Annotated in this window: 37 protein-coding genes (2 of these 37 cut by a window edge); 19 read left to right on the top strand and 18 right to left on the bottom strand. The window is 61.5% G+C overall.

Translation table 11 applies throughout. The annotated features are described in order from the left end of the window. The 3 genes from KUV86_RS15035 to KUV86_RS15025 all read right to left on the bottom strand — a co-directional run. On the bottom strand, positions 1-250 hold the start of the coding sequence (locus KUV86_RS15035; protein ID WP_222485366.1) for a hypothetical protein. Its footprint begins 263 nt before the window's first position; 250 of the gene's 513 nt are visible here — the first part of the coding sequence; it begins with the start codon at positions 248-250; its stop codon lies beyond the left edge, outside the window. A 141-nt stretch (positions 251-391) separates the two neighbouring features. After that, positions 392-1,672 (bottom strand): HlyD family type I secretion periplasmic adaptor subunit, encoded by a 1,281-nt coding sequence (locus KUV86_RS15030; protein WP_261397664.1) that lies wholly within the window; start codon positions 1,670-1,672, stop codon positions 392-394. 38 nt (positions 1,673-1,710) lie between these two features. After that, a complete protein-coding gene (locus KUV86_RS15025; protein WP_222485362.1) occupies positions 1,711-3,516 on the bottom strand; it encodes a type I secretion system permease/ATPase in 1,806 nt (601 codons plus the stop codon). Positions 3,517-4,394: 878 nt separating this feature from the next. On the opposite strand from KUV86_RS15025, the gene KUV86_RS15020 reads away from it, so the two are divergent. After that, entirely contained in the window at positions 4,395-18,764 is a 14,370-nt protein-coding gene (locus KUV86_RS15020; RefSeq protein ID WP_222485360.1) for a carbohydrate-binding protein, read from the top strand. Positions 18,765-19,072: 308 nt separating this feature from the next. On the opposite strand, the gene KUV86_RS15015 is transcribed toward KUV86_RS15020, so the two are convergent. Continuing rightward, complete coding sequence (locus KUV86_RS15015; protein WP_261397663.1) at positions 19,073-20,494, bottom strand: HlyD family type I secretion periplasmic adaptor subunit; 1,422 nt, start codon at positions 20,492-20,494, stop codon at positions 19,073-19,075. After that, positions 20,491-22,260 carry a type I secretion system permease/ATPase gene (locus KUV86_RS15010; protein ID WP_222485358.1) on the bottom strand — a complete coding sequence of 590 codons (1,770 nt, stop codon included), beginning with the start codon at positions 22,258-22,260 and terminating at the stop codon, positions 20,491-20,493. Before KUV86_RS15010 ends, KUV86_RS15015 begins: the two co-directional genes overlap by 4 nt. Before the next feature lie 750 nt (positions 22,261-23,010). Here KUV86_RS15010 and KUV86_RS15005 point away from each other — a divergent pair. The 5 genes from KUV86_RS15005 (at position 23,011) to sodC (ending at position 32,889) form a co-directional block, all read left to right on the top strand. Then, a complete protein-coding gene (locus KUV86_RS15005; protein WP_222485356.1) occupies positions 23,011-28,320 on the top strand; it encodes a hypothetical protein in 5,310 nt (1,769 codons plus the stop codon). A gap of 183 nt (positions 28,321-28,503) precedes the next feature. Further along, positions 28,504-28,692, top strand: a complete 189-nt coding sequence (locus KUV86_RS15000) for a hypothetical protein (RefSeq protein ID WP_206939279.1) — start codon at positions 28,504-28,506, stop codon at positions 28,690-28,692. 429 nt (positions 28,693-29,121) lie between these two features. Further along, the gene (locus KUV86_RS14995) at positions 29,122-30,156 is read left to right on the top strand and encodes a histone deacetylase family protein (RefSeq protein ID WP_222485354.1); all 1,035 of its coding nucleotides are present in this window, start codon (positions 29,122-29,124) and stop codon (positions 30,154-30,156) included. 474 nt (positions 30,157-30,630) lie between these two features. Further along, positions 30,631-31,980: a Na+/H+ antiporter family protein gene (locus KUV86_RS14990; protein WP_206937906.1), complete on the top strand. Its 1,350-nt coding sequence runs from the start codon at positions 30,631-30,633 to the stop codon at positions 31,978-31,980. Positions 31,981-32,370: 390 nt separating this feature from the next. Beyond that, entirely contained in the window at positions 32,371-32,889 is a 519-nt protein-coding gene (gene sodC / locus KUV86_RS14985) for a superoxide dismutase family protein (protein ID WP_222238273.1), read from the top strand. A gap of 163 nt (positions 32,890-33,052) precedes the next feature. Here sodC and KUV86_RS14980 read toward each other — a convergent pair whose 3' ends face one another. The 4 genes from KUV86_RS14980 to KUV86_RS14965 form a co-directional block, all read right to left on the bottom strand. After that, complete coding sequence (locus tag KUV86_RS14980; RefSeq protein WP_222485352.1) at positions 33,053-33,793, bottom strand: RNA methyltransferase; 741 nt, start codon at positions 33,791-33,793, stop codon at positions 33,053-33,055. Positions 33,794-33,901: 108 nt separating this feature from the next. Further along, the gene (locus tag KUV86_RS14975; protein WP_222485350.1) at positions 33,902-34,819 is read right to left on the bottom strand and encodes a homocysteine S-methyltransferase family protein; all 918 of its coding nucleotides are present in this window, start codon (positions 34,817-34,819) and stop codon (positions 33,902-33,904) included. 292 nt (positions 34,820-35,111) lie between these two features. Then, the gene (gene groL, locus KUV86_RS14970; protein ID WP_222485348.1) at positions 35,112-36,755 is read right to left on the bottom strand and encodes a chaperonin GroEL; all 1,644 of its coding nucleotides are present in this window, start codon (positions 36,753-36,755) and stop codon (positions 35,112-35,114) included. 68 nt (positions 36,756-36,823) lie between these two features. Then, positions 36,824-37,117: a co-chaperone GroES gene (locus KUV86_RS14965; RefSeq protein ID WP_045994577.1), complete on the bottom strand. Its 294-nt coding sequence runs from the start codon at positions 37,115-37,117 to the stop codon at positions 36,824-36,826. Positions 37,118-37,507: 390 nt separating this feature from the next. Between KUV86_RS14965 and KUV86_RS20010 the strand changes: the two genes are divergently transcribed. After that, positions 37,508-37,642, top strand: a complete 135-nt coding sequence (locus KUV86_RS20010) for a hypothetical protein (RefSeq protein ID WP_261397662.1) — start codon at positions 37,508-37,510, stop codon at positions 37,640-37,642. A gap of 82 nt (positions 37,643-37,724) precedes the next feature. Here KUV86_RS20010 and KUV86_RS14960 read toward each other — a convergent pair whose 3' ends face one another. Beyond that, on the bottom strand, positions 37,725-38,285 hold the full coding sequence (locus KUV86_RS14960; protein WP_222485346.1) for an FxsA family protein: 561 nt from the start codon (positions 38,283-38,285) through the stop codon (positions 37,725-37,727). 484 nt (positions 38,286-38,769) lie between these two features. Here KUV86_RS14960 and KUV86_RS14955 point away from each other — a divergent pair, with 484 nt between their 5' ends. Next, complete coding sequence (locus tag KUV86_RS14955; RefSeq protein ID WP_222163112.1) at positions 38,770-39,531, top strand: SDR family NAD(P)-dependent oxidoreductase; 762 nt, start codon at positions 38,770-38,772, stop codon at positions 39,529-39,531. 114 nt (positions 39,532-39,645) lie between these two features. Here KUV86_RS14955 and KUV86_RS14950 read toward each other — a convergent pair whose 3' ends face one another. After that, the gene (locus KUV86_RS14950) at positions 39,646-40,044 is read right to left on the bottom strand and encodes a ComEA family DNA-binding protein (RefSeq protein ID WP_222485344.1); all 399 of its coding nucleotides are present in this window, start codon (positions 40,042-40,044) and stop codon (positions 39,646-39,648) included. Between the two features lie 429 nt (positions 40,045-40,473). Here KUV86_RS14950 and pyrF point away from each other — a divergent pair, with 429 nt between their 5' ends. Then, the gene (gene pyrF, locus KUV86_RS14945; RefSeq protein ID WP_222485343.1) at positions 40,474-41,172 is read left to right on the top strand and encodes an orotidine-5'-phosphate decarboxylase; all 699 of its coding nucleotides are present in this window, start codon (positions 40,474-40,476) and stop codon (positions 41,170-41,172) included. Positions 41,173-41,187: 15 nt separating this feature from the next. Here the strand turns inward: pyrF and lapB are convergent, their stop codons facing one another. The 3 genes from lapB to KUV86_RS14930 form a co-directional block, all read right to left on the bottom strand. Continuing rightward, the gene (lapB, locus tag KUV86_RS14940) at positions 41,188-42,366 is read right to left on the bottom strand and encodes a lipopolysaccharide assembly protein LapB (RefSeq protein ID WP_222485342.1); all 1,179 of its coding nucleotides are present in this window, start codon (positions 42,364-42,366) and stop codon (positions 41,188-41,190) included. Next, the gene (locus KUV86_RS14935; protein ID WP_206937961.1) at positions 42,367-42,672 is read right to left on the bottom strand and encodes a lipopolysaccharide assembly LapA domain-containing protein; all 306 of its coding nucleotides are present in this window, start codon (positions 42,670-42,672) and stop codon (positions 42,367-42,369) included. It lies immediately after the preceding gene. Between the two features lie 84 nt (positions 42,673-42,756). After that, on the bottom strand, positions 42,757-43,053 hold the full coding sequence (locus KUV86_RS14930; RefSeq protein ID WP_045994571.1) for an integration host factor subunit beta: 297 nt from the start codon (positions 43,051-43,053) through the stop codon (positions 42,757-42,759). A 247-nt stretch (positions 43,054-43,300) separates the two neighbouring features. On the opposite strand from KUV86_RS14930, the gene KUV86_RS14925 reads away from it, so the two are divergent. Both KUV86_RS14925 and KUV86_RS14920 read left to right on the top strand, forming a co-directional pair. Then, on the top strand, positions 43,301-43,603 hold the full coding sequence (locus tag KUV86_RS14925) for a succinate dehydrogenase assembly factor 2 (protein ID WP_206937970.1): 303 nt from the start codon (positions 43,301-43,303) through the stop codon (positions 43,601-43,603). 358 nt (positions 43,604-43,961) lie between these two features. Next, positions 43,962-44,294 (top strand): hypothetical protein, encoded by a 333-nt coding sequence (locus KUV86_RS14920; protein WP_222485341.1) that lies wholly within the window; start codon positions 43,962-43,964, stop codon positions 44,292-44,294. Positions 44,295-44,369: 75 nt separating this feature from the next. On the opposite strand, the gene dinB is transcribed toward KUV86_RS14920, so the two are convergent. Then, the gene (gene dinB / locus KUV86_RS14915; RefSeq protein ID WP_222485340.1) at positions 44,370-45,428 is read right to left on the bottom strand and encodes a DNA polymerase IV; all 1,059 of its coding nucleotides are present in this window, start codon (positions 45,426-45,428) and stop codon (positions 44,370-44,372) included. Positions 45,429-45,562: 134 nt separating this feature from the next. Continuing rightward, positions 45,563-46,228 carry a transcriptional repressor LexA gene (gene lexA / locus KUV86_RS14910; protein WP_222163118.1) on the bottom strand — a complete coding sequence of 222 codons (666 nt, stop codon included), beginning with the start codon at positions 46,226-46,228 and terminating at the stop codon, positions 45,563-45,565. 313 nt (positions 46,229-46,541) lie between these two features. On the opposite strand from lexA, the gene KUV86_RS14905 reads away from it, so the two are divergent. Together KUV86_RS14905 and KUV86_RS14900 are read left to right on the top strand one after the other, a co-directional pair. Further along, complete coding sequence (locus KUV86_RS14905; protein WP_206937984.1) at positions 46,542-47,204, top strand: TetR/AcrR family transcriptional regulator; 663 nt, start codon at positions 46,542-46,544, stop codon at positions 47,202-47,204. 143 nt (positions 47,205-47,347) lie between these two features. After that, positions 47,348-47,866, top strand: coding sequence for a L,D-transpeptidase (locus KUV86_RS14900; RefSeq protein ID WP_222485339.1), 519 nt, complete (start codon positions 47,348-47,350; stop codon positions 47,864-47,866). A 107-nt stretch (positions 47,867-47,973) separates the two neighbouring features. Here the strand turns inward: KUV86_RS14900 and KUV86_RS14895 are convergent, their stop codons facing one another. Both KUV86_RS14895 and pilB read right to left on the bottom strand, forming a co-directional pair. Then, positions 47,974-49,113 (bottom strand): type II secretion system F family protein, encoded by a 1,140-nt coding sequence (locus KUV86_RS14895; RefSeq protein ID WP_261397661.1) that lies wholly within the window; start codon positions 49,111-49,113, stop codon positions 47,974-47,976. Between the two features lie 423 nt (positions 49,114-49,536). Next, positions 49,537-51,369, bottom strand: coding sequence for a type IV-A pilus assembly ATPase PilB (pilB, locus tag KUV86_RS14890; protein ID WP_315900995.1), 1,833 nt, complete (start codon positions 51,367-51,369; stop codon positions 49,537-49,539). Positions 51,370-51,598: 229 nt separating this feature from the next. On the opposite strand from pilB, the gene KUV86_RS20095 reads away from it, so the two are divergent. The 6 genes from KUV86_RS20095 to cysN form a co-directional block, all read left to right on the top strand. Beyond that, positions 51,599-52,129: a prepilin-type N-terminal cleavage/methylation domain-containing protein gene (locus KUV86_RS20095; protein ID WP_315900994.1), complete on the top strand. Its 531-nt coding sequence runs from the start codon at positions 51,599-51,601 to the stop codon at positions 52,127-52,129. Between the two features lie 35 nt (positions 52,130-52,164). Further along, positions 52,165-53,595 carry an MBL fold metallo-hydrolase RNA specificity domain-containing protein gene (locus KUV86_RS14880; protein ID WP_222485337.1) on the top strand — a complete coding sequence of 477 codons (1,431 nt, stop codon included), beginning with the start codon at positions 52,165-52,167 and terminating at the stop codon, positions 53,593-53,595. 298 nt (positions 53,596-53,893) lie between these two features. Continuing rightward, positions 53,894-55,663, top strand: a complete 1,770-nt coding sequence (locus tag KUV86_RS14875; protein WP_222485336.1) for an SLC13 family permease — start codon at positions 53,894-53,896, stop codon at positions 55,661-55,663. A gap of 32 nt (positions 55,664-55,695) precedes the next feature. Beyond that, positions 55,696-56,550 carry a 3'(2'),5'-bisphosphate nucleotidase CysQ gene (gene cysQ, locus KUV86_RS14870; protein WP_261397660.1) on the top strand — a complete coding sequence of 285 codons (855 nt, stop codon included), beginning with the start codon at positions 55,696-55,698 and terminating at the stop codon, positions 56,548-56,550. Between the two features lie 99 nt (positions 56,551-56,649). Then, the gene (gene cysD, locus KUV86_RS14865; RefSeq protein ID WP_222485335.1) at positions 56,650-57,564 is read left to right on the top strand and encodes a sulfate adenylyltransferase subunit CysD; all 915 of its coding nucleotides are present in this window, start codon (positions 56,650-56,652) and stop codon (positions 57,562-57,564) included. A 12-nt stretch (positions 57,565-57,576) separates the two neighbouring features. Then, on the top strand, positions 57,577-57,671 hold the beginning of the coding sequence (gene cysN, locus KUV86_RS14860) for a sulfate adenylyltransferase subunit CysN (protein WP_222485334.1). The gene runs 1,822 nt beyond the window's last position; the window shows 95 of its 1,917 coding nt (coding positions 1-95); it begins with the start codon at positions 57,577-57,579; the stop codon falls past the right edge of the window.

Below are 57,671 nucleotides of genomic sequence, written 5' to 3'. Positions count from 1 at the left end.
CCACCAGTACGGTCGCCCAGGACTGGGTGAGCAGTCGCAGTTCGATCGACGAGATGTGCTTCAAGCGTTGCTGAATACTGACGAAGCCTCCGATGATGCCGCATTCGAACACCAGCCAGGAAATCATCAGGCGCTGCTGAAACCACAGCGTTGCCGCGAACAGGGCCGCCGTGGCCAGCAGACTGACAATGATGAACACCAGCAGTCGCCTCGACACCACCAGCAGCATCTTGGTGCGATTGTCGTACACGTGCCGAACCCCGCAATGTGGCATCGCCGTACCAGCGTCTCTACCTCACTATAGACCCAGGACAGACCCAGAACAGACGCTGGCTACGGCGGCAGGGCGTGTAGGCTGAACCGCTTCCCATGCGGCGCAGGATCGTCGTCTTTACTCCTCGCGCATGGCTCTTGCCAGCATGTCGGTGACCGGTTTGGCCACGTAGCTGGCGAAGCTGCGCTCGCTGGTGCGGATCATCACCTCCGCTGGCATGCCGGCCATCAGGCGCATGTTGTCGGTCATGTTGGCCTCGCCCTGTTGCGTGACCTGGATGCGCACCTTGTAGTAGCGCTCTCGGGTGGCTTCGTCCTCGAAACTGTTGGCGCTGACGTGGACCACCTCGCCATCGATGACGTTGGACAGACGCTGGTTGAAGGCGCTGAAGCGAATCTCCGCCGGCTGTCCCAGGTACAGATGATCCACGTCGTGGTTGGCTACCCTGGCCTCGACGATAAAGCCATCGCCCATTGGCACCAGATCCATCAGCGGATCGCCTCCGCGGATGACCGCCCCCAGGGTATGGACCTTCAGTCCCACCACGGTGCCGGCCACCGGCGCGGTAATGGCCGTGCGTCTCAGGGTATCGGTAAGGGCTACCAGGCGCTCCTCCGCATCGGCCACTTCCGACTGCACCTGACGCAGGGCCTCGCCGACCTGTTGCTGGAACTCCTGCAGGCGAATCTGCTTGTTCAACACGTTCTCGCTGATCTGCGCGCGCAGTCGGGCTACCTCGGCCAGATGACGCGCATTGTCGCTCTGGTACTCGAGGCTCTCCCTCTCCATTTCGCGCATCCGCTGACTGCTGATCAGTCCCTCCCGGAACAGCTTGCGGTGATTGGCCACCTCACCATTGAGCGAGTCGATCCTTCGCTGAGTAATCTGGCGGGTGGCCTCGAGCCCGGTGATCTGCTCGTCCAGCTGCAGAATCTGCTGATCAAGTGCCGCCAAGGTGCCGTCCAAAGACTCTCGACGGACCTCGAACAGGCGCTGCTGAACCCCCAGCACCGCCTGGACGCGGCCATTGTCGGACTGACGCAGAGCGTCGGGAAACACCAGCTGGTCCGCTCCTGCCTGCTCGGCCAGCAGCCGTACCTCGCTGGCCCTGGCGATCAGATAGTCCGCCTCGACGATACGGCTCTGGGCCCTGGCTTGGGTGTCATCCAGCGTGATCAGCACGTCGCCGGCATCGACCTGACTGCCGTCTTCCACATGGATACGCTCGACGATACCGCCCTCCAGGTGTTGCACCGTCTTGGTGAAGCTTTCCACCGAGACGGAGCCGGGGGCAACAACGGAAACCGCCAGACTGGCCATCACCGACCAGCTGCCGAAGCCGCCCAGCGCCACCAGCAGGATGAGCAGGCCAAGGCGGCGGTAACGTTGATCTTGCAACGGCAATTCTTGTTGTGGGGCACCTGCGGGATACATGATCAGGTCTCCTTGCTGTCGGGACGGACAGTGGACGCCGTGGATACCGGCGACGCCGATTCAGCGGGCACGGCCGCGCTTCTGCCACGTGCGCTGGGGCGCAGGGTGGTGACGGGGGAGACCCGTCTTGCCCCCGCCGCCACGGCGGAGACCGGCTCTCGGCGCCCCGGTGGCGTGAGCGATGCCACGCGTCCCTCCTTGAGCACGAGAATGCGGTCCACATTGGCCAGCAGGCGCTGACGATGGGTGATGATCAGTGCAGTGGTGCCCTGCTGGCGCAGTTCGATCAGGCATTGGGCCAGGGCCGCTTCGCCGGCATCGTCCAGGTTGGCATCGGGTTCATCCAGCACGATCAGGGCAGGGTTGCCGTACAGCGCTCGGGCCAGGCCGATACGCTGGCGCTGACCAGCGGACAGCGCGCTGCCACCGTGATCCAGCCAGGTGTCATAGCCGTCCGGAAGCTTGAGCACCAGTTCGTGCACACCGGCGCGGCGGGCGGCCCGCACCACCTGTTCCGGGTCCACGTCCTGAAAGCGCGCAATGTTCTCGGCGACGCTGCCATCGAACAGCTCGATGTCCTGGGGCAGGTAGCCCAGATGCGGCCCCAGCGCCGTGCGTTCCCATTTATTGATGTCGGCGCCGTCCAGGCGCACGCACCCAAGCTGGGTGGGCCACAACCCGAGCACCACCCGAGCCAGCGTGGACTTGCCTGCCGCGCTGGGCCCCACCACCGCAATGTGTTCGCCCTTGGCCATGCGCAGGTCGATGTTGGTGATGGTGGGCAGCTTGACGCCGGGAGGCGCTGCGCTGACGTCGTCCAGCGTCAGCTGTCCTCGCGGGCTTGGCAGCGGCATCGCCGGCGGATCGGCAGGAACCTCGTCCAGCAGGGCTTCCAGCCGCCCCTTGGCGGTACGCGCGCCAGAGAATCCCTTCCAGCCATTGATCATCTGGTCGATAGGGGCCAGCGCCCGGCCCATGAGAATGGAGCCGGCGATCATCATGCCCGGGGTCAACTCACCGCGCAGAACCAGAAAGGCACCGACTCCAAGAATCAAGGACTGAAACATCAGCCGCAGCACCTTGGAGGTGTTGGTCAGCAGGCCTGAGCGGTCGCTGGCCATGGACTGCAGCACCAGGTATTCGCGATGACGTGCTGCCCAACGCCCCTGGATGCCTGGCAGCATGCCCATGGCATGCAGTACCTCGGCATTGCGCAGGTTGCTGTTGGCCAGATCCTGTGACTGCACGTGGCGACCGTTGGCCTCTGTCAGCAGCGGTTTGGTCAGTCGTTCATTGATCACGGCAATGGTCGCGAGGATGATCCCGGCCACCAGAGCGAACAGCCCAAACCAGGGATGGAAGAGGGCCAGCACGCCGATGTAGATCGGCACCCAGGGAGCGTCGAAGAAGGCAAACAACCCGTTGCCCGACAGGAACTGGCGCAGGCTGGTCAGGTCGTTGAGCGGCTGGGCGGAGGGTTTGCCGGGGCTCGCCAGGCTGCGCTTGAACATGGCGGCGTAGAGGCGTGGGCTGATCAAGGTGTCCAGTCGGTTACCCACCCTGACCAGGATTCTCGAGCGCATCAGCTCAAGTCCCCCCATCACCACAAAGAGAAATACCACCACCAGTGTCAACATCCACAGAGTTTCCTGGCTGCGGGTGGTCAGCACGCGGTCGTAGACCTGCAGCATATATAGCGGCGGTACCAGCATCAGCAGGTTGATAAACATGCTGAACAGCGCCACATAGCCGAAGCTTCTTCGACAGAAGGCGAGGACCTTACGCAGGTCATTCTTCTCTGCAGCCATGATGGTTCCCCCTGACATCACCCCTCTTGCGGGGATGGTGTTGTTGTCGTTATCCGTGGTTTTCTTTTTTTAGTGATGTGTGGTGCATCTTCGATCTATTGATGTTCTCTTGAGTGTTCTCCTGAAGACCCTCGGAAGTGTTCCGAGATATTGGTTCGTCCAGGTGATGTGATGATGGTGAAAAAGCGCCATGAAACGGAAATGGGTCTCGAAGGGATAGTAGCGAAAATATGGCCAACCACAATAGCGGTGACAGCAATGAAGCCAATGTTTTCTTCGGCTTTTGCAGAGAGGAAAGAATGCGATGGTATCCCTGAATAAAGGGCGTTGGAGAAAAGTGGAGGTTAGTCTGCTTTTTTACACTTTAAGTCTCATCGTTGGGTTGGTTAATGCTGGTGCTGTCAGTGCTATTTAACTGAATTTTTTAAAATATGAAGTCTAGTGTTTTCAGTTTAGATAACTAAAAAGGTCAATTTTTACAATGGTTTGAATGTCACACATCTTCCTTTATTGAAGGCTAAGTGGCGTTAGCGTTAGCGCTGTCAAAAAAATCTTGCTGTATGTCGATGGGGTTATAGAATCAGTGAAGGTGGGCTACATCTTATGAGTTTTGCTGTTTCGAGCATGATGGCTAGTGGAACATAGTGCTGAGTGACAGCTTTTCTCCATGGGGTGGGTTCCAAGGGTGTGGTCGGCAAGGGTAAGACCAGAAGAGCATCAGAAAGAGGGAAGGATGTTATCGCGAATCGCGGAAACATTCGTTACCTCAGCAATGCAAGGGTAGTCGTAAATAAGACCAAGCTTTGGCAGTGGATGCCGACAATAAAATGTGGTTCGTCAAGGACTGATCATCCGATATCATCGTCAGGGGACAGCTCATGTTTTCCATGTCATTTGTTGGTCGCGGTCGCAAGTCCTTTCAAAAACGCCTGGAAGACAAGGCGCATTTCCTAAATAAAGATTTCGAGTTGCATGACGTGGTGGTGGCGCCCCATCCCGGGCGCTGGCAAGAGGCTGTCGCGGCCGTGCGCATGACATGGGAAGACGCGTCAGGAGCGAGAAGCGTCTTCGAGAAATTCGAAAGACCCTTCGTGTTCGAGCAGTTGCCGACGCCCCCCATTGGCAAGCTGGGAATGATGATCGAGGCGCTCGACGCCAGAGGAGCGCTGCTCCCCGGTGTTGCCGCCCTGCGTGAAGTTCTGGTGCAGGACGCCGAGGCCGATGCCGATGATGGAGCAGAGCAAGGCTCCACGGATCCTGTGGCAAGCAACCCTGAGCCAATCGACCCAGCCGTGGGCGACGACCCGGGATCGTCAGCGCAGGATGTCGACGGCCCGCAGGCGGGCGCGAGCGATGGGGGAGGCGACGACGCTGACATGGACAGCGCGTCAGGGGTGGCGGGCTCTGCCGCAGCGTCCTCAGGGCCTGCTTCAGGTGCCTCTCAAGACGCTTCTCAAGACAGCCTTCCAGACAGCTCGTCAGCTCCCTCGTCAGACCCCTCGTCAGACACCCTGCCTGCAGCGGCTGCGGCCCCGGCAATAGTGGCCCTGGCGGCCCCCGTGGGCTTCTCGCTGCGCATCCAGGCCGAAGATGATGACGCCAGCGACGGCGCATCGGCCAGTATCGCCGGAGATACCGGCATCGCGGTGGTGGATGACCCGACCAACCCGGACGCGGCGGACGCCGAGGGCAATGCCTACGTGGACTATGGCAATGGGGTGGCCGGTGGCGAGAGCCTGACCTTTACCTTCGACGTGCCCGAGGCCGGTGAATACGACCTGGTGCTGCGCTACGCCATGGGCGCCGGCAATCGCCCGCTGCGCCTGGACGTCAACGGTGAACTGTTCGACCGCATGTTCGACCTGACCTCCACCGGCGATGACTTCACCAACTTCGAGCTGACCCAGCCGGTACGACTGACCCTGGAGCAGGGCACCAACACGATTACCTTGACCTCCAACGGCGCCAGCGGACCGAACATCGACTATCTCGAGATCACCGCCCCGGACCCTGACCGTTACGTGGTTCAGGGCGAAGATATGCTGTTGTCGCCCACCGAGGACGTGAACAACAGCGGCACCAACCGGGTGGCCACCCTCGACACCATCGCTGACTTCACCAACGGCAACGAGACCTTCCGGGTCGGTGCCGAAGGAGAAGCCTATCTGGATTGGGCCTCTGGCAACGCCAACGCTACTGCCGACGTTACCCTGGACATCGCCACCGCTGGCACCTACGCCATCAGCATCACCTACGCCACCTCCAGCGCCCGCCCGCTGGACCTGATGCTGGTCGACGGCGGTAGCACCACCACCCTGGCCACCTTTGACTTTGCGCCGACCCTGGAGCCGGTCTATTACCCGGACGATACCGAAGCGGATATCGCCGCGGCCAACCGCCCAAGTCTGAGCAGCGGCAACCTGCAGAGCCAGTGGGAAGGCTGGACGGTCGAGACGGTAGAGGTCGAGCTGGCCGCCGGCAGCAACACCCTGCGCCTGGGCGGCTATACCAATGGCCCCAATATCGACAAGATGGAGCTGGTGCTGGTCAGCGCCGCGGTCACCGGGCCCGACATTGCGCCCCAGGTGGTCCAGGCGGAAGACGCCGAGCTTGGCGCCGGCAACGATGCGGGCACCCTGGTGCGAGATCCGGCCAACCCCGAGGACGGGACCGGCTTCCAGGGCCTGCGTCCCGACTACTCCGGGACCGGCTATGTGGACTTCGGCAGCGTGCCCGGCGACAGCCTGACCTTTACCGTGAACGTGGCCGAGGCGGGGCAGTACGACCTCAATTTCCGCTACGCCAGCAACGGCGACCGGCCCATGGACATGGCGGTCAACGGCGGTATCGCCAGCGCCCTGGCCTTCGTCACTACCGACCCCAATGCCACCAACGAGGCGCCGGAAGGCTTCGATGTGTGGTCCTATCAGACCCAGACGGTGGCATTGCAGGCGGGCGACAACACCATCACCCTGGCGATTCCCAGCGGCGCCGGCAGCGGCCCCAATATCGACCGGCTTGAGCTGACCACGGCGGGCTCCGGCCCGGTGGGCGATGTGGAAGGGGACGAGGGCGATGACCTGGCCTTTACCACGCCTGACAGTGTGGTCAACGCCGCAACCGTCGACGCTGTGTCCTTTACCGTCGCGGGGCTTGATGACGATATCGTCTACGTGGGCTTAAGCTTTGATGACGGCGTGAATGTAGAGGAGGTCACTCCGGACGCCAGCGGTGCCTTCAGCCTGGACCTTTCCGGTCAGGCCGACGGTCCGCTGTCGGCCACCCTGATTGTCATGGACGCCTATGGCAACCGTGGGACTCGCGAGCTGGACCTGACCCTGGATACCACCGCCGACGAAGGCGGCGATCTGGCACTGGCCGGCCCGGCAGACCCGGTGGCCCAGGCGGATAGTGCCGCCGTGACCTTTACCCTGGCTGGGCTGGATGCTGACGCCGACAGCGTCGAGGTCAGCCTGGATGGCGGCGCCACGCGCACCCCGGTCGGGGTCGATGGCGACAGCCTGCAGCTTGACCTGTCCGGTCTGGGCGGCGGCAGTCATCCCATTGTGCTGTACGTGACCGATCTCGCCGGCAACGAAGCCACTACCTCGACCCAGGTGACCCTGGAAGACGACAGCGATGCTCCGCTGACGCTGGACTTTGCCGCGGGGCCGATCACGTCCTACGGCGGCAATCAGGACAACCCCAGCCAAGGCACTGGCGCAGCGTCGGAGGATGCAGGGGCGACCCTGGCCTTGACCGACAACGTATGGAAGCGGGTGGCCCTGGGCGAAAGCTACCAGATTACCGCGGATACACAGCTGACCCTGGAACTGGATGCCTCGAGCTCCCCGGTATCGGAGATCATCGCCGTCGGTATCGACCCGGACGACAACCCCTTCGGTGGTGGCGGCAGCCTGTTCCAGCTGGGCGGCACCCAGACCCAGCAGGGCTTTATCGACCTGCGGGGACAAGGCACCGATGATGATGGCGATGGCGTCCTGACCTTCACCATCGACCTGTCGTCCCTGGCCGGCTCGACCATCGACTCCCTGGTGTTCGTCAATGACGATGACCTTGGCGCCAAGGGCAGTGCGCGTTTTTCCAATGTGACGCTAAGCGAAGCCACCAGCGTGGACACCAATCAGGCCCCGGTGGTGGTCGGCGGCGGCGTCGCTGACCTGGTGCTGGACGAGGGCGCAACGCTGGAGGTGGACCTGCCCTTCGAAGACGCCGATGGCGACGACCTGAGCTATCGCTTCGAGGTGGCCGACAGCGACGGCGCGCCCGTCGACGCCGCTGGTCTTGCCATCGATGGCAGCGTGCTGGGCGGCAGCCTGGACGACCTGGTGCCGGGAGTTTATACCGTTACCTTGTTTGCCGACGACGGGGAGTTCGAGACCTCCGACAGCTTTGTGCTGACCATCGAGAACGTCAACGACGCGCCGGTGGCCGAGCCCGCCGCGCTGGAGCCATTCTTTGGTGAGGTGGGCGAAAGCTTCGTCCAGATTACCCTGGCGGATTACGCTGTGCTGTTCTCTGATCCCGACGGGGACGACCTGACGCTCGGCGTCGAGGACCTACCCCCAGGTCTTGAGCTGGTCAATGGCGTGATCCAGGGCACCCCGACCCAGGGCGGGGCCTTCAGCGTGACGCTGCGGGCCACCGATCCGGGCGGCCTGTCGGCCACCCAGGTGCTCGACTTCCAGATCGCCGGTACCGATATCGGCGATGTGGTGACCATCGAGGCGGAAGCCTTCACTGAGCTGGATGCCGCCAACCTGATCGTCACCGCCAATACCAGCGCCTCCAACGACCAGCTGATTCGCCTGACCAGCACCGCGCCTGCCGCCATCGGTACCGACCTGGCCGCGGCCGGGGTCGAGCCCGGCTGGTATCGGGTCACCCTCTACGTCTTCGATGAAACCGACGGGGAGGGCGAGCTGACGCTGTCCATCGATGGAACGGCGCTCGAGGCTCGCAATCTGTCGAGTGACAGCCTGACCTCCGACGTGGTGCTCAGCGACGATTTCGGCACTTTGGTGGGCAGTGGCGCCAGAGGCAACGCCGGCCAGAGCGGTAACCGCAAGGCGATCGTGTTCGAGACAGCGGTCGAGATTACCGCCGACTCGCAGCTCGGGCTTGAGTTGCGTGGCCAGGGCGGCGAGCTGATGCGTATCGACTCGGTGGCGTTCGAGCGCATCGAAGAGCCGGTCAACAACGCGCCCACCATCACCGGGCTTGGCGCTAGCGTCAGCGTCGATGAGAACTCGAGCGCGGTCGCGACGCTCACCCTGGACGACCTGGATGGTGACACCCTGAGCGTGACCCTCGAAGGCGTCGACGCGCCGCTGTTCAGCTTCGATGCGGCCACCGGCGTACTCAGCTTCGTCAACCCGCCCGATGCGGAACTGGCGGCCGACGCCGATGAAGACGGCGTCTACGAAGTCACCGTGGTCGTCAGCGACGGGGAAGACAGCGTGTCCCAGGCGACCCTGATCACGGTCAACGACCTCAACGAAAGCCTGTCCATCGCACAGACGGCGCTCGACGTGGACGAGAACCTGACCGAGATCGGCGCCATCGCGGTACTCGATGAGGACGGTCAGCCTGCCGCGCTGAGCGCACCGGTGTTCGCCATCACCGGTGGCATCGACGCACCGCTGTTTACCATCGACCCCGATACCGGGGTGCTCAGCTTCACTTCGGCCCGTGACTTCGAGCTGGCCGTGGACGCCAACGAGGACAACGTCTACGAGGTCGAGGTCAGCGTCACCGACGATGGCCTGACGACCAGCGAGCTGGTGTCGGTGAGCGTCAATGATGTGGACGAAGCGCCTTTCTCGCCGCTATCGCTGCAGGCCGAGGATGGTGCGGTAGAAAGCTTCGACGTGGATGCCAACGACGCTGATACCCAGATTCGCGATCCCGGCAACCCGGAGCCCAACCAGCCCACCGGCCTGCGTCCGGGATTCTCCGGCAGCGGTTACCTGGACTTTGGCGACACCCCCGGAGACAACATCAGCTGGCAGGTCGATGTGGCCCAGGCCGGGCAATATGACATCAACGTGCGCTATGCCACCAATACCGATCGCCCGCTGGATCTGGTGATCAACGGTGGTGATCCGCTGGTGCTTGCCATGGCCAGCACCGACCCGGATGGTACGGGCCCGGAAGAAGGCTTCGACCACTGGGCCTTCGAGACCATCACGGTGACCCTGGAGGCGGGCAGCAACACCATTGCGCTGGCGATCCCGGCAGGTGCCAACACCGGCCCCAACATTGACCGCATCGAGATTACCGAGGGCGGTAGTGGGCCCATCGTGATCGATGACAGCGCCGATGAAGACGGCGATCTGGCCCTTGTGGCCGCCGACGACAGCCTGGACGACAGCCAGCTGGCGACGGCGGTGTTCAATGTGTCGGGTGTCGATGACGACGTCACCACCGTCGAGGTGTCTTACGACGGCGGCGCCACTCGCACCGAGGTGACGCCGGATGCCTCGGGCAACATCACCCTGGACCTCAGCGGTCTGCTTGATGACCAGAGTGGAGATCTCACGGTGACGCTGATTGTCACCGACGCAGCAGGTAACGAAGCCAGCGTCGATGAGGTCGTCAGCTTCGACGATGGCGCTGTGGTGGTGGCGCCAATCACCCTGCAGGCAGAGGACGCGGATATCGTCGACGTCGGTGGCACCGCCCAGGGTGAAGTCACCCGGGTGGTCGACTCGGCCAACCCTGATGACTTTGGCAATTACCGCCCTGGCGCGGTGGGCGAGGCCTATCTCGACTTTGGTACCAACCCCGGTGACCAGGTCACCTTCAACGTCAACGCGGTGGAGGCGGGCAGCTACACCGCCACCGTGCGTTTCGCCAACGGAGGTAACGCCCCACGGCCACTGGATCTGACCGTCAACGGCAGTGATCAGGGCCAGCTAGGCTTCCCCAATGCCACCGGTGTCACCGAGCCCTGGGAAGAGTGGCAGACCCTCGAGGTCACGGTGGAACTGGTGGAGGGCGCCAACACCTTCACCCTGACCATTCCCGCCGGTGCGGTGAACGGCCCGAATATCGACCAGGTGGTATTCGACTTCAACGACGGCGTGACTCAGCCTCCGTTCAGCTTCAGCATCGAAGGCGAGGCGCTGGATATCGTCGACGCCGATGGCGATACCCAGGTGCGCGACCCGAGCAACCCCGAGACCAATGCCGCGGCAGGCGCGGACGGACTGTGGGATGGCTTCAGCGGTGCCGGATATCTGGACATGGGCGGCGACGTGGGCGACGCCGCGGAATTTCAGGTCAGCGTGGACCTGGCCGGGACTTACACCCTGGAAGTGCGCTACGCCAACGGTGCGGGCAATGGCGCTGACCGTCCGATGACGGTACTGGTGGACGGGGCGAGCCAGGGCAGCCTGGCCTTCGCTTCCACCGGCGGCGACCCGGTGGGCTGGGAGAATTGGACCACCACCACCATCGAGGTGGAGCTTGCGGCCGGCGATAACACCATTCGCCTGGCCAACGAAGGCACCGCGGGCCCCAACATTGACCTGGTCACCGTCAGCCGTGACGGCGTGGCACCGCCGCGCCCGGTGGAGCCAGGCGACCGCTTCTCGGTGAAGATCAACTTCCAGCCCGAAGGCACCGCGGTGCCCGATGGTTACATCGCCGACAACGGCAAGGCCTTTGGCACCCAATCGGTGACGGTGGACGGCCAGGTGCACCAGTACGGCTGGGTCACCGAAGAGTCGATCTACGACAGTGACCCAGGCACTGAGCCGCTGGATATCAGCTCGCTGACCAGCGTGGCGGTGAATGACCGCACCGACGATATCGCCGGACTCGACCCACGCCAGGGCACCTATGCGCACTTTGACCAGCCCGGCAACTATGTGCGCGCCGGCTGGGAGATCGAGCTCGACGATGGCTACTACGAGGTCACCATCTCCATCGGCGATACCAGCGGGCCTTATGACAGCAACAATGTGCTCAACGCCGAAGGACAGCTGTTCAACGACCCCTTCACCCCGTTCCGCCCGGACGACTTCCCGGCAGATGGTAATCCTGCCGATGACACCGAGGGCGTGCGCTCCGACCTGGTGACCCGTATCGTTCAGGTCACCGACGGTCGCCTGACCCTGGACTCCATGGGACTCGACAACGAGAACACCGAGATCCAGTACATCGAGATCCAGGCGTTGCCGGATCTGACGCCAGGAGATGGACGCGAGGCGGTCGAGGACTACGCCTTCTTTACCGACGCCCGAGCCATCGCCGGGGTGGGGCAAAACGAAGTGGAGGTGGATCTCGACCCGGACGACGGCAGCATCCCCACCGGTGTAGACCCGACCTCTGACATCTTCGTCGGCATCTCGGTGGTGGACGGCCGCGGTGGGGCCTTGCTGGAAAGCCTGGCCGACGGCTCCATCCGCCTGTTCGAAACCGTGACCGGCCAGGAGGTCACGTTCAATGCCAACACCACCGGTGGTTTCGACTCCCTGACCATCTCGCCGAGCCAGTCGCTGAAGCCTTTCACCAGCTACACCCTGGTGATCGATGGCTTCCAGGATCGCGGCCCCAACGATGATGCCAGCGCGCCGACCCGGGAGTTCCAGAAGTACACCAACACCTTCGTCACCGGCCCTGAGCCGGAGATCGTGGCCCGTGATGTGGCGTTCAATGATGTGGTCGAGCTCAACGGCGCTGCCGATGGGGCCTTCGGCTTCACCTCGCTGGAGATGAGCCCCGACGGCGCCTTCATGTACATCGCCACCATCAGTGGCCAGCTGCTGCGCTACGACGTGGACCCCATCGATGGTTCACTGTCCAACCGGCTGGAGCTGAGCCTGCCCAACGACTACTTCGATCAGCCGGGAGAAACCCAGCAGCGGGGCATCATTGGCCTGGTGGTCGATCCCACCGACCCCAGCGTGCTGTGGATCACCGATAACTACCCGATCCCGCTGTCGGGACGTGACAACGGGGTGCCGGACTTCAGTGGTCGCATCACCAAGATCACTCTGGACGATGGTCCTGGCTTCTCCGGCACCGCCGAGGCCTACATCACTGGGCTTCCGCGCTCCAACGGCGACCACGTGACCAACAGCCTGGAGTTCCGGGTGAACCCGGACTACGACGCGGACACCAACCCGGATGTGCCGACCCACTTGCTGTACCTGATCCAGGGCTCCAACTCGGCCATGGGGGAACCGGACAGCGCCTGGGGCAACCGCCCGGAGCGGCTGTTGAATGCGGCGGTGATGGAGATCGATCCGACCCGCGATGTGTCGAATGGCCCCTTCGATGTGACCACCGAGCCGCTGCCCGACAACGGGCTCAACCAGCGCTTCGATGATCCGGACGGCCATCCCAAGGACGACCCCATTCCCATGGGCAATGGCGAGTTCCTGGTGTTTGATGATCGCGGTGTCGCCACGGTGCAGGATGCCGATGGCAATGTGCTCGAGTCCTACTACGACCCCTATGCTCCCGATGCGGTGCTGACCATCTTCGCCACCGGGGCGCGCAACGCCTACGACCTGGTGTGGCACTCCAACGGCTACCTGTACGTGCCGACCAACGGCTCGGCCGCCGGCGGCAACGTGCCGGATGATCCGAACACGCCGGAGGACGAGCGCTACACCAACGTCGAGAAGCAGGATGACTACCTGTTCCGCATCGAGGAGGGCGGCTACTACGGCCATCCCAACCCGCTGCGTGACGAATACATCTTGAACGGCGGCAACCCCACCGGTGGCAATGATCCCAATCAGGTCGACAAGTACCCGACGGGCACCAACCCTGAGGGCACCTATGACATCGCCGGGGTCTATTCGCTGGGCGAGAACCGTTCGCCCAACGGTGCGGTGGAATACACCAGCGGTGTGTTCGGCGGCAACCTGCAGGGCAACGTATTGTTCACCGAGTACTCCGGCGGTGACGACGTACGCTCCATCACCCTGGACGCCAACGGCAACGTCATCGGTGACGACGTGCTGCGCGATCCCGACGGCAACGTCATCACCTACGTCGATCCGCTGGATATCATCGAGAACCCGGCTACCGGCCAGCTGTATCTGCTGACCCTGAACCGAGGCAACGGCCAGAGCCAGATCATCCGTCTTGATCCGGTGCCGGGCGGCACCACCGACCCCGGCGATCCGGACCCGGACGACGACCTGATCACCGTCCTGACCATCCAGGCCGAGGATGTGACGCCGAACGATGGCACCTCGGTGACCATCGCCACGGGTGCCGATGCGGAGATCGAAATCCGCGATATCAACAATCCGGAGACCAACCAGAACCTGCCCAATGGCCTGCGTCCCGGCGCCTTTGGCCTGGACGGCAACACCGTGGATGACGATGGCGTGCCGGGGGGCTATGCCGACTTTGGCAGCACCAACGTCGACTTCATCACCTTCAGCTTCGAGCTGGACCCCGCTCAGGCCGGTGAGTCGGTGCTGCGGGTGCGCTACGGCAATGGCTCGGACATCGATCGCCCGCTGGAGGTCTTCGTCAACAACGTATCGGTGGGGGTGGTGTCCTTCCCGCCGAGCCAGGATTCCAGCATCACCGATCCTGACGCGCGCTGGTCCGACTGGTTGACGGTGGACATCACCGCGGACCTGGCCGCCGGCCTCAATACCGTGCGTTTCCAGGCGACCCAGGACACCGGGCCCAACATCGACCAGCTGGAGATCCTGCGCGAGGAGGACGCCACGCCGGGCTTCACCGTCTACGAGGCCGAAGACGCTGTGCTGGGCGGTGCCGTGTTTGTGCCGGAAAGTCAGGATGACCGCAACGCCTCCGGCGATGGCTTCGTCGACTTCGATGGCAGCGGTGATCAGACCATCACCTGGACGGTGGATGTCGCCGAAGACGGCAGCTACGAGATCGGTTTCCGCTACGCGCTTGCCGCCAGCAAGGCCGACCGCCCGCTGGGACTGACCATCAATGGCACGGACCTGGGCCAGCTCAACTTCGTCGGCCAGAGCAATGACGCCGAGGACGACTGGTTCTTCCAGGAGGTGCTGGTCAATCTGCAGGCGGGCAGCAACACCATTACCCTGACCGCACCGGGAGCCGTGGGGCCGAACATCGACCTGCTGCGGGTGCCGGACAGTGGTGGCGATGTGTTCATCCCGGTCTACGCCGACGTGTCCGACGGCGCGCGGATTGAGCTTGAGGATGGCGCCAGCGCCCGTACGGTCAACGAACTGACCGCGGACTTCTACTTCACCGTAGACAGCGATGGCCTCTATCGTCTGGACCTGGCGGCCAACGCCGGTGGCGACAATGGCGGGTCGCTGGCGCTGACACTCAACGGTCAGGCCGTCGACAGTCTGGCTTATCCGGGGGTGGGCGATGCCGGCGAAGAGGGCGTCTATGTCGAGCTCGAGGCCGGCGTCGAGTACAACCTGCGGGCGGTGTCCGCCGTGGACGGTGCGGATGACCTGGACTACCTGGATGTCACGCCGCTGGCGGGTAACGCCAACGCCGACATCGAGGTGCAAAGTGGCGACGCGGCCTTCTACGCCAACCGGCTGCACTTCAGCTATCTGGAGAACAACGGTGCCTCCAACCCGGACCGCGAGTTCAAGGACAGCGCCACGGTCACCATCAGCAACAGTGGCAGTGAACCGCTCGATATCCTCGAGGCACAGATCGACGGACCCTTCGTGCTGGCCGATCCGGGCGCGTTCGACGGCCTGACCCTGGCCCCCGGGCAGTCGCTGACGGTCACGGTACTGTTCGACCGCGACGCCTACACGCCGCCTGCCAATGACGCCGGTGACGGGGTGTTTGAAGGCCGCATTCGGCTGGTCACCAACGACGCCGACTCGCCGGTGGCCGAGATCGCCATGGCCGGCTTCTGGCAGGCCCGTGACGAGGGCGGCTGGGAACCCAACGTCAACGAGATCTGGGAGGTATTCGGCTTCGGCAACCGCATCGCTGGACTGACCACCGTGGGAGGTGGCGAGAACTCGGTGCTCAACGACTTTGACCTGTACCGGCCGGTGAACGACGACGAGGTGCTGTCGCGTTACTGGTCCCTGGCCGATGGCGTGGACCAGGCCAAGATCACCCAGCTGGCGGCCTTCCATGGCAACGGCGGGGCGACGCTGGGCATTCATGCGCCGGGCAACAAGGGCCAGGACATCATCTTCTCCAACCACCAGGGAGACAATAATCAGACCCTGCTGCCGCTGGTGAACAACGGCAACTTCGCCACCGCGACCTTCGGCAGAGGGACCATCCCCGATGGCTGGGCCGGCGATGAAGTGTTCGGTATCGAGGTGGCGGGACTGTCCACCGACCCGTCGCTCAACCCCCCTGGCGGCGGCACGCCGCCGGCGGATGCCGATGGCATCGAGCGGGGCTATACGGTGCGCATGTTCCGGGCCCTGGACGAAGATGGCAACGTGATTCCCAATACCTACCTGGGGATCATGGACTACACCGGCATCAACTATGACTACAACGACAACGTGTTCGTGATCGAAGGCGTCAAGCCGGTCTCCGGCGGCTCGCTCACGGTCACCAACAACGATGGCGTTCCGTCCAACGATCGTCTGGTGATGTCGCGTATCGAGAACCCCGTCAATGCGGCCCAGGAAGTGCATGACGAGGTCACCATCACGCTCTCCAATGACGGCTTCGATGCGCTGACCATTAACGCTGTGGCGGTCAGTGACCCCAGCCTGTTCGAGCTGACCCAGGCCTTCAGTGCCGTGGTGCTGGAGCCCGGTGAGTCGGTGGAGGTCACGGTGCGCTTTATCGCCGATGACCCCAATGACGGCTCGCTGTACGAGGCCAGCCTGATCATCAGCTCGAGCGACGCCGATGAGGCCGAGAAGGTGATCGAGCTTGCCGGTATCAGCCAGAACCAGTCCGAGAGTGGCCAGGAGCCGACGGTGCAGGAGATCGTCAATGCCTTTGGCTACACCACCGACGTCGCCGAGGGACAGATGAACCAGGGTGGGCTGGTGGAAGCCAACGGCGACGAGATCCTGGCGCCGTTCTTCCAGCGCGCCGACGGGGCCTCGCCGATCACCATCACCCAGCTCGCGGCCTACCATGGCCAGGGCGACATCGCCCGACTGTTCATCCATGACGTGGACAGCCGCGACATCAGCGAGATCATCGCCCACGACGAGGCCGACGGTCAGACCCTGCTGCCGCGCACCCTCAACAATGGCGACAATCTGGCGGTGGCGACCCTGGATCGGGATGATCCGTTCGGCTTCTACGCCGAAATCTCCGACCGTCCTGGGTACATCTCCTGGTCGGATCCCGACGCCAACCTGTACGAGGACACCATCGATGCCATCGGCATTCCCGGTGCCAACCTCAACTGGGACGAGAACGACGGACACCTGATCCGGGTGTACGTGGCCAAGGACGCCGACGGCAACGTGATTCCGGACACGTACATCGTGATCCAGGACTACGCGGGGGTGAACTACGACTACAACGACAACATCTTCCTGGTGCAGAACGTTACGCCGTACGATCCGACCGGCGTCGAGGACGCCGACGGTAACGGCCGGGTGGATCTGTACGATGATGATGACGGTGACGGGACGCCGAACTTCCTTGATGACCCGACGCCGGTCGCGCAGACCGCCTTCAATGACACCCAGACCGCCTGGGCCGTGGGCGCCGATGGCCTGGATCTGGAGGCGCGCTTCTACGACAACGGCGGCCAGGGGGTGGCCTACAACGACTCGGACACCGCCCATAGTGGCAATGCCTTCCGCTCCGACGAGGCGGTGGACATCTCGACCCCGTCGCTGGCCATCGGTTTTGTCGCCGACGGCGAATGGGTGGAATACACCCTGAACGTGGAGACCGCGGGCACCTATGTGCTCAACTTCTCGACCTCAGCGGTGGCCGGTGGCAAGACCATCACCGCGGCGTTCGAGCAGGATGGCGCCTTCTACACGGGAAATCAGTCGGTGGCACTGCCCAACACCGGCAGCTTCACCACCTTCACCGACGTCGGGCCCTTGAGCTTTGACCTGGAAGAGGGTGAACAAGTCCTGCGCCTGACCTTCAACGGCGGTCAGCTCGACCTGGCTTCCTTCAGCCTGGACCTGGTGGAGCCGGTGGACGATGGCCAGTCGGCGTTTACCGATGATGGCACGCCATGGCAGGTGGGGTCGGACTTCAGCCTGGAGGCGGTCAACTACGACGAAGGCGGTCAGGGAGTCGCCTACAACGACTCAAGTCAGGCACAGCTGGGTACCAATCCCCGTGGCGATGGGGTGGACCTGGCGGGTGGTGGCAGCGTCATCGGCTGGATCGAGAACGGCGAGTGGGTCGAGTACACCCTGAACGTGGAGCAGGCAGGCACCTATGATCTCGCCTTCCTGGCTTCCCTCGGCACCACGGCCGGCGGCCAACGCAGCATCACCGCCAGCTTCACCAAGGGCGATGGCACGCCCTACGCGACGGCAGGGGCGGTAGAGGTGGATCCCACCGGAAGCTGGACCAACTTTGTCGAGACCGCGTCGACCCAGGTCACGCTGGAGGCCGGCGAGCAGGTGCTGCGCCTGACCTTCAACGGCGGGTCCATGGACCTGCAGGGCTTCTCGCTGTCCAAGGACGGCCAACAGGCCTTCAATGCAGGAGGTAACGCCTGGCTGGTGGACGCTGACGATGGCCTGTCACTCGACGCCGTACTGTTCGACGAGGGTCAGCAGGGTGAAGCCTACAACGAGCTGACCCCGCAGCAGTTCGGCAGCAACTTCCGCGATACCCCGGTGGATATCGTGGGGCAGGGCGACGCGGTGGGCTGGATCGACAACGGCGAGTGGCTCGAATACACCATCAACGTGGAGCAGGCGGGCAGCCACACCCTGTCCTTCGTGACCTCGGGACCCAACGGCGGGCGCAGCATCACCGCGTCGCTGGAAAAGGACGGTAGCGTCTACGAGCAGGGCAGCGTGGCCACGCCGGTGACCAGTGACTGGGGTGTCTTCGTCGACACGGCGGCGATGACCCTGGATCTGGAGGCAGGCGTGCAGGTGCTCAGACTGACCTTCAACGGCGGCTCCCAGGATCTGGCCTCGTTCCAGCTCACCCGGGATCCCGACGTGGCGGCGGCCAGCCTGGCTACCAGCAGCCTGTTGCTGGCAGCGGACGACCCTGTCGTCGATGCTTCCAACGACGATGTGGATGACCTGCCGATGAGTGACGACGTGGGCGTGCAGGGCGTGCAGGATGATGCCGGCCTGTAAGCCAGCGACGACCGGTGACGCCCGCGGTGGGTGAGGCGGGCGTCACCGAATGACGTAAAACGACCAGATGCATGGTCTAAGGGAGGTACCCCTCAGGGAAACGCAGCAGCTTCCCTCAGGGTGGTGTCATCGGCGGAGGCTATCAGGGAGGCTTCTGTCGGACATGTCATGGTGTCCCGTGCCGGCAGGGAGCTGGCCCTGCGCGGATCGTCCCCCTGAACCTTGATCCGCGCAGTTTTTTTTGCCTTTCTCATGGTGGTTGGGTGGCGGTGCTATTGCTTGCGCAGGCGCCATGCCTTGCGCAGGCTTCATTCCTCGCGCATGGCCCTGGCCAGCATGTCATTAAGCGGCTTCAGCATGTAGCTGGCAAAGCTGCGCTCTCCGGTACGAATCATGACCTCTGCGGGCATGCCCGCGACGAGTGTCATGCCCTCAGGCAATACGCTAGTGATCGGGTCTGTCACCTGGACGATGACCTTGTAGTAGCGCTGCCGACTCGTTTCATCGTCAAAGCTGTTGGCGCTGACATGGCCGATGGTGCCCGCGACCACCTTGGTCAAACGCTGATTGAAGGCACTGAAGCGGATATCGGCGTGCTGACCGACATGCAGATGATCCACGTCCTGGCTGGGGACCCGTGCTTCGACCACGAAGCGGTCGTTGGACGGAACCAGCTCCAGCAGGATATCGCCGCCACGAACCACCGCGCCGATCGTGTGCACGTCGAGTCCGACCACCGTGCCGGACACCGGCGCCACAATGTGCGTGCGCGTCAGCCGATGATTGAGCGCGACCAGACGCTCTTCGGCGTCGGCTACCTCGGCCTGAACCCGCCGCAGGTCCTCGCCCACCTGTTGCTGAAATTCCTGTCGCCGCACCTGCTTGTTCAGTACCAGCTCGCTGATCTGAGCCTGCAGCCTGGCAATGTCCGCTGCATGCCTGGCGTTGTCGCTCTGGTACTCCAGGCTTTCGCGCTCCAGCTCGCGCAGCCGCTGGCTGCTGATCAGGCCATCGTCAAACAGGCGGCGGTGGCTGGCGATGTCCCGCTCCAGGGAGTCGATACGTAGGTCGGTAATCCCCCTTGTACGCGCGAGCCCCTGGATCTGCTCCTCCAGTTGGATCACCTGTTGATCCAGGGCCGCCAGGGTGTCCGCAAGGGCCTGGCGACGTACCTCAAAGAGGTGTTGCTGCACCGCCAGTACCTCACGCACGCGCAGTAGCCGGGCAGCCGTCAATTCATCGGGAAAGCTCAGCACAGCGGCATTTGCCTGCTCCGCCAGCAGGCGAATCTCACTGGCACGCGCGATCAGATAATCGCTGTCGGCAATGCGGCGTTCTGCCCGTGCCAGGGTGTCATCGAGGCGGAGCAACAGCTCACCATGCTGCACCTGATCCCCATCCCTCACGAGAATGTCGGCGACGATGCCCCCCTCCAGATGCTGAACACGCTTGGTGAAGCTTTCTACCGATACCGCTCCGGGCGCGACCACGGCCACCGCCAGCTGAGCCGTGGTAGCCCACAGCACGAAGCCGCCCAGGGCGATCATCAGCAGCGCAAACCCCATGCGGCGATAGACATACAGCGCTGTCGGCGGCTGGCCTTGCGGTAGGGTTGGCGATAGGGCTGGCGATAGGGCTGGCGATGGGACCACGGGAGAGCCGCCGGCGTCTAAAGGGGCCGCGGTCTTAGCGGACGTCTCGGTGGATGAGCCAGGCGAAGGCAAGGTCATGACGGGCCTCCTGCCGATGCCGGTCGGTGTGGTGTCACCCGTTTGATCACCTTGCCGGGCAAGGTCTTGGCACCGACCGGGCCATCGTCGGCGCTGCGGCGGGCGCGTAGCGCGGCCACCTGACCTTCGCGAAGCGTCAGGATACGGTCTACCCGATCCAGCAGGCACTGACGGTGGGTGATCACCAGAGTGGTCGTCCCCTGGCGGCGCAGCCCATCGAGTGCCTGTGCCAAGGCGCGTTCGCCAGCGTCATCGAGGCTGGCGTCAGGTTCATCCAGCACGACCAGACAGGGATGGCCGTAAAGCGCCCGCGCCAGTCCGATACGCTGACGCTGACCGGCAGAAAGGCCTAGGCCCTGTGGGCCGATGACGGTGTCGTAGCCGTCATCGAGGGACAGAATGAGCTCGTGCACGCCGGCCAGGATCGCGGCCTTGACCACGGCCTCGGCATCGACGGCGGCAAAGCGCGCAATGTTATCGGCAATGGTCCCCGCCAGCAGCTCGACGTCCTGGGGCAGATAGCCCAGGTGAGGCCCCAACGCCTGGCGCTTCCAGCCGAGAATGTCGGCGCCGTCGAGTCGCACGCAGCCATCCAGGCGGGGCCAGATGCCCAGCACGACCCGCGCCAGGGTTGATTTGCCTGAACCGCTGGGACCCACCACGGCCAGCTGTTCCCCGGGCGAGAGCGTGAGGCTGATGGCCTTCAAGGCGATGTCCTGGGAACCCGGTGGACCGGCGCTGACGTTCTCCAGGGTCAGCGAGCCCCGGGGACAGGGCAACGCCATGGGCTCACCCTCTGTCGCAGCGCCTATCAAGGTATTGAGACGTTCCGATGCATTGCGCGCTGCGATGAAGGACTTCCAGCCGTTGATCAGCTGATCCAGTGGCGCCAGCGCGCGGCCGAGCAGAATCGAGCCGGCGATCATCATCCCTGGTGTCAATTCCGCGATCAGGACCAGCCAGGCGCCGAGGCCCAGGATCAAGGACTGGGACAGCAGCCTCAGCGCTTTCGACAGATGGGTCAGGGTGCCTGCGCGGTCGCTGGCCAGGGACTGCAGGGTGAGGCCTTCCCGATGTATCGCCTGCCAGCGATGCTGAACGCTCTCGACCATGCCAAGGGCATGCAGCACCTCGCTGTTGCGTAGGTTGGCCGCGGTGGTATCTCGATTGGACACCTGTCTGGCCCCGGCCTGCTTGAGCAGTTGCCGGGTCCTGGCCTCGTTGAGCACCGCCAGGGCCAGTAGCAGCGCTCCGGCACACAGGGCGAAGAGCCCGTAGTACGGATGAAACAGCGTCAGGATACCCAGATAGACGGGTATCCAGGGGGTGTCGAGGAACGCCGGGACCGCTGGGCTCGAAAAGAACTGACGTAGCGTGGCAAGGTCATCCAGGCCCTGGATGGAGGCAGCGCTGGGATTGCTGAGTGCCTGCCGATAAAGCGATTGATGTAGACGCTGCTGAAGCTGTTCGTCGAAACGATTGCCCAGCCTCACCAGCAGGCGCGAGCGCACCCAGTCCAGGCCGGCCATGATCCCGAACAGGAAGATCACGACAAGCGTCAGCATGATCAAGGTAGCGACGCTGCGACTGGCGAGCACCCGGTCATAGACCTGCATCATGTAGAAAGAGGGGACGAGCATCAGCAAATTGATGGCGATGCTGAAGATGGCCACATCCACGAGCCCCCTGCGACAGCCGCGCAGCGCTGCGGCAACGGCAGACGCCTCGCGGGATAGAGCATTGTCCTGAGACGGGGGGAAGCGCATGGCGGTGAGCTCTTGGCAGCGTGAATGGAGGCGCTGGCGAGAAGCCTGGTGGCTCTCGATGGTAGGGCCTGGTTCGTCGGTCCGGTTCGTCGGTCTGACTCGTCGTTCTGGTTCGTTCTGGTGCGGCAGGTTGATTCAGTCCGTTCGCTCGGCAGAGCGTTAGTCGAACGATGGCAGGGCTCTTGCAGTACTACAACGGAGTTCTGGCTGAGCGGCAGCAGAGCTCCTGCAGTATGACAACAGAGCTTTCGCACAATGACGCACACAGCAGTGTACTGTGTTCCAGAAAAGGCATTTATGACGTCGTTGTCTACCCACCAGTATTATGTAGACATATTTGAGTAAGAATCTAGCGATGCTTTGTCGTAAGCCTGGTTCGAGTTTTCTTTCATATATGACTTTTTAAGCACAAACATCTCGATCAAAGGTGATAAATTATTCTGTTTTTTCTCTTCGATTTTTCTCACTTCTGAAGATTAGAAAGTATCAAGCTCGCGAACCATTTTTCTCATGTATTTGTTTTATAGGGATAAATAGTTCTTCGTCGCAGATGTTTCTTGACATGTTTTTGTGCGTTTTGGCGCATTATTTTTTTGATTGCCTGATGGTGTAAAAAAAGTAGTTTCCAAAGAGCATTTTTCGTAGTCGATGTAAGAATATTGCTATTTATTTTTCTGTATAAATTGCGCTCTATTGTGCCCATTGCGAAATTTATTGATGGGAGGGCGGGGTGTGAGCGATGCAAACCGTATGAACGATGTAAAGGTCACGAAGGATGTCGACGGTGTCAGCGATGTAAAGGATGTCAACGAGGTAAGTCGCGAAAACGCGGTTAACGATGTCGATCACCTGGGGCAAGCCTTGCCGTCATCCTCGGCGGTGGCGGCCCCAACGGCGATCAGCGAGCGGAGCGTATGGCGCATCAACTTTCAGCCGGAAGCCTCTACGGCAGTAGACGGTTATGCCGTAGATAGCGGCAAGGCGTTTGGCGAACAGGCGATTGAGGTCGGGGGCGTGTCCCACCAGTATGGCTGGGTCAGCGGCGCCAGCATTGCCGACGGCGTCGACAACGGCACCACTCCCCTGTCGCTGGTCGATGTGGATGCGTCCTTGCTGGTTGACCGCTCGGAGAACTTTGACGGGTTGGACCCTCGCCAGGCCAGCTACGCCCAGATGACGCGTGATGATGATGGCGCCGTCAACGCGGGATGGGAGATCGAGCTGGCGCCGGGCTTCTATGAGGTTACCCTGGCGGTGGGGGATGTCTCCGGCCGTTTTGATGCCTTCTATCAGGTCAACGCAGAGGGCGCTTCGCTCATCGATGGGTTTGTGCCCGCGCGGCCCGGCGACTTCCCGTTGGATGCCAACGTTACCGACGACACCGATGGCTTTCGCACGACGCTGGTGACCAGGGTGGTCGAGGTCAACGACGGACGCTTGACCCTGGACGCACTGGGCGCGGATGCCCGCAACGTCAAGCTGCAATATGTCGAGATTCAGTCGTTGCCGGACCCCACCCCAGGTGATGATCGTGATGCCGTCGATGACTATGCCCGGTTTGTCGGTGCCAGAGCCGTGGCGGGCGTCGGCAGCCAGGCAGTGGAGGTGGCGCTGGATCGGGACGATGGCGGTTTGCCTACCGGGGTGGATCCGGCCTCGGACATCTTCGTGGGCGTTCAGGTGGTGGAAGGCAGGGGAGGTGTGCTGCTGGAAAGCCTGGCGGATGGATCTGTGCGCCTGTTCGAGACGGTCACCGGCGTCGAGGTGAACTTCGACATCAACACCACCGGTGGTTTCGACTCCCTGACTCTATCCCCGGTTGACCCACTCAAGCCCTACACCAGCTATACCCTGGTCATCGATGGTTTCCAGGATCGCGGTGACAACAGCGATATCGACGCGCCAACCCGTGACTTCCTCAAGTACACCAACACCTTTGTCACTGGACCGGTGACCGAGAGAGACGCGGACGTCGACGTTGCCTTCGAGGGCACCGTCGAGCTCGATGGTGCTGCAGATGACGCTGTTGCCTTTACCTCACTGACGCTGAATGGGGCAGGCGACACCCTGTATGTGGTCAGCATGGGCGGTCAGATCCGACGCTACGGATTAGACCCGGAAGATGGCTCGCTGGGACCAGGTGAAGTGCTGGACCTGGGATGGGATCCATTCGCGCAGCCTGATTCGGTGACGGACAATGTGCGCCGGGCCATCATCGGCGTGGCAGAAGACCCCTCCGATCCCCAGGTGCTGTGGGTCACCGATAACTATCCGGTGCCGCTGCTGGGACAGGTGCGCAGGGTGCCGGACTTCAGTGGTCGGCTGTTGAAGATCACCCTGGACGAGGATGGCAGCTTCAGCGGGCAGGTTGAGGTGTATCTGACCGGCCTGCCGCGCTCTGCGGCGGATCATGTCACCAACAGCATCGAGTTTCGCAAGAACCCAGAGTTTGACCCGGATTCCCCCGACGCCGGCCCCGAGTATCTGTTGTACCTGACCCAAGGTTCCAACACGGGTGTAGGAGGCGTCGACAGCGCCTGGGCCAACCGGCCCGAGCGCCTGCTGTCTGCCACGGTGTTGGAAATCGACCCGAGCCGAACGCCTCCCGAGGGCGGATTTGACCTCACGACCGAGCCCCTGCCCGAGGATCAGACCCGCTTTCGCGACGACGATAACAACCTGAAGGATGGCCCCATTTCCATGGGAGACGGGCGCTATCTGGTCTTCGACGAGCGCGGCGTCGCCAGCGTCCAGGACGTCGATGGTAACGTCCTGTCGACGTTCTACGACCCTTTCGCAGAGGACGCGGTGGCCAAGATCTTTGCCACCGGTATCCGTAACGCCTATGACCTGGTGTGGCACTCTGATGGCCGGCTGTATGTGCCTACCAACGGGGGCGCCGCAGGAGGCGTGGTGCCGGACGATCCGGTGACGCCAGGGGATGAGTCGCTGATCAGCGTGGGGCTCCAGGACGATTATCTCTTTACTGTCGACCAGGGGGGCTATTACGGCCACGGCAATCCGCTGCGGGATGAGTACATATTGGATGGGGGCAACCCGACCCGCTTTGACGATGCCAACGAGGTGTCGACCTACGCTCCCGGCACCCAGCCTGATCCTAACTATCGGGTGGAAGACACCTACGCGTTGGGCCCCAACCGCTCACCCAACGGGGCCACAGAATTCACCAGCGACATCTTTGGCGATGCCCTGAAAGGCAGCCTGCTGTTCACCGAGTTTTCCGGCGGCAATGATATCCGCTGGATACGCCTGGACGATGACGGCAAGGTCATCAGCGACGATGTGCTGCGTGACAGTGATGGCGGCGTCATCCGTTACAACAGCCCCCTGGATATCATCGAAAACCCGGCCACCGGGCAGCTGTATCTATTGACCTTGAATCGGCGTACCGGCGAAAGCCAACTGGTCCGTCTGGATCCGGTCCTGCCAGAACCGCCTGAGCCGCCTGAGCCGCCGGAGCAGCCTGTGAAGCTAGCCACCATCCAGGCCGAGGACGATACTCCGAACGACGGTACCAGCGCCACGCTGTCAATGACCGGCGATGTCGCGATCTTTCAGGGCATAGCAGAGGGCACACCAGGCCTGCGACCGGGTAGCTACGGCAACGATGGCAATCTCGATGATCGCGACGGTGTCGGTGGCGGCTATGCCGACTTTGGCGTCAGCGCCCAGGATTGGATCACCTTTGGCTTCACCCTGGCGCCAGAGGAAGCAGGCTACAACGTGCTGCGCATCCGCTATGCCAACGGCGGTGGCAAGGAACGCCCCCTGGAGATATTCATCAACGGCGAAAGCCATGGGCTGGTGAGCTTTCCGGCTGCCCCGAGCCTTCCCAGCCTGGATGAAAGGTGGAACCTGTGGATGACCCAGGATGTACAGATCGACCTGCCGGCGGGGGAGGTCGAGGTTCGCCTGCAATCCCTGGGAAGGGCGGGCCCGAACATTGACCAGCTTGAGGTGTGGCAGGGCGATGTGTTTGGGCATACGAGCTATGAAGCGGAAGAGGCGCTTCTTCAGGGCGTCGCGCCAACGCCGGATGACAGCGGTCGCGACGCTTCTGGCGAAGCCTATGTCGCGCTGTCGGACGCCCAGGAGCAACGTATCACCTGGGCGATTCGGGTCGAACAGGACGGACACTACGAGCTGGGTTTTCGCTACTACCTGCCCGCGGATGGCGAGCCGCGTCAGCTGCCGTTCTCGCTCGATGGCGTCGAGTTGGCGCCGCTGCAGCTTGCAGCGGACAGCGAGACTGCCGATGACTGGGTGTACGTGAACGTGGAGGTATTCCTGGAGGCGGGGAGCCATGCGCTGGCGTTGGCCTCAGCGGGGGAGAGTGCGGTCGACGTCGACCTGCTATGGGTGCCGGATCTGTCACGGGAAGCCATCCGTGAGGCTATCAACCACCCAGCAGACGCCACCGACGGAATGCGCATCGCGCTGGATGACGGCGTGTCTGGCCTGGTCTCCAGTCCGCGCTCCGCCGATGCGTTTTTCACGGTCAGCGAATCAGGCCTGTACCGACTGGACCTGACGGTGGGCGAACCGGGGGACGAGATTGACGTCACCCTCAATGGGGAGCCATTGCCGCCCGCCCTGCAGGCCGACGATGGCTCTGGCGGAGTGTTCTGGTATGTCGAGCTTGAGGCCGGTACGGAGTATCGCTGGCACCTGATATCGGATGATGACAGCAGCTCCCGTGTCGAGGCGGTGGAGGTAGCGCCGGTCGCTGTGGCAGAGGGGGCCGACGTGAGCCTGGTGAACGCCGAGAGCCAGTTCTTCCACGACCGACTGCTGTTCAACTATCTGGATATCAATGACTTTGCGGCCCCTGATCGGGATTTCAGGGAAACTGGCCTGGCGCGCATTACCAATGAAGGCAGCGAACCTCTGCAGATTCTGAATGCGATGCTCGATGGACCCTTTAGGCTGGCCGATGCCGACGCGCTGCAAGGGCGCGTGCTGGCAGCCGGCGAGTCCATCGACATCACGGTCATGTTCGATCGTGACAGTTACCAGGCCCCCGAGCGCAATGACGATGATGGACGTTTCTTTGGCCGCTTGACGCTGTTGACCAACGACGCCGACTCGCCGGTAACGTCCCTTGAGCTGGCGGGCTTCTGGCAGGCTCAGGACGAGGGCGGTTGGGAACCCACCGTGGATGAGATCTGGAGCGTTGCCGGGCTTGGCAACCGCATCGGCGGGCTGCCCCTCGCCGGTGGCGGCGGTGGGCCTGGCTCCCCCCTGTACGACTTTGGCTACTATCGTCCCGTCACTGACGAGGAGGTGCTGTCGCGTTACTGGACCTTTGCCGACGGCGTCGACAGCGTGCGCATCACCCAGCTCGCGTCCATGCAGAATCCCGGTGGGGCAGCGTTAGGGGTGCATGCCTTCCAGGATACCTCCCAGGATCTCAGCCTGTTGCCCCACGGCCCGGACCAGAATCAGTCGCTGCTGCCACGCACCTTTGGTCGTGGTGAGTTTCCGGAGGTCACCTTGCAGCGCTCCGACATACCGGAGGACTGGACCGGGGACGCGCTGTTTGGCTTCGAGATCGCAAGGCTGTCATCAGACCCGTCTCTCAACCCCACCGGCCAAGGCACGCCCCCAGCCAATGGCCCTGATCTGGAGCGAGGTTACTTCATTCGTCTATTCCAGGCCCTGGACGAGGAAGGCAACGACATCCCGGATACCTACCTGGTCATCCAGGACTTCAATGGCGGTAATTTCGATTACAACGACAACATGTACGTGATCGAAGGCATCAAGCCGATGTACGACGGCGATGGCGTGGTCCCGACAGCCCTAATGACTGGACAAAGGCCCGAACAGCAACCCGACCAGCAGCCCGCTGCGGACGTCACCATGTGGTCAGAGGAGGCGCCGCAGCCAGACGTGTCGCCACAGCAGGAACTTCGACAGAGGCTTCTGCGGCAGGAACCGGAGCAGCAGCAATCCGAGCAGCAACGCCAGGCACCACCGCCCTCTGACGATATCGTGGAGGTGCAGGGCCTGCCCGATGCCGGGAGCGATAGCTGGTGAAGGCGGGAGTGATCGAAGTTATAGCGTCTCCATCTGGCGACACCTGGTGTGCTTGCCCGGCGACAGAGGTGATTGTACGAACTTTGCGATACCCTACGACGATATCGCCTCTATGGGTTGTCACAGTGAATCGATAACCAGAGGCAAGAGTATCAGGGTCAATAGGGGATCAAGAGTATGCCGATGGTAACTTCTGCTGCGAAATGGCTGATGCCGCTTCTGCTGATCATGACCGTTGCGGGCTGTAGCTACGAACCGGCGCGCATCTCGTCTGAGCCGTTGATCATCCTTGACGATGATCATCGTGACCACGGCGGCCATCACGGCGGCGACTTCTGTCCGCCGGGGCAAGCCAAGAAAGGCCGTTGCTAGGCTCTGCTGCGAGCAAGGCGCCGTGGCTAGCCGTCGCACCGACGGCTGGCAAGCGCCTTGGAATGGGTGTCAAAGGTTGACCGACGTCAATCAAACGGGTGGCCTGCTGGCGGTGGCAAAACGCCAGGTCAGGCCACGCCGAGCTGATCTGCTGCGGCCAGCTTGGCGGTGATGATGGTCCCGGGAGTGGTATCAAGGTCGGGTTTTCCGGCACTATCATGGGGTAGACTCGCTCAGGAGCAGGCTTGGCTTGCTTTGGCCTGAAGTGCTTTGGCCTGAACTGCTGTGGCCCGAGCTGCTGTGGCCCGAGCTGCTGTGGCCAGAGATAGACTCGCTCAGGTACCGACTCGCGGAGACGGTACCGAAGTGGTGCCCCAGGGTCGCAAGACACGGGGAGCGAGGTCGCGTCATCACCGGAGACCGATGTAGATGAAACTGTTTTACCATCCTGACCAGGAACGTCACGCACCCCCTCAGTTCTTGAAGCGAGGCGTGTTGAGCGATTCGCCCGAAGGGCCGCGTCGGTCAGAGTTGCTGAGCGAAGGTCTCGCCGAGGTCGGCCTGGCGCTGACCGCACCCGCCGAAGTCGACAGTCCCAAGTTGAGGGAGCGGCTCAAGGAGATCCATACCGAGCGTTACCTGGATTTTCTCGAGACGATTCATTCCCGTTGGCAAACGCTGCCTGAGGCCACTGACTTCGTGGCGCCCAACGTGCATCCCTGCGGTGGTGGCAAGCATTATCCGCGACACCCGGTGGGTCAGGCAGGCTGGCATCTTCACGACATGGCCTGTCCGCTGACCGCCGCAAGCTTTCAGGGCATTCTGGCCAGCGCCGCGACGGCTCAGGCGGCCGCTGAAAGCATCGTGTCGGGCGCAGGTACGGCGTATGCGCTGTGTCGTCCGCCGGGGCATCACGCGGGGCCAGATCGCGCCGGGGGCTTCTGTTATCTCAACAATGCCGCTCTCGCGGCCACCGTGCTGCGCGAGCATGTGTCCCAGGTGGCTATCCTCGATATCGATCTTCATCACGGTAACGGCACCCAGGACATCTTCTACGACCGCGGCGACGTCTGGACCGGTTCGCTGCACGCTGACCCTGCGGACTTCTATCCCTACTACTGGGGTAGCGCAGAAGAAACCGGCATCGGCCCTGGGCTAGGGGCCAATCTGAATGTCCCGCTGCCGGTGGGCAGTGGCATCGATGCCTTCCAGGCCGCTCTGGACGAACTGCTCGATGCCATGGCGAGCTTTAGCCCGGATGCACTGGTGCTGGCGCTGGGGCTGGATGCCCACAAGGATGATCCGCTGGCGGGGCTGAGCCTCGATACTCAGGACTTTGTGACGATTGGCCGCCAGGTGGGCGAGCTGGGCCTGCCCACGGTGCTGGTGCAGGAGGGCGGTTATCCGACCCCGGCGCTGAGCCGTAACCTCGCTGCCTTTCTGCGCGGGTTCACCGATACCTGAAGGCGCTGGACGTGAGTTAGCTGCGGCGACGTCGCTGCGACGACATTGTTGCGGCCACATAGCACGGTCGCCTCAGCCGCTGATGTTCTGTAGAGCTGACGTCCTCTGGGAAAGAAAGGCGTCGCAAAAAAGAAAAGCGCCACGACCGATGGACGTGGCGCAGCAATCTTTTCGCTTTCTTTCCTCCCTGAGGCACTATCCCGGTGCCTGAACTCCCTCGATGCGTCCTGCATCGTCGCATCCGTGACGCTCATGGGGCAGTATCCGTTGCCCGATTTTGCCTGAACACGAGTGTAGTATGTCCTGCCAATATGACAAATCCGTAAACGCCGCGTGATGCTTTGGTGACATCCCGCAGCCAGCGCTTTTCTGGTATCCTTCGCGCCGACTTTTGCGGGAAACCTGCGCTATTCCTGGCTTTGCGCCGAGGTTTTCCCCTCCCTCAACCCTCGTAACCCCAACTCGGATGTTCCTATGAACGCTGTAATTATTGCCGTTCTGGTGATGGTGGGCCTGTCGCTGGCGCGGGTCTCGGTGGTGCTGGCGCTGGTGGTCGGCGCCCTGGTGGGTGGCCTGGTCGGTGGTCTGTCCATCGAGGATACCCTGGCGGCTTTCAATGACGGCGTAGGGGGAGGTGCCAAGGTGGCGCTGGCCTATGCCACGCTGGGGGCCTTCGCGGTGGCGATTTCTCGCTCAGGCCTGCCTGACCTGCTGGCCCGTCGCCTGATCACCTTGCTGGGGCAGGAATCCAGCGCATCTCGCCAGGCCACGGTCAAGTATCTGTTGCTGGGCAGCGTCCTGTTGGTCGCGGTATCGTCCCAGAACCTGATTCCCGTGCACATCGCCTTCATCCCGATCCTGATTCCGCCGCTGCTCAAGGTCATGAACCAGCTGCGTATGGACCGTCGCGCCGTGGCCTGTGCCCTGACCTTTGGTCTGACGGCGCCCTATATGCTGCTGCCGGTGGGATTTGGCGCGATCTTCCTCAACGATATTCTGCTGGCCAATATCAATCAGGCCGGGGAGAGCCTTGGGCTCGAGATCGGCCGTGCCATGGTGCCCATGGCGATGGGCGTGCCCGTGGCCGGCATGTTCCTGGGATTGCTGGTGGCGGTATTTCTGTCCTATCGCAAGCCTCGTGACTACTCTGAGGCCGAGCTAACCCACCATGCCCACGGCCATGAAGCGGGCGACACCGAGGAGCCCCGCGCGCTGGGGCTGATCATGTCGGTGGTGGCCATCGTCGCGGCGCTGGGTATCCAGCTTTACACCGGTTCCATGATTCTGGGCGGGCTGGTCGGTTTCTCGCTGCTGTCCATGGGCGGCATCTTCCGCTGGCGCGAGGCGGACGACCTGTTCACCAGCGGCATGCGCATGATGGCGCTGATTGGCTTCATCATGATCTCCGCCTCGGGTTTTGCGGCGGTGATGACGGCCACCGGCGATATCGAGAGCCTGGTCAGTGCCAGTGTCGAGGTCATCGGTGACAACCGCGGCCTGGCGGCGCTGCTGATGTTGCTGGTCGGCCTGTTCATTACCCTGGGCATCGGCTCCTCGTTTTCTACCATCCCCATCATTGCTGCCATCTTTGTTCCGCTGGCGGTGCAGTTCGGTTTCTCCGATCTGGCGACGGTGGCCCTGGTGGGTACCGCGGCGGCGTTGGGTGATGCGGGTTCACCTGCCTCGGATTCCACCTTGGGTCCGACCTCGGGGCTCAATGTGGACCGCCAGCACGACCACATCTGGGATAGCGTCGTGCCGACCTTCGTGCACTACAACATCCCGCTGGTGGCCTTTGGCTGGCTCGCGGCGATGACGCTGTAATCTCAGGAGCCCATTGAGGCCCTACAGAGACGTCTTTTCCAGCGTTAGCGGCCTAAGCTGAGCGGCTAACGTAAGGCAATGACAGCGCACACGCGATAGACCAAAACAGTGCCCGTGCTCCCGTAGCACGGGCATTGTCGTTTCAAGGGGGGGTAAAGGGGGCTGTAAAGGGTGTATGACTATATCGCTTACGGGTTGTGCTGATCCGTCACTTTGGTCCAGGCTAAGGGACAGGGAGTCGCGAGATCGAGTCGTCGAACACGGCCAACTGTCGGCAAGGCTCGGCGCTGAACTCTCTACAGGGAGAGAAAGACGTTCCTGACGGCAGGGTGTTCCAGAAGGAGCGTCGTACCCGATGGAAAGACACTTCACATGGAAAGGAGCCTCTAGATGATCAAGGCAACATGGTGGTTAGGCGCTAGCCTGCTGGTGGCGGGTGCAGCACATGCCGCGACCGAGGTGGAGATGCACCGTGTCAGTACCGACGGCGTGGGGGATAGCGTCGGTACCATCACCTTCGAGGATAGCGATCATGGCCTGCTGATTACGCCTGCCCTGGAAGGGCTGGACACAGGAATCCATGGCCTGCACGTACACGTCAACCCGGATTGCTCCCCGGCAGAGAAGGACGGGGAAGTGGTGGCTGCTGCCGCTGCCGGTGGTCACTATGACCCCGAGGAAACCGGCACCCATCAGGGTCCCTATGGCGATGGACACCTGGGGGATCTGCCCGCACTGTCCGTAGGACAGCAGGGAGAAGCCGAGCTGACGACCCTCGCCCCAAGGGTGAAGGAGTCTGACCTGAGCGGCCGCGCGATCATGATTCATGCCGGTGGCGACAACTACAGCGACGAACCCCACCTTGGTGGTGGCGGAGCCCGCGTCGCCTGCGGGGTCATTGACGGCTAAGCTTCAGCCCGAGCGGGTCGCGATAATGTCGCGATAGTGTCGCAATAGTGTCGCGACCCGCGTTTATGTGAACGATGTTGTCGCTCTCGTCGATCAATAGCCGCTCTACCCAGGTAAGAGCCGCTCTAGCCAACCAAGGGCCGCTCTAGTTGGCCAAATGCCGCTAGCGGTTGTCGTCGGAAGGAAGGTGGCTCTCCAGCGAGGACAGCCAGCCTCGCAGTAGCGATAGCTCCTTGCGCGAGGGGGTAGCACGGGCGAACAGGGCCTGCAGCTGCTCTTCGGTTTTCGCGTGGGGCTGGGTGATAAAGCCACTGCGTTGCATGACGCGGCTCAAGTGGCTCTGAAAGTGCCCCACCTGCTCACGCGTCGGCGGTGTCGCTATAGACCCGGCACCGGCCGTAGACTCACCCGCATGCTTGCGCCATGCCCGCCTGACCTCGTAGGACAGCACCTGTACCGCCTGGGACAGGTTCAAGATGCCGTAGTCAGGATTGGCAGGAATGCTGACCTGATGCGAGCACAAGCGAATCTCGTCGTTGGTCAGGCCGTAGCGCTCGCGACCGAACACCATCGCCACGGGACTGCTGCGAGCATCCTCCACCAGGTCCTTGGCCAGTTCATCCGGCTCGTCGTAGTGGGGCAGTGGCAGGCTACGCAGTCGCGCGCTGGCGCCGACCACCCGCACGCAGTCGCCAATGGCATCTTCCAGACGCTCGACCACTCTTGCTCCCTCGATCACATCCAGCGCGCCCGCCGCCAAGCGGCTGGCTTCCTCGTCAGGAAAGGCACGGGGATTGACCAGCACCAGGTCCGTCAGGCCCATGGTCTTCATGGCGCGGGCGGCGGAGCCGATGTTGCCGGGATGATAGGTCTGGACGAGAACGGTGCGGATATTGGAGAGCATTCGACAGCAAATCGCAGTAGAGACAGGGAGCGCCATTGTAGCCGCCAGCGGCCTGGCGGGGAATGAGCGGGCTTTCACGCCTTGTCTGATCTGGTCTTTTCTCAGTCGCTACATCGACCTTCGCCATGTCTCCAGGGCGGCGATATGGCTGGGGCTGATGCCACAGCAGCCGCCGATAAGGCGAGCACCGCGTTCGAACCAGCGTGTGGCGTAGTCCAGGTAGCCCTGGGGAGTGATCTGGCGGTTCTGGGTCAGGATGGCGTTGGCCTGATGGGCTGCGGCAATGGGCGCGAAGCTGTTGGCGTAGGCCCCCAGCGGCAGCGAGCAGCGCAGGCGTCGCATGGCGTCACTGGCATCGATCAGAGCCTGCTCGATCACTTCTGGAATCGAGCAGTTGAAGAGAATGGCATCGGCACCGCCCTGGCAGAGTTGTGTGACGGCTTCTGCCACGCTCTCGCCGGAGCGCAGGCGCGCCACGTCGGTGATATCGTCCTGCAGGGTCAGGGCAAACCAGCGTGGTGCGTCGCTATTCGCCAATACCTCCTGGACGACAGCGATTTCTTCCAGGCTCGACAGCGTCTCGGCCAGCCACAGGTCCACGAAGGACTCTTGAGCGCGGTAAAGGTCCGTCAGCAGCGAGCGTGCACGATTGGCGTCAAACAGGTCCGGGCGGTAGCTGCCCATGACGGGGGGAAGGCAACCGGCGACCTGAGCGCGGCTGCTGGAGGTCTCGCCGGTCTGATCGGCCTGCCATTCGCTGATGGATCGCGCGGCTAGCCGGGCGGCTTGGGTGGCAAGGGCGATACCCTGCTCCTGGTAGCGTTCTTCGCCGAGATGGAAGGGCACGCAGGCGTAGCTGTTCACCGTGATGACACGGGCGCCAGCATGAAGAAAGTTGCGGTGGGCCTCGACCACACGATCAGGGGCTTCGATCAGCGCCTGGGCGCTCCACAGCGGTTGTGAAAAGGGCGCGCCGATACGCTTCAGCTCTCGCCCCATTCCGCCATCCAATAGCGTCAGTTCCATCGCTTGCCTACCTCGAAAAAGCCGGGACATAGTGAACCACGGCAGGGGTCGTTCGATAAGTGAAATGTCCTCAGCGTGGATATGAGGCGGATCGATGAAGAGGGCGATGGCAATGGCTACGGCAATGGCTATGGCAATGACACCTAAGCGTCGGGCATAAAAAAGCCCTGCCGCAGGGGCAGGGCTTTTGCTTATGCTCTAGGGCTAGTGCGCTAGGGCTGGCACGCCAGAGGCAAGTGGTTCGTCGCCTCTGGGTGCGGGGCCGGGCAGGCTAGCCTGCCCGTGGGGGCACTTACATCATGCCGCCCATGCCACCCATTCCGCCCATGCCGCCCATGTCCGGAGCAGCGTCTTTCTCGTCCGGATCGTCGGCGATCATGGCTTCGGTGGTGATCAGCAGACCAGCAACGGATCCAGCGGACTGCAGTGCAGTACGGGTCACCTTGGCCGGATCCAGCACACCCATGTCGAACAGGTCGCCGTACTCGCCGGTCTGGGCGTTGTAGCCGAAGTTGCCTTCACCGTCCTTGATGCGGTTGACGATGACGGAGGCTTCCTGGCCAGCGTTGGTGACGATCTGACGCAGCGGTGCTTCCATGGCGCGCAGGGCGATGGCGATACCGTGGGTCTGGTCTTCGTTGTCACCCTTGAGACCAGCGATCTTGGTCAGGATGCGGATCAGGGCAGTACCACCGCCAGGCACGACGCCTTCTTCGACGGCTGCACGAGTGGAGTGCAGAGCATCTTCGACGCGAGCCTTCTTCTCTTTCATCTCGACTTCGGTGGCAGCACCGACGCGGATGACAGCAACACCGCCGGCCAGCTTGGCGACACGCTCCTGCAGCTTCTCGCGATCGTAGTCAGAGGAAGTCTCTTCGATCTGAGCGCGGATCTGGTTGACGCGAGCTTCGATGTCGCTGTCGTTGCCAGCACCATCGATGATGGTGGTGTTTTCCTTGGACATGGTCACGCGCTTGGCGGTGCCCAGGTGGTCCAGGGTAGCCTGCTCGAGGTTCAGGCCGACTTCTTCGGAGATCACAGTGCCGTTGGTCAGGATAGCGATATCCTGCAGCATGGCCTTGCGACGGTCGCCGAAGCCAGGCGCCTTGGCAGCTGCCACCTTGACGATGCCGCGCATGGTGTTGACCACCAGCGTTGCCAGGGCTTCGCCTTCGATGTCTTCAGCGATGATGACCAGCGGCTTGCCAGCCTTGGCCACGGCTTCCAGAGTCGGCAGCAGTTCGCGGATGTTGGAGATCTTCTTGTCCACCAGCAGGATGAACGGATCTTCCAGTTCCACCGCCATGGTGTCCTGGTTGGTCACGAAGTACGGGCTCAGGTAGCCGCGGTCGAACTGCATACCCTCGACCACGTCCAGCTCGTCTTCGAAGCCGCGACCTTCATCGACAGTGATGACGCCTTCCTTGCCGACTTTCTCCATCGCTTCAGCGATGATCTCGCCGATGCGAGTGTCGCCGTTGGCGGAGATGGTGCCAACCTGAGCGATAGCCTTGGAGTCGGTGCAGGGCACGGACAGAGCCTGGATTTCCTTGACCGCCGCAACGACCGCCTGGTCGATACCGCGCTTCAGGTCCATCGGGTTCATGCCGGCAGTCACGCCTTTCAGGCCTTCGGCGACGATGGCCTGGGCCAGAACGGTAGCGGTGGTGGTGCCGTCACCAGCAACGTCGGAGGTCTTGGAAGCGACTTCCTTGACCATCTGCGCGCCCATGTTCTCGAACTTGTCTTTCAGTTCGATTTCCTTGGCGACGCTGACGCCGTCCTTGGTCACGGTCGGTGCGCCGAAGGACTTTTCCAGCACCACGTTGCGGCCTTTCGGGCCCAGGGTTGCCTTGACGGCGTTGGCCAGAACGTCAACACCACGCGCCATGCGCTTGCGGGCATCATCAGAGAACTTGACTTGTTTCGCTGACATTTTCTGTACTTCCTTTGAATCTAAGCGTCAAAAGTGAACGTTGAAACGACCGAGTCAGTGGCGTGGGCTCAGCCCTCGACGACTGCCAGGATGTCGGACTCGCTCATGATCAGGACTTCCTCGCCGTCGATCTTCTGCTTCTCGACGCCAAAGCCATCCTTGAAGATCACGGTGTCGCCGACCTTCACGTCCAGAGGACGTACGTCGCCGCTCTCGAGAATCCGGCCGTTACCGACGGCGAGCACTTCGCCACGAGTCGGTTTTTCCTGGGCGTTGCCCGGAAGCACGATGCCGCCTGCGGTCTTCTGCTCTTCCTCAACGCGACGGATGACGACGCGATCGTGCAAGGGACGGATGTTCATTGCTCACGTTCTCCTGATGGTTTTGCTAGGCCGGGGCATCCACCCGCGGCGGTTCATTGTTCACTCTCGTCGTGACGCAGATCGCGGCGAGAGCTGGAGGTCATGGCCAGGCTGCCGATGAAAGTGGCAGGCCTTTGTCGGCCCTCCTGTCAAAGGCGAGGGAGCAACCCCCTCACCGAAGCTTGATGCTGATCTGGTAAGTGGGGCTGGTGAAGGGGCTTTCAAGGGCGAGGACGAAATTTTTTTCACACTCATGCGCCCCGTCAGCGCATCACGGCACAACCTTGGCGCAAACCTGGGCATGCCCACGCGCAATCTCCTCCCACAAGGGTGACGACAGGGGTGACGACAGCGGTGACGACAGGAAAACGACAGGGGGGGATGAGGCGGATGATGAGCAGGGGAAGAGAGCGGACGACAGGAATAGCGAGAGGGCTGAGGATAGTGCTGGAGATAGTGCTGGAGGGAGCGCTGAGGATAGTGCGGGAGATAGCGCTGGAGGTAGCCCTGAGGATAGCGCCATGAAAAGGGGCGAAGACAGGGGCCGTTAACGCCCCTGTCCTCGCCCCTATCTCCGCCCCTGTCTCGGCCACTGTCTCCCGCAGGCTTAGCGTCGACGATCGTCCTTGCTGATAAATTCGCCTTCGATGGGGTCGCCGTCACCGTTGTCGGAGCCCTGCTGCTGCCGTTCTTGGTGCTGGCTGGTGCCAGCGTCCCGGCCAGAGGCTTGCTCCCAGCCATTGGCTGAACCGGCGCCGAAGTCAGAGCCTTGCGTGCCACCGTAGCCAAAGGTCGAGCCGCCCATCTGGAAGCCCTTCATGCGAATGCCAACCTTGGCCAGCAGCTTGCCCAGCAAGCGACGAGCGTCCGGAATCAGGCACATGAAGCCAAGGGCATCAGACAGAAAACCGGGGGCCATCAGCAGCGCACCGCCAAAGATCAAGGCAGCACCGGTCATCAGCTCCGAGGAGGGGATTTCGCCGCGGGCCATGCGCTCCTGGGCGCGGGCGAAGGTTGCCACACCCTCACGACGGATCAGGTGCAGGCCGATAAAGCCGGTAGCCAGCACCAGGGCGAGGGTCGACAGCAGACCGATCTCACTGCCGACCGAAAACAGCACGGCGAAGTCGAGCAGGGCAAAAATGGTGAAGATAAGAAGGAAGGGCATGTCAGCTCCGCGTTGTGGTCTGTTGAGAAGATGGGGGTGAAAGGCGAAGAGTTCAAGCATCAACCTCTGGCGCTGATGCACAGTACCTATCGGTCGCTCACACCGGCGTCCCCATCGCCGCGTGGTTGTGGTCCGTCGGTGGCTGTGAGCGTCTGCGGCGAGCTGCAGCTGTCACTGCAGCGCAGTGGAATGTTGTCGTTTGCGTTTTTGCGTTTTTGTGTGAGTGACGTGAAGTCGACCACCGGCTCGGACGCATTGATCGGTGCGTCAATGGCTTATAGCGGGTATGCCATCGCCTGCAAACTAGCTTTTGGCGCGAGCCGGGTGTCGGAAGGTAGCGCCGCGCCGGGAAACTTGGCATGCTGCAACGCAATAACTGCTCGTTGTGCAGCGTTCCGGGTCCCCGATCCGTGGAGCACGCGTCGGCGAGCCACCGACCGGCCTGTCAGTCATGGCACGGCTGGTGCTTACCAGGGGAAACCGTATGCAGTTGGAAAATGCCGTCATTGCCATCACCGGTGGTGCTCGTGGCCTGGGACTCTCCATGGCCCATCATCTGGGCAAGCTGGGTGCCCGGCCTGCACTGATCGACTTCGATAATGATCAACTCGACAAGGCCGTCAACGAGTTGGTGGACGCCGGTATCGATGCCCGCGGGTTTGTCGCCAATGTGGCGGACGAAGCGTCGGTCACGGAAGTCTTCGCCGACATTCGCCAGGGCATGGGCCCGCTGGATGGGCTGATCAACAATGCCGGCATCCTGCGCGATGGTCTGCTGGTCAAGGCTCGCGATGGCAAGGTGGAGAAGACGCTTGGGCTGGATGCCTGGCAGGCGGTCATCGACGTCAACCTTACCGGCGTGTTCCTGTGCGGACGGGCTGCCGCCGCTGCCATGATCGAAGACGGCCGTAACGGCGTTATCGTCAATATCTCCAGCATCTCGCGGGCCGGTAACATGGGGCAGAGCAACTACGCCGCCGCCAAGGCCGGTGTGGCTGCCTTGACCGTAACCTGGGGGCGTGAACTGGCGCGCCACGGCCTGCGTGTTGCTGCCGTTGCTCCCGGGTTTATCGAAACCGAGATGACCGCGTCCATGCGTGAAGACATGCTGGACAAGCTGACGGCTGGAGTACCGGTACGCCGCTTGGGGGCTCCCGACGAGATCGCCAAGACCGTGGCCTTTATCTTCGACAATGACTACGTCAATGGCCGCGTGATCGAGGTAGACGGCGGTCTGCGCCTCTAAGCGTGGCCGGTCTTACTCTTACGTTTGGTGCCCATCAAGCACCCGCCACGTCCCGTGGCGGGTGCTTGCGCGATGAACGCTATTCTTGGTGACGCCGATCGTGACGCCGACAAGTCAGTCGGTACTGATTTCGTCCTTGAGCCGCGCCACGGTGTTGGCGCCGATGCCTTTTACGCGAGTCAGGTCCTCTGCGCTGGTGTAGGGTCCATTGACCTGGCGGTCTTCGACGATGGCTTGCGCCTTGGTGGGCCCAATGCCCGGCAGCTCGGCCAGCAGCTCAACACTGGCCTCATTGACGTTGATGGGCGCAATGCTGGGGCCTTCTGCAGCGAAGGCCGGATGGGCCAGGCTGAGCCAGGCGACACTAAGCCAGGCCAGCGTCACGAGCGTGATCCCATGGGGCCGGCGACGACGGGCAGTGCGTTGAGTGGTAGACGTGCGGTGATGGATAGACGCGCGGTGATGGACAGACGCGCGGTGATGGACAGACGGATAGTCATTGAATGTTGGCATGAGAGACGTCCTGTTGTTGTTGGAAATGGGCGGCCAAGCGCTGTGTGTCAGCAATAGCAGCAGCACCTGTGCCAGAAAGGCCGCGCCGTCGATCCTTCAGGTGTGCGCCAAGCCCTCCCGAGTGAACAGTCGTTGGCGTTGTCCTGGTGGCCGTCGGCTGTCTTCTCTCACCTTAGGGTTAGATAAGAAAACACTGTTATAAGAATATTCTTAATAAAATATCAGTCATCTATGAAGATCTGAGCCAGCCAAGCGGCAGCGCAGGTAGCGCCAAGGCTGATATACTGCGGCGATTTGGCGCCCTTTGCCTGCTGCGGGCTAGCCGGTAGCGGGCCTGGCTCAAGGCCTCAGTATTGCCCCCCGTGCAAGGGCATTACTCCCGGATCAGCAGGGCGCCAGCGCTTCGTTCACTTCTCGCCGGAGGCCGCCGTGACCCCCTCATCTCCCTTGATCATCGCCCTCGACTACCCCTCCATGGACGCCGCCCTGTGCATGGCTGACCGGCTGGATCCGGAACGCTGCCGCGTGAAGGTCGGCAAGGAACTGTTTACTCGCAGCGGCCCAAGCGTGCTCGACGCCCTTCACGGTCGCGGCTTCGAGGTATTTCTCGATCTCAAGTTCCACGACATTCCCAACACGGTGGCCGCAGCGGTGCAGGCGGCGGCAGAGCAGGGCGTATGGATGGTCAACGTGCACGCCTGTGGCGGTCGTCGCATGATGGAAGCGGCCCGTGAGCGTCTTGAGCAGAACGGTCTGTCGACCCACCTGATCGCCGTGACGGTGCTGACCAGCATGACCGCCGATGAACTGGCGACCACCGGCGTGTCGTCGCCGCTGGACGAGCACGTGGAGCACCTGGCGAAGCTGGCCAAGGACAGCGGCATGGATGGTGTGGTGTGTTCTGCCCAGGAGGCCGCCCGTCTGAAGGCAGCCTGTGGCGAAGATTTCCTGAAGGTCACGCCGGGCATTCGCCCGAGTTTTGCCCAGGCGGGGGATCAGCGGCGGATCATGACGCCCCAGCAGGCGATGGACGCGGGCAGTACCCATCTGGTGGTGGGGCGGCCCGTGACCCAGGCAGAAGATCCGATGGCCGCTCTTGCGGCGATCGAGGACGAGCTCAAGGGCTGACGCTCTGTTGCAGCGCTATTCGCCCTCGATGCCGGTGATTGGCTTGGTGGTGCCCCAGTTGCGGCAACGGGGGCACTGCCAGTGCAGGTGCTCCCCCGAGAACCCGCAGCGTCGACAGCGATGCCGCGGCAACGCCTTCAGCAGCGGCTGCGTGTGTTGCCGCAGTAGATCAAAGCGGGTGTCACCGGCGTCAGCGCCGCTGCGTTGGTAAAGGCCCATCAGATAATCGACGCCGCCCAGGCTCGGCTCCTTCCTTAGCTGCTCAGTAATCAGCTCGATGGCTTCGTCATCGTTGCCGCGTACCTGCCTGAGCGTCTGGGCCAGCAGCACAATAACGCTGGTGCAGGGGTTGAGCTCCAGCAGGCGCCGCAAGTGTTCGATCAGACCTTCGGCATCGTCCAGCAGCTGATAGGTGCGCTCCAGCGGCTCCAGCATGGTGGGGATGAACACCACATCCTGCTGGGGAATGCGGTCAAGAAACTTCAGCGCCTGGCGGTACTGGCCGGTGTCGTGGCACAGCTTGGCATGCACGAGATTGGCGCGGATGCAGCGCTCGTCGATGGACAGCGCTTGCTTGAGGTGCTTGCGGGCGACCCCGTGGCTATTGGAGGTGCGAGCTATCTCCGCCAGCTCGCAATGCCAGTGGGCTGCCGCGCGGAGCAGGTCGTCGTGTTGGCGGGTCAGCTGTGGTACGGCAACCTCGATGGCGTTCTGCCATTCCCCTTCACGCTCGAACAGGTCCACCAGCAGCCGCTTGGCGTGGTGGCGAATCTCGGCGTGGGTGTCCTCCTTGACCAGGCCCTTGAGCAGCCGTTCGGCACGGTCATGCAGACCCAGATGCAGGAAGTCGCGGGACAGCTCGAGCTGGACCCAGGCGCCCTGGTGGGCATCGAGGAACGGCCGGGCGAGCAGATTCTGGTGAATCTTGACCGCTCGGTCGGCCTCCCCGCGAGAGCGAAACAGGTTGCCCAGGGTGACATGGGTCTCGATGGTGTCGCTGTTCACTTCAAGCGCGGAGATAAACGTTTCGATGGCCCTGTCCTGCTGGTCGTTGAGCAGGTAGTTGAGGCCGACGAAATAGTCGCGATGCAGGCTGGGGGCAGGGCGTTGTTGCGGACGGCTTTCCCGCCGGCCGAGCGCCCAGCCAATGGCGAGGGCGACGACCAGCAGGCCCAGTAGCAGGAGATCCGGCATTCAGGGCAGTTCCTTCATCTCCTGCACTCGAAGGCGGTCGAGTTCCTTACGCTGCTGCTGGTTGTGGCGCTGGGCGCGGGTCAGCAGCGTGCGCAGCCTGATGTAGACGCCGGTCATGGCGAGCATGCCGAGCAGGACGCCCACGGCCAGGGAGGCCAGCAGCCAGACGGACAGGGATGCCTCGGGCAGCTCGAACCATATCAGGTTCAGCGGCAGGGCCTGCTGGTTATTGGTCGCGAACAAGATACCGATGATCAGTACCGCCAGCAGAATGATGGCCATGATCAGGCCTTTTAGCCAACGCATGTGTGACTTCCCGTAGTGAGACGAAGAGAGGTTGAGCCAGAGATAACGGAAAACGCTGGCGCGAGTGGGCCCAGACGTTGGTCGCTAGTATCCCAGCGCACGGCTGGCATCGACCTGTTCGCGCAACTCCTTTCCTGGCTTGAAGTGTGGCACGAACTTGCCTTCCAGCTCCACCGCTTCGCCGGTCTTGGGGTTGCGTCCGACCCGTGGCTCCCGATAGTGCAGAGAGAAACTGCCGAAGCCACGAATTTCGACGCGCCCGCCATCGGCCAGGGTGTCGGTGATGTCATCCAGAATGAGGCGCACCGCAGCCTCAACGTCCTTGATCGACAGCTCGGGCTGCCGCATGGAGATCTGCTCTATCAGTTCGGACTTTGTCATCGGTTATCTCCGTGAGTCCCATCTGGGTGATGAGCGCTGGTCAGGCCAGTGTCGAGGACCGCGTCGATCGCAGTCCCTTGTTTTTAGATAGCATACTTTTCAAGTGTTGATAAAACAACGCACTACATTGATCGACATTCGTGGCAGGCCCTTGCCCGGCATCACCTTTTTCGCCGCCGTGCGGCTGCCCGCCGCTGGTGCCTGCGGTATACTGGCGCCACACTTAACATCCCAGACGAGGTTCCCCTTGGATCAACCGTCTTCCGCGGCCTCCCAGCTCGAGGCCGAGCGCAAGCGCCTGCACTGGCACTCCCGTCGCGGCATGTGGGAGCTGGACCTTCTGTTGCTGCCGTTTCTGGAACACCGCTACGATGAGCTTGATGAGGCCGACAAGGCCGCCTATCGCGACCTGATCACCGAAGAGGATCAGGACCTGTTTATATGGCTGATGCGTCGCGAATGGCCGGAAGAGCCGACTCGCCGGCGTATCGTGCAGATGATCGTGGACTATGCAGAGACCACGGGTCACGGCCACAATCGGGGCCTCTGACCGACAGCATCTCGCCCATGGTGCAGTGGTGGTGGCGGTCAGTCTGATCGTCGCCACCGTCCTGCCTTCCCCGCTCGGGGGATATGTTGTTGCCTTGCTCGGTGCTGTGCTGATTCGCAGCGCCCGCCATCCTCTCCTCGGTCAGTTGCGCTGCCTGCCTGGGCCGCAGACCACGCCGACCGCGTCGCCTTCCGCCATTTCCCCCGCGACGTCCTTCGCGCTGCCTTCCACACTGTCTTCCCCGCTGTCTTCCACTCTGTCTTCCACACCGCCTGTGTCGAGGTTGCAGTCGTACCTGAGCCCCTGTGGCTGCCTTGGACGATTTCCTGGTAGATGGTGCCGGTGGTGGCAAGGCGTCATGACGTTTGTCGCCGGGCTGGCGTCCGTCTCAATGCCTGTTCCCGGACACTGGCAGTGGCGTTCTGGCGTCTGTCAGGACGGGCGAGGGCCCGTCACTGCCTCAGAAGACAGTCACGCTCCCTGGCACGACATCGACCTCTATTGCATCAGTGTGGGTCATTACCTGATCGCCCTGCGCTGGCATGGCCGAACCCACTGGCTGTGGCATGACGCCGTGGACCCCGGTGAATGGTGGCAGCTCAAGCGTTACCTGCTGGGAATGGAGGCGTCGAACAAGGGGCGCCTGGCGAGCGAGCACGATAGGCAATACGACGAGCAGCGCGACTCGTAGCACTACCAGGAACGCTACTCGTGAGAGGGCGGCGTTTGCGTACCGTAGCATGATGACGAGCGGGGTAGCGGGCAGCTAGAAGGGCAGGGTCAGCTGCTGACGTGCCTCTTGTGGCACCAGCCTGACGCCAACCCCAAGCAAGCGCACCGGACGTTGTGCCCGTTGCCAGGCCTGGTCCAGCAGCTGCGCAAAGGTCACGGGGTCAGGTTCCAGGCCGCGGGATTCCAGGGTGGTGGTGGTGAAGTCATCGAAGCGTACCTTCACGAACACGCCAGCCAGGGGCGGCCGACCGTTGCGGTCGATGCGCGCCTTGAGCTTTTCGCACAGCTCCACCAGTGCCAGCTGCGCGGCGCTCAAGTCGGGCAGGTCGCGTCCGTAGGTGCTTTCGACGCTGATCGACTTGCGCTCGCGCTCTACCTTGACCGGCCGTTCATCGATGCCGCGGGCCAGTTCGTACAGGCGGCGGCCGAACTTGCCGAATTCGTCCAGCAGGCGATCAATGGGCTGGGCGCGCAGCTCTTCGCAGGTGGTAATACCCAGCGCATCCAGGCGCGCCCCGGTAGCCGGGCCCACGCCGTGCAGCTTGCGCACGGGCAAGGCCAGCACAAAGGACTCGACCTGGTCCGGGGGGATGACCGTCAGGCCGTCTGGCTTGTCCCAGTCGCTGGCGATCTTGGCGAGAAACTTCGACGGTGCAGCCCCGACGGACACAGTGATACCGGTGCGCGCCAGGCACTGCTCCTTCAGCCAGCGGGCCATCCAGGTAGCGCTGCCCTTGAAGCCTGCGACATCGGTGACGTCCAGGTAGGCCTCGTCCAGCGATAGCGGCTCTACCAGCGGCGTCAGCTCGTGGAAGATGGCCTGGATCTGGGCGGAGACCTCGCGATACTTGTCGAAGTTGGGTGGCACCAGCGTCAGTTGAGGACACAGACGCAGGGCGCGGGAGGTCGGCATGGCCGAATGGATGCCGAACTTGCGCGCCGGGTAGTTGCAGGTAGTGATGACGCCACGCCCCTCACGGGCGCCACCCACGGCCAGCGGGATATCCCGCAGGGCCGGGTTGTCGCGCATCTCGACGGCGGCGTAAAAGCAGTCGCAGTCGGCGTGAAGAATCTTGCGTACCGGTTCCGTCATGGTCTGGCCTGGCAGCGGCGCGGCGTCTATTCATCCATCCGAAAGGGTGTGGCGGGGCTCGGGCTAGCTTAGCGTCAGCCTCAGTGTTAACCCCGGCACCAACCTTCGCATTAACCTTCCTATTAACCTTTGTATTAACCCAGGGCCTGGCCGTTACCACCGCGAATGACACCGACTCCAACGCCCTCGATGTCCAGGCTGTCCCGCCGCAGGTCCAGGGTGATGGGAGCGAAGTCGGGGTTTTCCGCCTGCAGGGTGACGTGATGTCCGTCGCGCTGGAAACGCTTGACGGTCACTTCGTCCTCGAGGCGTGCCACCACGATCTGGCCGTTGCGAATGCGTTCAGTACGGTGCACGGCAAGCAGGTCGCCCTCCAGAATGCCAACGTCCTTCATCGACAGGCCGCGCACGCGCAGCAGGTAGTCGGCACGGGGAGTGAAGTAGTCAGGCGGCAGCGGGCAGTAACGATCGATATGCTCTGCCGCCAGGATGGGGCTACCCGCGGCGACTTCACCGATGATCGGCAGGCCCTGGACGGGACTGGTGTCCTGGGGCGCATCGTTGGCGGCAGTAGTGTCGGCTTCCTGGGCTGGCAGACGAATGCCCCGCGAAGTGCCGCGAATCACCCGGATGGCGCCCTTGCGTTCCAGCGCGCGCAGGTGCTCTTCAGCGGCGTTGGGGGAGCGAAAGCCCAGTGCGCGTGAGATCTCCGCACGGGTCGGCGGGTACCCCAGCTCGTTCATGGTCTTGACGATAAAGTCATAGACGTTCTGCTGGCGAGGGGTCAGGGGACGTGTCATGCGGCCTCCCACGGGCGGCGGTGAGTCAGGACGGCAGCGGCAGGGTAGTCCCAGCGTGCTGCCAGACAGCGGGTACCTTCAGCACCCTTGGTGAAGTGTACAGTATGGATGCCTATCCAGTAAAACGGTGATCTGCCTCGAATTTCGCGTTTGGGGTGAGAGGCGTCGTGGCACCGGTATGAGCGGACTGATGCACACGTTTCAAACACCGTCTGCGATGGTTGATTGTGCGTAGAGAGCGCCTCCCTTACACTCCGGCTAACATTCAAACAATTGTTTCCAACTGCCCTGACTGACTGGACGGAGCCCGCGAATGGCCCAGACCGATACAGTGACTCGCATTCTGGACACCGCCGAGGTCCTCTTCGCTGAACGAGGTTTCGCGGAAACGTCGCTGCGCAACATTACCGGCAAGGCCAAGGTCAACCTGGCCGCCGTCAACTACCATTTTGGCTCCAAGAAGGCGCTGATCCAGGCGGTCTTCTCGCGCTACCTGGACCCGTTTTCCGACCGCTTCCACGCTGCCATCGATGAGTTGGAGCGCGGATACGGCAGCAAGGTCATCCCGCTGGAAGTGCTGCTGGAAACCATGGCCAGGACGGTGCTGGAAGTCCCGGCGGAGCGTCATAGCCTGAAAGTCTTCATGCGCCTGCTGGGGTTGGCCTATAGCCAGGCCCAGGGGCACCTGCGCCGCTATATCCAGGACCAGTACGGCACCGTGTTTACCCGCTTTGTGGCGTTGGTGCGTAAGGCGACCCCGGAGCTGCCGGATTCCGAACGGTTCTGGCGCCTGCATTTTGTGCTGGGTACGGTCATCTTTACCCTGTCTGGCCTCGACGCCCTGCGCGACATCGCCGAGAAGGACTACGACGAGCACGTGTCGGTGCGCGACCTGGCACGCCGGATGCGGCCAGTGGTGGTTGCGGCCATGAAGGCTCCCTTGCCGGAGCCGCCGCAGGCCAGTTCTCAGGCCTGAAGCCAGAGCCCGAAGCCAGAGCCCGAAGCCAGAACCTAAAGCCAGGCCCGACACCAAAGCCGCATCGGAATCACCCGGGCGGTGACGCGTCGAACAGGCAACACGGCAGGCACAGCTGCAGCGGACACAAACAGGGAGAGACGATGCAGACACCGCGACTTGAAGCATTGCCGCCCGCCGATAGCGTGTGGGTGGAGGTCGACACCTCCACCCAGCAATTGACCCTATGGCGGGGCAAACAGCCGGATTGGCAGTGCCTGGTGTCGACCGGCGTTGCCGGCACTGGCCAGCAAGAGGGCAGCGGCCAGACGCCGCTGGGCTGGCACTACATTCGCGCTGCTATTGGGGGTGGAGAGCCAGTAGGTACCGTCTTCCGTGGGCGGCGGCCAACCGGAGAGGTGTTCGACGCCGAGCTGGGCCGTGATAACCCCGAGCGGGACTGGATACTGACGCGCATTTTATGGCTGTGCGGCCTGGAACGGGGCATCAATCGCGGCGGTAACGTCGACTCCCAGCGGCGCTACATCTACTTCCATGGCACTCCACCGGACAAGCCCATGGGCGTGGCCGACTCCCACGGATGCGTTCGGCTGCGGGACGACGACCTGCTGAAGCTGTTTGATCAGGCGCCCCCAGGGACTCCGGTGTGGCTGCACGATTAAGGTGTCCGTACAAGAGGCCCGTCAGGCCGCCATTACCGGCCTGAGCCGATAGCTCTTAGATAGGGCTTAACGACACCCTCGACGCGTGGTGCCTGGATGAGAGGCCGTTACACCACATTGCCCAATTGGAAGATGGGCAGATACATCGCCAATACCAGGCCGCCGACCACCACCCCCAGTACCACGATGATAAGCGGCTCCAGCAGGCTGGTCAGCGTATCGACCCGGTCATCTACCTCGCGCTCATAGTGGTCGGCCACCCGGCTTAGCATGCCATCCAAGGCGCCGGCTTCCTCCCCGATAGCCACCATCTGCAAGGCCAGCGACGGAAAGCGCTGTGTTCGCCGCATCGCCAGGTGCAGCCGCTGTCCGCTGGCGACATCGGCCTGCAACGCCAACACTGCCCGGCGATAGACATCGTTGCCGCAGGCACCGGCGGCGGTCTTAAGTGCGGTTACCAGCGGTACCCCCGCCGCAAAGGCGGTGGCAAGGGTGCGGCAGAAGCGCGCCACCGCTGCGTGATCAAGAATCGTCCCCACCACCGGCAGCCGCAGCGACAGGGCGTGAAGCTTGAGACGCGCCGCCTGGGACTTCGCCACACGCCAACGAACCGCCGCGACCAGGGTGAACAGGCTTCCCAGCATGACCAGCCACCAGCGTTGAGCAAACTCCGACAGCAGAATGGTCCACTGGGTCATGGCAGGGAGGCTCGCGCCCACTCCGTCGAACATCTGCTCGAATTGGGGCACCACCTTGATCAGCAGGATCGCGCTGACCGCCATACCCACTGCCACCACCGTGGCGGGATACCAGAGCGCCTTGCGCACGCGCCCCTTCAGCAGCTCGCGTTTTTCGAGGTGATTGGCCAGGCGATCCAGCATCTGATCCAGGGTGCCCGACTGTTCGCCTGCCGCAACCAGATTGACGTACAGGCTGTCGAAGGCGGCTCCCTGTCGGGACAGCGCCTGCGCCAGGCTGGCACCGGCACTGACATCCATGCCCAAGGCCTGCACGATCAACCGCATGGCGGGGTTGGACAGGCTGTCAGCCAGCACCCGAAAGGCCTCCAGTAGCGGTACACCGGCAGTCAGCAGGGTGGCCAGTTGTCGGGAGAACAACATCAGGTCCTTGGGCTTGATCTGTCGTTGGTATCGGGCCAACTTGCCGGCGGGTTTCAGCTTACGCGGCGTGATGCCCAGCAGGTGCAGTTGACGCTGCGCATCGGGTCGCTTCGATGCCAGCAGCATGCCGGTGCAGGCCAGTCCCTGGCGATCTTCTCCCTTCCACTTCCAGCAGAGCTGTCGTTGCTGCGCGGACCTTGACCGCCCAGCCGTATCTGCTCGAGCACCTGAGCGCACATCAGGCCTGACACCCGGGCCGCCGATGGGGTGATGAAAAGCGTCGACAGCAGGGGGAGGTGAAGCGACGCGCTCCCTGCCGGTAGGCAGGCCGGCGATCAGGCGAGTGCTCTGATCCGTCCCGCTGTGGTCATCTCCATGGCCAGCACCAGAACCAGCACCAGAACCAGAACGAAGATCAGAACCGGGACCGTCTCCATTGGACTGGCGGTGATCCCGATACACAGACGAGGACGAGTGAGAGGACGAACGGTCGCGGAAGGGCACGTGGTCTGCATCTCGCATCAAGAGTTAGAGGAAGAACGAAAGCCGCTACGCCGTAGTGATACGGCAGACCTCCGTCAGACTGGTAACGCCTTCCATCACCCGTTCCAGGCCACTGCGGCGCAGATTGGGAAAGCCCTGGCTGCGGGCGAGGGTGTCGAATTCGTCGGCGCTACCGCCGCTGAGAATCAGTCGGCGCATGTGCTCGTCCACCGGCACGACCTCGAACAGCCCCACACGACCCTTGTAGCCCTGGGTGCACTGGCGGCAGCCGACGGCGTCATAGAAGCTGCCCTGCTGGGCCTGTAGCGGACTCAGCCCGTGGTGGATGAGCACATCCTCAGGCAGCTGCACCGGTGTCTTGCAGTGGGGGCACAAGCGCCTTGCCAGACGCTGGGCCACGATAAGGGTGACCGCGCTGGCAATATTGAAGGATTCGATCCCCATGTTGGCGAGCCGGGAGAGCGTATCGGCGGCGGAGTTGGTGTGCAGCGTCGATAGCACCAGGTGGCCGGTCTGGGCCGCCTTGATCGCGATTTCGGCGGTTTCCCGATCGCGAACTTCTCCCACCATCACCACGTCCGGGTCCTGGCGCAGAAAGGCCCGCAGGGTGTGGGCGAAGTCCAGGCCGATACGTGGCGCCACATTGACCTGATTGATCCCAGGCAGCTTGATCTCCACCGGATCTTCTGCGGTGCAGATATTGCGCTCTGTGCTGTTGAGCAAGTGGATGCCCGTGTAAAGAGTGACCGTCTTGCCGCTGCCGGTGGGGCCGGTCACCAGGATCATCCCTTGAGGGCTCGCCAGGGCCGTCTCGAACAGCTGGCGCTGGCTGGGTGAAAACCCGAGCTGTTCAATCCCGATACGGGTGGTGGCGGAGGTCAGCAGGCGCAGCACGAGTTTCTCGCCGTATACCGTAGGCAGGGAGTTGACGCGAAAATCGATATCCTCGCCGTGGTCCAGTTGGACCTTGATGGTGCCATCCTGCGGCAGGCGCCGTTCGGAGATATCCATGCGCGCCATGACCTTCAAGCGCGAGGCGATGCGACTGCGCAGGTTGAACGGCGGCTGAGCGACTTCATGGAGCAGCCCATCAATGCGAAAGCGAACGCGAAAGCGGTCCTCGAAGGGCTCGAAGTGGATATCCGAGGCGCGCTTTCTGACCGCGTCCCGCAGGATGGTATTGACGAACTTCACCACCGGGGCATCGTCTGCCTGGCTGGTGAGGCTAGCCGTCTGGCCGCTGCTAAGGTCCTCGTCGAGATCGCTGTCGTCTCCTGCTACCCGGCGCGGCTCCGCCCGACTGAAACGCTCACCGCGACTCTGCCCCTGTGCCGCAGGGGATTGGCTGCGGCTTGGTGGCGCCTCAGGGCCCAGCTCGCCAATGGCATCGGCAATATCCTCGGCATTGGCCTCACCCAGGTAGGCATCCAGCAGCAGGGAGAGCTTGTCCATGGGCGCCAGCGCCGGCTTCAGTGGCTTGCCCACCACGAACTGCAGCTCACCCAAGCGAGCGAGCGTGGACGGGTAGGGCACGGCCACGTGCAGATGGTCGTCATCCAGTACCAGGGGCAGTACCTGGTGTTCCCGCAGTAACGCCTGGGGGAAGTGGCTGAGGGGCGGCAGTTGCTCCGCCACCACCGTACTTAGGTCGGTAAAGTCGAGGCTGTACTCCTCCGCCGCTGCGCGAGTCGCGGGACCGGGTTCGACGCGTTCCGTCTCGACAAGGTGACGAAGCAGCGTGCTGCCGTGGGCCAGGGCGTCGTGCTCGGCGCGTAGCGCCTCCAGCGGTGGTAGCAGGCCCAGGGCCACCAGACGTTGCCCCAGGCCGCTGTGTGGCCCCTGGGCGTGTCTGTCCCCCACAGTTTGATCAAACGGCACAATGGTTCCTCTGCGAGCCAGTATCCAGCGTCGACAATAGCGTCAGTTTGCGCCTCTGCGAGTGGTCAATTGCGCCGCAGCGCGTGTTTTGCGCTAGCAACCCGACGCATATCAAGGTTTCAGCGCGCTCAGCCCTGCGCGGCACGATGTCCGGCGTACTATGCCGACATCACCCCGCCGCAACGTTCTGTTCGGCGATACGTCAGGTCCCACTGAGGAGAGAGTCGTCATGGACGCACACCATCCGTCACACGCGACGACAGCGTGCACTGAAGTCCGTATTGCTAGTGCCATGCTAAAGCCCGGCGCCACAATCGCAGCTGCCGAACCCCGTGCCACGGCGAAGGCAAAGCCGACACAGCGGCAAGGGCAGGGCGGCTTCACCTTGATCGAACTGCTGGTGGTCGTGGCCATCATTGGCCTGCTATCGGCCATCGCGATACCGCAGTACACCAACTTTCAAAAGCGAGCGGCGGTGAATGCGTGCAAGGAGGAGCTCGCGGCCGCACGAACGGCGCTGTCGATAGAGGGAACCCTTGCGGAGGTGGACGTGGCTAACACGGGGCTCAAGGACGCCTATTCATGGTCAGCCTGTTTGGACACCAGTGTGAAGTACACGGCAGGCGTAAACGGAACCGGGGGCACGGCGGATAAGGACGGTGAGCTATATGCGACCCCCTCCTCAGAGAAGTTCAAGACGGAAGCGGTAAAACTGATCATTCCTCCTGTCATGGATGTCGATGACGCTCTCGGCAGTTAAGGGCCAATAACGCAGCAAACGCCAAAGGGTCGCTAATGTCCGACAGATCCGCTGAAGAAAATCGCATACCGTCGGACTTGCCGGCGATTGTGCATCACGGTGGCGCCGACGGCGTCACCGGGAGCTGCCACAGGCTCCAGATTACCCCACACCAGGCCATTCTGATTGACTGCGGGCTGTTTCAGGGCAGCGACCTGAAAGGGCAGAGCAGCTTCGAGCGCCACCAGATCGAATTTTCCGTCGCAGATGTCGTCGCGCTGGTGGTTACCCACGTGCATATCGACCATGTCGGGCGGCTTCCCTATCTTCTGGCCGCCGGCTTCACAGGCCCCATAATTTGTACCCCGCCCAGTGCCAAGCTACTACCGCTGGTAATTGAAGACGCGCTGAAAATTGGCTTTACCCGAGACAGAAGACTCATCGAGCGGTTTCTTGATAGAGTCGAGATGCATCTTGAGCCAAGTCCTTATGGTGTCTGGAAAAGTTGCATAGACGAAGAGCAAGTCAAGGTCAAGGTGCGTCTCAAGAACGCGGGGCATATACTCGGTTCTGCATACGTTGAAATTGATGTTGAGGACCAGCGCGCCAGTCTGGATAATCGCTACGTCTTTTCGGGGGACCTGGGGCCGCCCGACACTCCGCTGTTGCCGGACCCCACCCCATTGGAAAAAGCCGACGTCCTGGTGCTGGAAAGCACCTATGGGGACCGTCGGCATGAAGGCCGCAGGACGCGGCGCGCACAGCTCAAGGAAATGATTTATCGTGCACAGCGCGAGGGCGGTAGCGTGGTCATTCCGGCCTTCAGCATCGGCCGCACGCAAGAGCTCCTCTACGAGATAGAGACCCTGCTGCACGAGCTGCCGAGCCAGCACGAGGCAGAAAGCCCAGGCCGCGAGCCCCGCGAAACGCCTCCGATACCCATGGTGGTGGTTGACTCACCACTGGCCGCCAGGTTTACCAAGGTCTACCGCGAGCTGAAGCCCTGGTGGGACAGTGAAGCCAAACAGCGACTTGAAGACGGCCGCCACCCCCTAAGCTTCGATGGCCTCGTGACCATCGACAGCCACGAGGAACACCTCGCCATGGTGGAGCGTCTGGCCGAGACGAATACCTGCGCCATTGTGATCGCCGCCAGCGGCATGGCCACCGGAGGTCGCGTCGTTAACTACCTCGCACGACTGCTCCCAGACCCCAGACACACCGTGCTGTTCGTCGGCTACCAAGCCGAAGGCACCCCAGGGCGAGACATCCAGGGAGCGAAACCAGGCAGCCACGTCCGTCTCGAAGAGAAAAAAGTCGCCGTCAACGCCACGATCAAGACGATTTCAGGCTTTTCCGCCCATGCAGACCAGCAAGACCTGCTGAACTTTGTGCGAAGCGCCAAGGAACCGGTAGGGGAGGTGAGGTTGGTGCATGGGAGTGAGAGGGCGAGGAGGGGGTTAGGGCAACAGTTGGGTATAATTTAGCAATATATTGGAGAGGTACAGAGACGACGGTAGGGACTGTTCTGAATAGTATCCAAAAACCTTTCGTTGTTAGTTATAAAAAACCACCTTCTTAAGTTTATAAAATTTCATTGAAGTCCTAAAGTAATGGACATGGCTTGTAAAAAATGTATTGCTAGTTTTGTCAGTAAAAAAGTAAATAAACTCGTAAAAAAGCTGTCGAGAGCTTCTCTAGTTAAAAAGTTAAGTTAATGCTTTTGTTGCTAGTAGAAGATGCTTAATTTGGTACTGGGAAGATAATGGTGGCGCAGGGAAGGTTATGGAACTAGCCGCAATATTAACATTGACAACTATAGCTGTGACCTTGGTGACACTTGCAGTAACGCGAATTTCACCCGATGTGATACTAATGGGAGCATTAGCTTTGTTGGTGCTCACCGGCGTACTTACACCAGCCAAAGCGCTTGTTGGGTTTTCAAATCCCGGCGTAATGACGATTGCTGTATTGTACGTGGTCGCAGCTGGGCTAAAAGAAACAGGTGCTATTCAATGGCTAGTGCACCGACTATTAGGGCAGCCTGAAAAACTGAGGGAAGCTCAGCTTAGAGTGTTGATGCCTGCGTCCGCTCTTAGCGCGTTCATGAATAATACAACAGTCGTAGCGATGTTTATACCTGCTATTCAAGAGTGGGCAGGTCGTCTACGATTGCCGCCATCGAAGCTTTTGTTGCCGTTGAGTTATGCCGCCATCATTGGTGGTACTTGTACATTAATTGGTACCAGCACAAATTTAGTCGTAGATGGCTTACTTCAGTCAATGACGGGCGCTGGGCTTGGAATGTTCTCACTTACATGGGTAGGGCTTCCTTTAGTAATTGTAGGTGGAACCTTTCTATATTTCTTCGCTGATCGGCTGCTGCCCAATCGACAAGGTGCACTAGAGCAACTTGAATCGGCACGAGAGTATGCCGTAGAGGTTAGTGTCGACAGGAATGGCCCGCTAGTAGGGCGTACGATCTCGGGTGCCGGTTTACGTCATCTAAGCCATGGTTATTTAGCAGATATTGAGCGGCAAGGGCGATTATTGACGGCTGTGCCACCTGAAACCGAACTGATGGCTGGTGACATCTTGATTTTTATTGGAGCTCCCGAGTGTGCCCGAGAATTGAGGCGTATACAGGGACTTAAGCCAGCAGGAGGTGATGTTCATAAGCTTGATATTGATCACCACCGTCGTTGCTTAGTAGAGGCCGTTATTGGTCCCGATTTTGCAGGTCTAGGACAGACAGTGCGTGAAACGCGATTTAGGTCTCGGTATCAAGCTGTAATTCTCTCGATTTCACGCCACGGAAAGCGACTACCAGGAAAATTGGGAAGTATCTCTCTACAAGTTGGAGATACACTGCTTTTGGAGACGGCACAAGACTTTGTCGAGCAGTATCGTTATCGAAAGGACTTTCTTCTGATAAGTGGCCTTAACGACTCTACTCCACCCGACTTTCGCAAAGCGCCCTTGGCTCTGACGATACTTTTAGGAATGGTCATCACCAGCGCTACAGGCATGCTTTCAATTCTAGAGGCGGCTTTGTTAGCTGGTGGCTGTATGTTAGCCACGAAATGTGTTCCTGCTAGCAAAGCAAGGCGATCAGTTGACATCTCAGTAATTGTAGTAATCGCAGCTTCATTCGCTCTTGGTGAGGCCATGCGTAGTACTGGTGCTGCCGACGAAATCGCACAGTGGCTATTGATGATAGACCAGCTTCCTCCTTGGGTAGCGTTAGCTTTTGTATATTTGCTGACCGTATGTTTTACAGAGTTAATCACCAATAACGCCGCCGCAGTTCTTATGTTTCCTATTGCCACAGCCGTCGCCAATCAGCTTGGGGTCGATTTTATGCCGTTTGTGGTAGCAATAATGTTTGCAGCATCCGCGAGTTTTATGACACCGCTAGGGTACCAGACAAATTTAATGGTGCTGGGCCCAGGTGGATATCTCTTCAGTGACTATTTCAGACTGGGTGCACCACTAAGCCTTATTGTGGCGGCCACAGCAATCATGTTGATTCCACTCGTGTGGCCATTCTACTGAAAGCTCTTTGAACCTTGCAATGGAGAAGATTTTTGGGCTATTACGTCGATGAAGAATTAAAGACTAAACTGATCGCGGGAGTCTTGATCGCTGCCGAAGAAGTGATGGCAATCTACCAGCGAGACTTTACTGTGCAAGCCAAGGCTAATGAGAGTCCGTTAACCGAGGCTGACTTAGCAGCACACAGCTCGATTAAAAAGACGCTTAAAACCCTCACGCCTGAAATTCCATTCTTGTCTGAAGAGTCTGTAAAGTTACCATACAGTGTTCGTAGTGAGTGGGATCGGTACTGGCTTGTTGACCCACTGGATGGGACCAAAGAATTTATCAAGAAGAATGGTGAATTTACGCTTAACATTGCTTTGGTTGTGAAAGGCGTACCTGTCTTTGGGATTGTTCATGCGCCAGCATTGGATGAATCCAGGGGAGTAACTTGGGTTGGGCAGGTTGGTGAGGGAGCGTGGAAACGAAGAGCCTCTAGCAGCTTTGAGCCTATTTCAGTTAGGCAGCTTCCAGATAGCGAAGCCGAACCGTGGAAAATAGTTGGTAGTCGTTCGCACGGAACCCAAGAATTTGAGAAATTTTGTGATTTTCTTCCGAACCATAAGCTTGTATCAATGGGAAGTTCCCTCAAAATATGCCTCATAGCAGAAGGATCCGCGGATCTCTATCCACGGTTGGCTCCTACCTGTGAGTGGGACACAGCGGCAGCACAGGCGGTGTTGGTTGGCGCTGGGGGTAGTGTGCTGAATGCGAACACTCTTGAGCCACTAATGTGTAATCAGCAAGACAGCATGTTGAACCCTTATTTCATTGCATGCGGAAAATTAGACGCGCGATGGGCTGACTTGCTTACACGCTCTATACATGACAATAAGCTCAAATAATTAGTGTGAGCGATTACACGCGCTTTGACAGTTGTTCTGCTCCTTATTTTAAAATATGATTTAGCATATTTACTGTCGTGATTAGATGGTGATACCTTTATGAACATAACTCAAGAACGTCAGTCGCACCTCAAACAACTCGAGGCTGAGTCTATTCATATCATCCGTGAGGTTGCTGCAGAGTTCCGAAATCCAGTAATGCTTTACTCCATAGGCAAAGATTCATCTGTAATGCTGCACTTGGCACGTAAAGCTTTCTATCCGGGCACACCTCCCTTTCCGCTTATGCATGTCAACACTACATGGAAATTCCGGGAGATGATTGAATTCCGGGATCGCATGGCAAGCGAGGCCGGAATGAAACTCATCGAACATATCAATGAGGAAGGCCGGGCCGCAGGTATCAACCCCTTCGAGCATGGAAGTTCGAAGTATACTGATATTATGAAGACTCAGTCGTTGAAGCAGGCATTGGATAAATATCGTTTCGATGCTGCTTTTGGGGGTGCGCGACGCGACGAAGAAGCCAGCCGTGCCAAGGAGCGTGTTTTCTCCTTTCGGGACAAGCATCATCGGTGGGACCCCAAAAACCAGCGCCCTGAGCTATGGAATACGTATAACGCTAAGGTGAACCAGGGGGAATCTATCCGTGTCTTCCCCCTGTCCAACTGGACGGAATTGGACATCTGGCAATACATTTATCTTGAGTCTATTTCCATCGTACCGCTGTACTTCTCAGCTCCTCGTCCGGTAGTCAATCGTGATGGCATGGATATCATGGTAGACGATGACCGGATGCCTCTTGAGGATGGTGAGGTTCCTCAGGAAAAATGGGTGCGCTTCCGCACTCTTGGCTGCTACCCGCTGACTGGTGCGGTGGAGTCCAGGGCCACGACGCTTCCCGAGATTATTCAGGAAATGCTGCTAACGAGGACCTCCGAGCGCAGTGGACGCGCCATCGATCACGATCAGGCTGGTTCGATGGAAAAGAAAAAACGCGAAGGCTATTTCTAGGGGAGAGGACTCATGGCACATCAATCAGAGCTTATTAGCAACGATATCGAGCAGTACCTTAAGGAGCACGAGAATAAGGATCTGTTGCGTTTTATTACTTGCGGCAG

The sequence above is a fragment of the Halomonas sp. DP8Y7-3 genome (genome assembly GCF_019801675.1).
GTDB lineage: Bacteria > Pseudomonadota > Gammaproteobacteria > Pseudomonadales > Halomonadaceae > Halomonas > Halomonas litopenaei_A.
This window is presented reverse-complemented; position numbering and strand designations above follow the sequence as displayed.

Bases quoted from the DNA above. Each gene is read 5' to 3' on its own strand.
- KUV86_RS14975 (WP_222485350.1), bottom strand. From the start codon at position 34,819: ATGGAACTGACGCTATTGGATGGCGGAATGGGGCGAGAGCTGAAGCGT.
- KUV86_RS14900 (WP_222485339.1), top strand. From the start codon at position 47,348: ATGCAGACACCGCGACTTGAAGCATTGCCGCCCGCCGATAGCGTGTGG.
- KUV86_RS14930 (WP_045994571.1), bottom strand. From the start codon at position 43,053: ATGACAAAGTCCGAACTGATAGAGCAGATCTCCATGCGGCAGCCCGAG.
- KUV86_RS14965 (WP_045994577.1), bottom strand. From the start codon at position 37,117: ATGAACATCCGTCCCTTGCACGATCGCGTCGTCATCCGTCGCGTTGAG.
- KUV86_RS14875 (WP_222485336.1), top strand. From the start codon at position 53,894: ATGGAACTAGCCGCAATATTAACATTGACAACTATAGCTGTGACCTTG.
- KUV86_RS15020 (WP_222485360.1), top strand. From the start codon at position 4,395: ATGTTTTCCATGTCATTTGTTGGTCGCGGTCGCAAGTCCTTTCAAAAA.
- KUV86_RS15015 (WP_261397663.1), bottom strand. From the start codon at position 20,494: ATGACCTTGCCTTCGCCTGGCTCATCCACCGAGACGTCCGCTAAGACC.
- KUV86_RS20095 (WP_315900994.1), top strand. From the start codon at position 51,599: ATGGACGCACACCATCCGTCACACGCGACGACAGCGTGCACTGAAGTC.
- KUV86_RS15005 (WP_222485356.1), top strand. From the start codon at position 23,011: ATGAACGATGTAAAGGTCACGAAGGATGTCGACGGTGTCAGCGATGTA.
- KUV86_RS15025 (WP_222485362.1), bottom strand. From the start codon at position 3,516: ATGGCTGCAGAGAAGAATGACCTGCGTAAGGTCCTCGCCTTCTGTCGA.
- KUV86_RS14990 (WP_206937906.1), top strand. From the start codon at position 30,631: ATGAACGCTGTAATTATTGCCGTTCTGGTGATGGTGGGCCTGTCGCTG.
- lexA (WP_222163118.1), bottom strand. From the start codon at position 46,228: ATGACACGTCCCCTGACCCCTCGCCAGCAGAACGTCTATGACTTTATC.
- KUV86_RS14905 (WP_206937984.1), top strand. From the start codon at position 46,542: ATGGCCCAGACCGATACAGTGACTCGCATTCTGGACACCGCCGAGGTC.
- KUV86_RS15000 (WP_206939279.1), top strand. From the start codon at position 28,504: ATGGTAACTTCTGCTGCGAAATGGCTGATGCCGCTTCTGCTGATCATG.
- KUV86_RS14950 (WP_222485344.1), bottom strand. From the start codon at position 40,044: ATGCCAACATTCAATGACTATCCGTCTGTCCATCACCGCGCGTCTGTC.
- KUV86_RS20010 (WP_261397662.1), top strand. From the start codon at position 37,508: ATGATGAGCAGGGGAAGAGAGCGGACGACAGGAATAGCGAGAGGGCTG.
- dinB (WP_222485340.1), bottom strand. From the start codon at position 45,428: ATGACGGAACCGGTACGCAAGATTCTTCACGCCGACTGCGACTGCTTT.
- KUV86_RS14960 (WP_222485346.1), bottom strand. From the start codon at position 38,285: ATGCCCTTCCTTCTTATCTTCACCATTTTTGCCCTGCTCGACTTCGCC.
- KUV86_RS14955 (WP_222163112.1), top strand. From the start codon at position 38,770: ATGCAGTTGGAAAATGCCGTCATTGCCATCACCGGTGGTGCTCGTGGC.
- KUV86_RS14920 (WP_222485341.1), top strand. From the start codon at position 43,962: ATGACGTTTGTCGCCGGGCTGGCGTCCGTCTCAATGCCTGTTCCCGGA.
- KUV86_RS14995 (WP_222485354.1), top strand. From the start codon at position 29,122: ATGAAACTGTTTTACCATCCTGACCAGGAACGTCACGCACCCCCTCAG.
- KUV86_RS15010 (WP_222485358.1), bottom strand. From the start codon at position 22,260: ATGCGCTTCCCCCCGTCTCAGGACAATGCTCTATCCCGCGAGGCGTCT.
- KUV86_RS14935 (WP_206937961.1), bottom strand. From the start codon at position 42,672: ATGCGTTGGCTAAAAGGCCTGATCATGGCCATCATTCTGCTGGCGGTA.
- KUV86_RS14980 (WP_222485352.1), bottom strand. From the start codon at position 33,793: ATGCTCTCCAATATCCGCACCGTTCTCGTCCAGACCTATCATCCCGGC.
- KUV86_RS14895 (WP_261397661.1), bottom strand. From the start codon at position 49,113: ATGCTGCTGGCATCGAAGCGACCCGATGCGCAGCGTCAACTGCACCTG.
- sodC (WP_222238273.1), top strand. From the start codon at position 32,371: ATGATCAAGGCAACATGGTGGTTAGGCGCTAGCCTGCTGGTGGCGGGT.
- groL (WP_222485348.1), bottom strand. From the start codon at position 36,755: ATGTCAGCGAAACAAGTCAAGTTCTCTGATGATGCCCGCAAGCGCATG.
- lapB (WP_222485342.1), bottom strand. From the start codon at position 42,366: ATGCCGGATCTCCTGCTACTGGGCCTGCTGGTCGTCGCCCTCGCCATT.
- KUV86_RS14880 (WP_222485337.1), top strand. From the start codon at position 52,165: ATGTCCGACAGATCCGCTGAAGAAAATCGCATACCGTCGGACTTGCCG.
- cysD (WP_222485335.1), top strand. From the start codon at position 56,650: ATGAACATAACTCAAGAACGTCAGTCGCACCTCAAACAACTCGAGGCT.